We start from the raw sequence: 45,203 nt of genomic DNA, 5'->3' as shown, positions 1-45,203 counted from the left end.
TCGAACAAAAACAACGAAATATCTTGAAAATAGCAAGAAAACTCGGATATGAACTTTCTGAAAAACAGTTGGTTACATAAATACGTCAATGATAGCGATGAAGGAGCGCGGCAATCTCTTTTTTTTGTTTGTTGTTTGGTGTTAATTTAGAATTTCAAACCTGGAACTTTCAAGTTTTTAAACATTTACACATAACTCAAAACTCACAACTGACAACCGTCTTACCTTATAAAAACCGGTTCGTTGTCCATTTCAGTGTGTTCTTTACTAAACCTGTAATCCATATAATCAAAACCGTTTAGTTCATCGAGGGTACTTATGTCTTTATCTATGATATACCTCGTCATTGCCCCCCTGGCTTTTTTGGCATAAAAACTAATGATCTTTAATTTTCCGTTTTTAAAATCTTTAAAAACCGGTGAGATTACCTCAGCTTTGAGCTCTTTTGCATTGACTGCTTTAAAATACTCCTGACTCGCCAAATTGATAAACAACTCCCCTTCTTCCAACTCGCTATTTAATTTATCGGTGATCTTTTCCTGCCAAACTTCATAGAGGTTTTTGTTTTGTTCAATTCCCATAGAAGTGCCCATTTCCAGGCGATACGGCTGGATAAGGTCTAAAGGCTTTAACACCCCATACAAGCCCGAGAGAATTCGCAAACTATTTTGCAGAAGATCCAGTTTATCGGTAGGGATGGTGTAAGCATCGAGTCCGCTATAGACATCGCCATTAAAAGCATATACGGCCGGGCGGGAGTTTTCTTTAGTATGTTTTTCTTCGAAATCCTGAAACCTGGTATAATTAAGATCGGCCAGCTTATCGCTGATGCCCATTAATTCTGAAATTTCATTTTTAGTCATTCTCGCCAACTTCCGGTTTAGTTTTGCGGTAATGTCTAAAAACGCGGGTTGCGTACCGCGGGAAGTTGGTGATTCAGATTTATAATCGAGGCTCTTGGCCGGGGAAACAACAATTTTCATAAGGATTCTTTTACTCCAAAGATACCGGAAAGTTAAGAGAAAAAGAAAAACTCCAGTTAGTAGTTTTTATGGAGAGATAGCGGTGGGTTATCATAATTACGGAAAACCTTTTTTTGGTTTGTGGAATATGTGGTAGATTTAAAATCTATTTATTTTCTTAAATAAAAAACTTAATTTTTATAAGCTATTTTCGATGTTAAAGGTTACTTGTGCCATAATTGAAAACAATGGGAAGGTTTTGTGTACGCAAAGAAGCAGTAAAATGGATTTACCTAATAAATGGGAATTCCCTGGTGGAAAAATGAAGGATGAGACCGCAGAGGAATGTTTAAAAAGAGAAATTAAGGAGGAATTAGGAGTTGAAGTCAAAATTTTAGAACAATTACCTTCCAATGAACACTCCTATTCGAATTCTAAAAAGATTAAACTAATACCCTTTCGTTGTATCTTAAAAACTTTTGAAATTACACTTCTGGAGCATGCACAAGCTATTTGGTTGCCTCTTGAGAAAATAGAATGTTTAGATTGGGCCAAAGCCGACATACCTATTGTTAAACATTATATTGAAAATTATAAATGAGTTTTGAAACAGGACTGTACGAGCAACTCATAACTAAGTTGGTTAGTAACAAACTTGAAGATTTAGATTTACAAAAATTTCATGTGAGTGAAATTTCTTTAGATAAGGAAGAAGCTTCACAATATTTAAGTAATTACTTAGCAGAAACTATAAAGTTTGCACTTAATGAAATTAAAGATAAGGACCGCCCCTTCAAGCAAATTGAATTATCTAATAAGATTATAAAGCTTCTAGTCGAAGAACTTAAAAACGTTGAACTTTCTGAAAATCTAATAGAAAGTGAAGGAAGGATTTTACAAGCCGTATTTTCGAAATTGGAATTTCCTTATTCAAACTTAAATGCTAGGTTAAAAGAGATTACTCCTTACACTAGATTAAGTCAAAGTGAACTTTTCACCGGTAATAATGCTGGAATATCCTTAGAGAGTGAAATTAAAAAAGAAATTCTTTCTGCAGATGAAATTTGCTGGTTAGTATCTTTCATTAAATTCTCTGGAATTCGAATATTTAAAAAAGAGCTCGAAGAATTCACAAATTCTGGCAAAAAATTAAAGATAATCACCACCTCCTATATGGGTGCTACAGATGTGAAAGCAATAGAGTATCTTTCATCACTACCCAATACAGAAATCAAGGTTTCTTATAATACAGAACACGAAAGATTACACGCCAAAGCTTATCTATTTCTAAGAAATTCAGGATATCATACCGGCTATATTGGATCTTCCAATCTTTCCCGTTCGGCCTTGACTAATGGTTTAGAATGGAATTTAAAAGTTACAACGCAAGAAGTTGGTCATATAATTGACAAATTTTATAAAACATTTGAAACATATTGGAAGGATTCAGAGTTTGAATATTATAGATATCAAGCCGATAGACCTAAATTAAGTAAAGCACTTAATAAAGAAAATGTATACTCGAAGAATAAAATTAGTACTTTCTTTGATCTTAAACCCTACCCATACCAGAAAGAGATTCTTTCAAAGTTAGAAGCGGAAAGGAAAATACACAATCGAAATTATAATCTGTTAGTAGCAGCAACTGGAACGGGAAAGACAGTCATTTCTGCGTTTGATTTTAAACGCTTCAATTATATAAATCCTAATTCAAACTTTCTATTTGTAGCCCATCGAAAAGAGATTTTAATCCAAGCACAGGAAACGTTTCAACATGTACTAAAAGATGCTAATTTTGGCGAGTTATGGGTTGATGGCAATGAGCCTGAAAAATACAGTCAAATTTTCGCTTCGGTACAAACCCTAAATAATCGTTTAAAACATCTCAATTTAGCTGAAGATTTCTTTGATTATATAATTGTAGATGAAGTTCATCATATAAAAGCCAATAGCTATCGGCCAATTCTTGAACGATTTAAACCTAAAATCTTATTGGGATTAACCGCTACACCAGAAAGAATGGATGGTGGAGATATTACTGAAGATTTTCAAAATAAAATTGCTGCAGAAATTAGGTTACCTGAAGCGTTAAACAGGAAACTTCTTTCTCCATTTCAATATTTTGCTGTTTCCGATACGGTCGACTTAAGTGAAGTAAAATGGAATGGTAAATATGAAATCAGAGAATTAACAAAATTATATACAGAAGATGAGCATAGAGTTGCTTCTATAATTAAAAACTGTGAAGAGTACTTAACCGATATTAATGATGTTCAAGCTTTAGGTTTTTGTGTGAGCCAAGAGCACGCAAAATTTATGGCCGAAAAATTTACACTCGCTAATTTAAAAGCCGATTACTTAGTTAGTGGGAATAGCAAGAATCGAGAGAAACTTCGAAATAAAATTCTTAAGAAAGAAATAAACTATCTATTTGTAGTTGATATTTTTAATGAAGGAATAGATATTCCAGAAATTGATACAGTACTATTTCTAAGACCTACGGAAAGTTTAACCATTTTTTTACAACAGTTGGGCCGGGGTCTTCGTCTTTCCAGGAATAAAGAATGCTTAACGGTTCTTGATTTTGTTGCAAATGCAAGACCTGAATATGATTTTGAACATAAATTTCGAGCCCTGGTAGGCAAAACTCATACCGCAATTATCAAGGAAATTGAAGATGACTTCCCTCACTTACCGCTTGGTTGTTCTATAGTTTTAGAAAGAAAGGCAAAAGAAATTATTTTAAAGAACATTAGAGAAGCAACTGAGTTTAGAAGACCACAACTTGTCCAAAAACTAAGAAACTTTAAACATCAATCTACATTACAGCTTACTTTAAGTAATTTTCTCGAATTTCACCATTTAGATATTAGACAAATCTATAAAAAAGGAAGTTGGAAGAGATTATGTGCCGATGCTGGCTTGATTCCAAATTTTAAGGAACCTCAAGAAAAAGAATTCACAACCTGTATGCAAAGAAAGTTAATAAACTGTAACTCGTTAAGTTACTTAAAATTTATACAGCGTTTAATTAATAATAATATAAACTTAAAATTACTTTCTAAAAAACAGCAAACTATGCTTTTAATGTTCCATTATGATGTTTGGCAAGAAAGCGGTCGTAAACTACGTCTTCCAGATATTACTTCAAGTATAGAAATCTTAAAAGCCAACACAATTATGATTGAAGAAATGAATGAATATCTCGAACATCTAATAGAGAAAATAGAGTTTTTAGAAAAAGATATTAATTTAAATTCTTCATTCCCTCTAAAACTACATAGTAAATATAATCGAGAAGAGATTTTAACCTCCTTAGGCTTAAGCACATTTGAAATAAAATCGTCCAATCGCGAGGGTGTTGCGCAAAATAAAGATCTAAAAGTTGAAGCCTTATTTATAACCTTGAAGAAAACAGAAAAAGAGTACTCACCCACTACAATGTATGATGATTACGCATTAAATGAAAAACTCTTTCACTGGCAATCTCAAAATAGCACTTCTCCTAACTCACCAAAAGGTGAATCCTATATTAAACATAAAGAAAAAGGTAAAAAAATCCTTCTTTTTGTTAGAGAACAAAATGTAGATGAATATGGTTTCACTATGAATTACACATTTTTAGGAGAAGCAGATTTTATCAAATCCCAAGGAGGAAAACCAATGAATATAGAATGGCAACTACGTGAAGCAATGCCTTCTTATATTTTAAAGGAAAGTCAAAAGTTGGCAGTAGGTTAATATGTCGGAAGAAATTATTTATAAATATTCGAATTATTTTCAAAAACTCAATCGTGGTTTTAGCAAAAATCTAGGTAGAGCACCTCATAAACCAATCCTTCTTCTCTCCATAATTCAGCTAATTGCTAAAGGAGTGATTAAATCAAATCGAATCTTTATTACCTCTGAAATTATTCTGGCTTTTAAGCAAAATTGGGAAGATCTTGTACACACTGGTCATTCACGAAATTTCTCTTTACCATTTTTTCATCTAAGATCTGAACCTTTCTGGCACTTGTCTCCAAAACCAGGAAAACAAATTGAAACTACTCGATCTAAAAGTATAAAGAGTTTTAATAATTTAAATGAATCTATTGCTTTTGCCGAAATTGATAAAGAATTGTTTCTGTTACTTCAAAAATCTGAAAATCAGTTATGGTTTGAGCAGATTTTAATCGAATCTTATTTCCCCGATTTCAAGGTTACTTATTTAAGACCAGATAGTTATTATGAAGAAGCCAAAATTGAAAGTGAAATTCTAAATGAACCACGTGAGTTTTATCAGAATAATATTAAGCAGCTAAGACAATCTTTGGAAGAGAACGAATTTGAAGAAGAAATATTTGTGCGTGGAGGTTTGTTTAAGAGAACAATTCCAAAAATATACGATTACACTTGCTGTATTTCAGGTTTAAAAATCAATTCCGCCCATAATATTCAAATGGTTGATGCCTGTCATATACATCCTTTCAGTATATCTAATGATGACACAGTTTCAAACGGCATTTCTTTGTCTCCAACACTTCATCGTGCCTTTGACCGAGGCCTGATAACTATCACGCAAAATTTTATAGTTAGAATTTCCCCTACGATAGAAGAAAAAGAATCAAGTTTTCCATTATTTAATTTTGAAGATAAACAGATTCAATTACCTAAAAAGTACGAATGGTATCCTTCTCAGGAAGCTTTAAAATGGCACAATAAAGAAGTTTTCCTTTTATAAATAAGCCATATAGCAATCAACTTTGTCTGCGTTAGAGATTGCAGTGGAAATCCTTTTTGCGAGCTACGTCAATACCAGCGCGGAGTAGAATCTTCCAAAATAACCATGCAAATTTAAGGAATTAAATGCTCGATTATCGAGCAAAAAGATTGTAACAAAAAGCCCGACCCGATAGGGGAACGCCCAAATAATAACACCTCAGCTTAATCTTATTCTAAAAAAATTACCCGCATTTTTTTACAAAAACCTTCACTTCCGTTCAGGGTCTTGAAGGCTGTGTTTTTCTTAGTTTTAAAATAAAAATGAAAATTACCGAACAGTTTAACTTAGACGAGCGCCAGCAGGATCGCGTGATTGCTATGGCCTGGGAAGACCGAACGCCTTTTGAAGCTATTGAATATCAGTTTGGCCTTACGAAGAAAGATGTGATTAATTATGAAAGAACAAATGCACCCGCGTAACTGGCGAAAATGGCGCACCAGGGTGCAGGGGATAAAAACCAAACACGAAAAATTACGGGATAAGAGAAAAGACAAGAGACAAGAGACAAGAGACAAGAGACAAGAGACAAGAGACAAGAGACAAGAGACAAGAGACAAGAAACAAGAGACAAGAGAGAAGAGAGAAGAGAGAAGAGAGAAGAGAAATAGTAAAAAATCCTGTATTTTTTGATGATGCAAAAATAAAGAGATACTTTTTGAGTAAATTTAATCAGGGCAATACTAAACAAAGGTTCCTAATTTATTAGCATTTAACCCTATCTTAATCAGGTTTTTTGTAACTTATATTTCTATAATTCAAAATTATGCAGGAATCTTATAGCAATCGGCCGAGGGTTAAAGTTCTTTCAGGAAACTTTTTATGGAGAGATTCGGGGAAATTTATACTGGATTATGATGGCAACCTGCTTAGCCCCATAAGTTTCGAATTTCAGTCTATTGACGTGAAATTTATAAAGATTAGGTTTAAGAAAACTCCAATCTCAAATAAAAAGACCCCGAAATTTAGCTGTAGCTGGAAGATGATGACACAGGTAAATTGCTCGTTGAATTAGTTGGCTACACAAGCTTTTTGGAGATTTCCAGTAAAAACAAGATCAAATAGCGAAGTTTCTTTTACAGCAAGCTTCCGGGTCAGCTCAACAACTAAAAACTGAGAATCGAAACCCAGTTTGCAGTCGCAGTATCCAGTAGGCGATCGCGATCGCAGTGAGCAGAACATCAAACAACAAACAATAACCAGAAGATTGCCGCGCTCCTGCGTCTCTCGCAATGACAAACTAACAAAGACTATTTCTGAAAAAAATTCTCAGTTCGTAAAAATTTAGTCTTTTCTCATTTTTCTCGCAGCCTCCCGTCCCGATAATTATCTGGAGCTATCGGGATTGTCTCTTTAATCGAAGAATTGTGCTACAAAAGCTCTTTTTGGTTCTTCGCATAATTGCGCCACTTTTCAAGACAAGCCTCGATATCTTCAGGAATTTCGGTATCAAAACTCATTTTTTCGCCGGTTTCAGGATGCTCAAACCCCAGGGTTTTGGCGTGTAACGCCTGCCTTGGCAGTACTTTAAAACAATTCTCTACAAACTGTTTGTATTTTGTAAAGGTAGTTCCTTTTAAAATCTTGTTTCCGCCGTAGCGTTCATCGTTAAACAGTGTATGGCCAATATGCTTTAGATGCACCCTAATTTGGTGAGTTCGGCCGGTTTCCAGCTTACAAGAAACCAGGGTCACATAGCCAAAACGCTCCAGTACTTTATAATGGGTAACCGCTGGTTTTCCTTTTTCGGCCTCCTCACCTTCATAAACGGTATTTTGTAGTCTATTTTTAGGATGTCGCCCAATATTTCCTTCTATAATTCCTTCTTCTTCCTCCACATTTCCCCAAACCAGGGCCACATACTCCCGCTCGCTGGTCTTATCGAAAAACTGTTTGGAAAGGTGTGCCATGGCTTCCTCGGTTTTCGCAATTACCAGAAGTCCGCTGGTATCTTTGTCTATTCTATGTACCAGGCCGGGACGATCGCTGGAATTATTAGGAAGATTATCAAAATGATAAACCAGGGCATTAATAAGGGTGCCACTATAATTGCCGTGACCGGGATGCACCACCATGCCGGCGGGCTTGTTAACCACCAAAAGCGTATCATCTTCGTAAACAATATCCAACGGAATATTCTCTGGCGTAAGTAAAAACTCGTAGGGCGGATGCTCAAACATCACCTGCACCACATCCCCAGCTTTTACCTTGTAATTCTGTTTTACCTGCTCGTCATTAACATAGATATTCCCCGTTTTTGCTGCCTTCTGAATTTTATTTCGAGTGGCATTTTCAATAAAATTCATTAAAAATTTATCGACCCGCAAGGGCTTTTGGCCGGGACCGGCTTCAAATTTATGATGTTCATACAGGGTCTCGTCCTGCGCTTCTACTTCGTTTTGATCTTCGGCTTTCTTCATTAAAGTTCAATTTCATCTTCGGCACTATTAGTTTCATTGCCGTGGTACCTTCCCGAGCCGTCTCCCAATACCAGGTCTATTTTAGAGGTTTTCATCAATTCATCCCCCGGTTGCAGCATTTCACCTTTATGTCTTAGTTCCAGTACTGCATCTTTAGCAATATCGGGTTTATAGGTTACATCACCAATTTCAAATCCTAAAGACCTCAGCGTAGGTTCGGCCTGTCTGCGAGTTCTTCGTATAAGATCTGGGATCATAATTTTTCTATATCCCGATGGATTGAGCGTAAGGTAAATTTTACGATTTTCTTTTACCAGTTGTCCCGGTTCCGGCGCCTGTTCAATCACCGAATATTTAGGAAAATCGGGGTTAAAATTTGCAGAATCGATAATTTCAAATCGCAAATCTTTTTCAGCAAGACGGTCATCTACAACATCCAGGGACATCCTGGCAAGATCTGGCACCTCTATTCGTTGATCCTGGTTGGTCGTAAAATCCAACCAACGCAGTGCTAAAAAAGTAAGTACCACAATAAGCACTGCAGCGATCACTAATTGAATTAAAAATGTTTTACTGAAGATAAATTTAAAGAATCCCATACTTTTGTTTCTAAGGAGCAAAGATATAAAACCCCTGCTTTTGGTGGCAGATTGTTTGTAGATTTGTGATATCAGTTGTGAGTTTTGGGTTATGAGTTGTCAGAAACTTAAAAAACAGCCTAAGACCGAAAACTGAGAACCGATAACTGAGAACCGAAAAAATGAAAAAAAAGATTGCTATCGCGATGGGTGGGTATTCCAGTGAATACCGCATTTCTATTAATAGCGGAAATATGGTTTATAAGCATCTTAACCGCGAGCTTTACGAACCTTACCGGGTACATATTTTACAAAAAGAATGGTTTGTAGTAGCCGATGATGATACGCCTTATCCCATCAATAAAAACGATTTTACCGTAAAAATTGACGGCAAAATTATTTCTTTCGATTGTGTGTTTAACACCATCCACGGAACGCCGGGAGAAAACGGACTCTTACAGGCTTACCTGGAGTTAATTGGTATTCCGCAAACTACCTGTGGCTATTATCAGGCGGCACTTACCTTTAACAAACGAGACCTTATTAGTGTTTTAAAGCCTTACGGAATTAAATCGGCCATAAATTATTTTCTCAACAAAGACGATAAAGTTAATCCTGAAGAAATAATCGCCAAAGTTGGTTTACCCTGTTTTGTAAAGGCCAACCGGGCCGGCAGTAGCTTTGGCATTACTAAGGTGAAAACTGAAGAAGAATTGATCCCGGCCACCAAAACTGCATTAAAGGAAGATGATGAGGTGATTATTGAGTCTTTCTTAGACGGAACAGAAGTTTCGGTGGGCGTTATTACCTGGAAAGGGAAAGTACGTGCCCTTCCCGTAACCGAACTTATTTCTGAAAACGAATTCTTTGATTATGAAGCAAAGTATTTGGGAAAATCGCAGGAAATTACGCCGGCGAATATTTCTGAAGAAAAAACAAAACAGGTGCAAAGGCTAGCCAAAAAGATTTATACTAAACTTAAAATGCGCGGATTTACACGATCTGAATTCATTTTTCACAACGGGGAGCCACATTTTTTAGAAATGAATACCACCCCCGGATTAAGCCAGACCAGTATTTTACCGCAGCAAGCCGAAGCTGCCGGCATTAGTCTAACCGAACTCTACGGTAGCGCGATTGAAACGGCGATAGATGCCCCATAACCTCCCGAAGTGAATTCGGGACAGGCTCCAAAGGGGGAATAATGTGCTGGAAGGAGCTTATCAGCCAAAAGTCCTCACAGGTTTTAAAAACCTGTGAGGACTGATTCTCCGGACATACTAAAATACATTTTCAGTTTTTCCGGATATTAACTAAATTAGATTTCTGTCTTTAGGCAAAGACTAATATAATTACTATGAAAAAAGCAGTATTTCCCGGGTCTTTCGATCCTATTACTTTAGGTCATACCGATATTATTGAAAGGGCTTTACCGCTCTTTGACGAAATTATTTTGGCGATTGGCACCAACTCCACTAAAAAATATATGTTTTCGCTGGAAGAACGGCTTCACTTTCTAAAAACAACATTTAAAGATGAATCAAAAATCATCGTAATGACTTACGAAGGGCTTACTGTCGATTTTTGCAAGGAACAGGACGCCGCTTTTTTACTACGCGGACTCCGAAACGGGCAGGACCTGGAATTCGAAAAAGCCATTGGCCAGACTAATTATAAGATGAGTGGTATCGACACTTTATTTTTTATCACTTCCTCGGGAAAAAGCCATATTTCCTCAACCGTAGTAAGGGATGTGATTAGGCACGGCGGGGATTATGAATTTATGGTACCACAAGTGGTGAGGAAAGCCCCCTAACCTCCCGAAGTGAATTCGGGACAGGCTCCAAAGGGGGAATTTTAGGGCTCCGGAAAATGTTGTTGAGCTCGTCTGAAATAAGATTTTTATTGAGTTATCCATTTGTCACAAATATACCGCTCCGCTGGAGCTATTTGACCGATTCTTAATTGTTTTGCTATAAATATTGCGCTTCTCTGAAGCTCGCTGAGTTTCAGTCTTACTTTCTGTAATATCTTGTTCCGATTTTTTAATCCCCCTAAGCCTCGTAGAGGTGGCATATTTATAGTATTGAACTAGAAGTAAGTTGTAGTGAGCTCCAGCGGAGCGACATAACTATCCATTGCTGTTTTTTTTAATTTTTAAATGTTTTTTCGAGGTTTTCAAAACCTATGAGGCCTAAAGTTATTTCAGTTTACTCGATTTTATGAATGAAAACAGATATACAATTAAATATTATAGAAAATAGCCCTAGTTTAACTCTGCGTTGGTAATATCTTAGTTTAACATTTAGAGCCTTTCGTTTTTGCTCAAGACAGGCTACGCTTGCGGCGTGAAGAATCTTTATTCCTAAGAAAAGATTCCTCCTTCGTCGGAATGACAGATCATTACAATTGGAATAGCTCTATTAAACTACAGCCTAGAAAATAAAAATATTCGTGCATTCGTGGAAAAAATTTATCCTCTGGAATTTTAAAAAACATAATTCAATTGCAGTCCGCCGTAATAATTCCTGGGGTTGCCGGGATAGTAATACCGGGGTGCTTTTCCTCCAAAACCAACAGCATTAGTAACAATACTCGCAGCATAATGTTCATCGAAAACATTGTTTACCCCGCCGTAAAAATTCAGGTTTAAATCTTTAAAAATTTCAAAGGTGTAGCCGGCTTTTACATTTAACACTTGATATTGATCGGTATATCCCGAGTTGGCGTCGTCTAGCGGAATTTCCCCTACGCTTCTATAATTTCCGAAGAAATCAAACCCGCTTTCGCTTTCCAGGTTAAACCCAAGGTTCATCGTATATTTTGGTACACCGGGCAATTCATTTCCGGAGAAATCTTTGTCTTCATTAATAAACTCATCAAATTCAAAGAAATTAATTGCAGTATTTACATAAGGTTTAACGGAAAGATCATTACCGATAAGGAAACGGTAATTGGCTAAGAGTTCAATCCCGTTATGATTGGTTTTTCCGGCATTAATCCCTACATATTGATCCTCGGCAACCCGCTGGGCCACCAATAAATTTTCTATTTGAATAGAGTACACCGAAACTTCGGTATATAATTTATTTTCGAACCAATTTCCTTTAAAACCAAGCTCATAATTAGTTCCTGTTTCCGGCTTTAGATCGGTATTAATTTGTCCCTCCGGGGTTAGCGTTTCTGCCACAGTAGGCGTAGAAAATCCCTGGCTCACCGATGCGTAAATATTCTTTCCCGGTGCCAATTCGTAACTACTTCCTATTCTGGGTGAAAAAACGGTATTAAAGCTGTAATCCCCGGTTTGGTCTGTTACATCGCGGGAATAAAGATCGGTCAAACTGTATTTTGTAGTGTTTAAATTAAAGCCGGCTTCCAGGTTCCATTTTTCCGTCAGATTTATATTAATTTGCGTAAAAAAGTTCGCATAATTCCTATCTTGCTCATTGTTGCTTAAGCGATCGCCTAACACACTCCCTTCATCGGGAAAATCTTCATATAAATTTTGGAAAGTTCCGGTTTCATACCACTCTTTATAATATTCACCCCCAAAGCTAATTTCTGAAGGTAAATTGAACAAGGAAGTTTCCAAATTAAACTTCGTACGGATTCCGGTAGAAACACGTTCTTCCTTTAAAATATCAAAAGGTCGCGGTTCATAAGCATCCCGAAAGCTTATAAAAACACTGGTGATATTTGTAAAATTATCATCCAGGGAATGTGAATATGAGCCACCCAGCAACCCGCGGTCATAAGACTCATAACCTTTTGCCTTGCCCCAGGTAAAAGCGGCAGATTCCGGATTATTCTCAAAGTTTTCCTTATTCAGCGAGCTGGGAATAAAAGCTTTTAACCTGGTGAAATTTGCCAGATAAGACAATTTCCCGTTTTCACTAGTATTTAAGCTTCCGTTTACCAAAGCTGATTTTCTTTTGTAGCGACCATTATCCCTATAGCCATCGCTGGTGAGACTGCTGAAAGTAGCAAATAAAGCAGAAGATTTTGTGGTGTTTGAAGCTTGAAATACGTGTTTTTGCGTATTAAAACTTCCAAACTGACTTTTTATTGAAGCCTTTGCTCCCTGCTGTTGTCCATTTTTTGAATATAAATTAATGGAACCGCCCAACCCGGCACCGTAAATACTGGAGGTTGGTCCTTTAATCACCTCTACCCTATTGAGGCTTTCCTGGTCAAAATCGTCTAAGGTGAGTTCCCCTTCTGCAGTAGCCAGGGGAATCCCGTCAAAATAAGCCTGAATCCTATTGGTACTGTATTGCGAACGCGCACCAATTCCCCGAATATTGATTTTATTGGTGTTCAACGCGCCCTCATTAACATACATTCCGGGGACTTTTTTAAAGCTTTCCAGGATATTTGTGCCGTCTGTTTGCTGAAAATCATTTGGCGTAACCACACTAATCGTCGCCGGCATCTTTTGTAAAGATTTGGGAATTACCGTGCTTCGCAAGATCACTGCTGAAAGTGCTTCGGAAGCGGGGCTTAAATAGAAAATCTGCCTGTCATTTATTTTCAAGGAAACCGCTCGAGTCTCAAATCCCAGAGCTTTTAATTGAAACTCTCCCGGAAGCCTCGCGTCTTCAATGTAAAACTTCCCTTTTGCATTGGAGCTGGTGATCAACTCATCATCTTGATAAACACCTACCCCGGCTAAAACTTTGTTATTGGTTTTACTAATAATTTTAAACTCCTGTTGCTGCGCAGCTAATTTTCCAAAAACCAACAGCAACAAACTAAATACTAATTTTTTCTTCAACAGTCTAAACTTTTTAATTTGCAGAAATTTTCCAAATTACTCCGGCATCATCGTCACTCACCAACAACTCCCCGTTATTAGTAAGGCTAATTCCCACCGGTCTCCCGTGAACCTCACTTTGTGCTTCATTAGCAATAAATCCCGTTAAGAAATCTTCCGGTTGACCCGGTTTTCCATTTTCATCAAAGGGTACAAAAACCACTTTATAGCCAGAGAAAACCGCCCTGTTCCAGGAACCGTGTTGTCCTACAAAAGCTCCATTATTATACTTTTTGGGAAATTTATCACCGGTGTAAAAAGCAAGCCCCAGAGAAGCGGTATGCGGTCCTACCGGCACATCGGGTACAATAGTTTTTTCAACCATTTCTGTATGGGGATCTTCGGCCCAACGCGGATCTTTAATTTGACCAAAATAGGAATATGGCCAGCCATACCAACCACCTTTTTTAACACTGGTAATATAATCTGGCACCAAATTATTGCCCAGGTTATCACGTTCGTTTACGGCCGTCCAAAGTTCACCGGTAACCGGGTTCCAATCCATTCCCACAGGATTTCGCAGTCCGCTGGCATATAGTTTTTCACCACTACCATCGGGATTTATTTCGAGGATTGCGGCACGTCTCTTTTCCTTATCCATCCCATATTCCCCAATATTGCTGGAGGAACCCACTGAAACATAAATTTTACTTCCGTCTTCATTAGCGATTAAATTACGGGTCCAATGATGATTATACCCGCCGGCCGGCAAGTCAAGTATTTTTTCTCCTTCAGCTTCAATTTTAGTGTCCCCTTCCGAATATGGATAGCGAAAAATTCCGTCGGTATTGGCTACATAAAAATAATCATCCACTATCAACATTCCGTAAGGCTGATTGAGATTTTCAATAAAAGTTTTACGTTCGTTTGCTTTCCCATCGCCATTGCTATCTACCAGCAAACTTACGCGGTTGGCACTGTTCTTTGTATTAGATTCTACTACAAAGATATCGTCATTTGGAGCAATATAGGTGCGCCGTGGATGCTCCAGGTTTTCTGCAAATTTTGTCACTTTAAATCCGGCGGGGGCCTGGGGTTTTTTATCATCCCAACCAATAACTTTACTTTCTTTTGCTACAGGTTTTGAAGAGTATGGCGGCACCAGGCGTAATTCACCTATCTCAGTTTGCACAACATCTACGGGACGTTTTGAAAGCTCCTGTTTTTTCTCTTTACTAAGGTTTTCATTCACCTGTGCTGCAACTTCCGCAGAAAAAATAAATAAAAACGTTAAACTTAAAATACCGACTATTTTCTTCATAATTAATGCTTTTGAGCCTAAAATAAGTCTAAATTTAAGGGCTGTAAAGAAAAATTCATGAATTAGGTTTAATTTAACAGCCACTTAAAAAGTAGGTTTTTTTGGTCGCTTTAAGGCTTTTAAGTAAGTTTATCCCCTTATTAGTAAAGTATATTATGAAAAAATATCTTCTCCTGGGCCTGGCAATTTGCCTATTACTATCCTGTGATTTGGAGAAATACCAGCTAAAAAATGATTACGACCTTAAAACTCGTTTTGAGAAATCTGGAGGAAAAGAAACCGATACCTACGATAAGGTTATTGAATTTTACACCAAATTAGCTAAAAGTTCAGGAAAAGTTAGTTTAAAAGAGTTTGGAAAAACCGATAGTGGGAAGCCCCTGCACCTGGCAATTTTTAGCCCTTCCGAAGACTTTAATTTTGAAAAGCTGGAGAAAGAGCATAGCATTATTTTGGTCAATAACGGCATTCATCCCGGGGAAACCGATGGGATAGACGCCACGATGATGTTGTTTAGGGACCTGGCCGGAGATTCAATTCCCGCGCCTAAAAAAACTGTTTTTGCTACCATCCCGATATATAATATTGGCGGTGCTTTAAACCGAAATTCCACCTCAAGAACCAACCAAAATGGTCCTGCTGAATATGGGTTTAGGGGAAACGCGAGGAACTATGACCTCAACCGGGATTTTATAAAAGCCGATACCCGAAATACCCGTAGCTTTTATGAAATTTTCCATTATGTAAACCCCGATATTTTTATTGATAATCACGTGAGTAATGGTGCCGATTATCAATACACACTCACTCATTTATTCACGCAGCACAACAAGCTGGGCGGCAAAATTGGCGCCTATCTCAATAAAGAAATGATGCCGGCTTTAGAAGATTCATTAGCTCAAAAAGATTGGGATATTACGCCTTATGTAAATGTTTTTAATGAAGTGCCCGAAAAAGGCTTTTCGCAATTTAATGATCTTCCGCGTTATTCCAGCGGTTATAGCACCTTATGGAATACTTTAGGACTCGTGGTAGAAACGCATATGTTAAAACCCTATCCCAAACGGGTTGAAGGCAATTATGAGCTATTGCGCAGTATGATTGGGATCGCAGAAAAAGATAGGTTAAAAATTAAGGATTTACGTACACAGGCAACAAAAGAACACCTTACCAAGCGCTGGTACCCCATAAATTTTGAACCCGATATGGAAAACCCCAGCCAGAGGGAATTTAAAGGTTATGAAGGTGAAATGCTTACGAGTGAAGTGACCGGGCAGGAGCGCCTAAAATACAATAGGAAGAAACCTTTTACCAAAGAAATTGATTACTACGATAATTTTGTAGCCCGGGATACTATAGAAATTCCGCGTGCTTATATCATCCCACAAGGCTGGTGGCAGCTTACCGAGCTTTTAAAATTAAACAAGATAAAGTTAGAACCTTTATCCCAGGATACCACTTTATATGTAGAGACTGCAAGAATTAAAGATTTTAAAACCCGTGACCAGGCCTATGAAGGACATTATTTGCACAGTGAAACCAAAGTAACAAGGGAAATGGATTCGGTAAGTTTTAGAAAAGGAGATCTTGTGGTAAAAACCTTTCAGCCGGGTGTACGCTATCTTCTGGAAACTCTAGAACCTACCGCCCCCGATTCTTTTTTTAACTGGAATTTTTTCGACACTGTACTTCAGCAAAAAGAAGGCTTTTCTCCTTATGTTTTTGAGGATCTGGCAGAGGAACTCTTAGCGCAAAACCCCAAATTAAAAGAGCGGTTTGAAGAAAAGAAAGCCGGCGATGCTGCATTTTCAAAAGACTGGTATGCCCAGTTAAGCTGGTTGCATAAGCAATCTAAATATTATGAAGAAGCCCACCTACGCTATCCCATCTTTAGAATGCTGCGATAAATATTCTTCTGGAAAAAGCAATTTGATGTTTCCGTAGGATTTCTGAAGGGCTTTTCGGCTTTTTTCAAGGTTTTTCCATTTTGCTTTTACGATATCTTCCTTGGTTTCGGGTCGCAATTCCCCGGTATAGGAAGTATGCATTTCATACCAATAAGTAACTTTTAATCTTAACCTGCCCTTTCGCTTAAAAATGTGAAAAGTTTTCTGTAAAAACCGGGTAATTTCCAAACCTTCTACCCCGGTTTCCTCTTCAACTTCGCGAATCGCTGAAGCCTCGATACTCTCGTTTTTTTCAGTTTTTCCTTTAGGTAGGTCCCAGCGTTTTTTTCGGTAGATAAACAAGACTTCGTTTTGATCGTTAAATACCATTCCCCCACCAGCAGTAACCACACGTAGCTTTTTATAGAGATGTTTTAATAACTTCTCTTCTTTCTCGTGATAAAGATTTACATGCTGCAATTCTCCTTTAATTATTTTTTTTATTATGCGTTTGATTCTCACTTTCTTAATGGGCAGGGATACATAATTATCACCAAAATCTTTCTTAGTTGAAAGAATTAAAGGAATATCATTAACAAAAACTTTATACATTTGCAGTATGATTTTAAATAAAGAAACAGCCAAAACTACCGCTGAATTATTGCTGCAAATTAAAGCAATTAAATTAGACCCACAAGAACCCTTTACCTGGGCCAGCGGATGGAAGTCACCAATTTATTGTGACAACCGCATCGTATTATCTTACCCTCCCATTAGAAATCACATAAGAGAACAGTTTGCCAGGCAGCTGGAAGAAATTTATGGTAAGCCAGACGTTGTAGCAGGTGTTGCTACCGGCGCTATTGGCATTGGCGTTCTGGTTGCAGAGATTTTAAGCCTTCCGTTTGTATATGTAAGGCCAGAAGCTAAAAGTCACGGTCGTAAAAACCAGATTGAAGGTAATGTTTCTGAAGGCCAGAATGTGGTAGTCATAGAAGATCTTATCAGCACAGGGAGAAGTAGTCTTAACGCGGTAAAAGCGCTAAAAGAAGCCGGAGTAAACGTAAAAGGTATGCTGGCGATCTTTACTTACGGATTTAAAACTGCGCAAGAAAATTTTAAAGAAGCCGGGGTAGATTTACATACTTTAAGTGACTACGATTATTTACTGGAAACTGCTCAACGCACCAATTATATTAATGCTTCTGAAGCCGGAATTTTAAGGGAATGGCGACAGGATCCCGCTAACTGGAAAAAATAATGAATATAGAAAGCCCAAAAGTAACTGCTCATAAAAGTGAGCAGGAAATGTTCGATTTTCTTATGAACGTTGAAAATTACGAACAATTAATGCCAGAGACTAAGGAGAAAATTGAAGTAAGGGACGATAAAACCTTTATTTTCGCGCTTAAAGGCATGCCTGAAATTAAGTTACGCATTCAGGAGGATGCCTGTATAAAACCAAAACTGGTGGTTTTAGGTTCTACTTCAGAAAAATTAGATTTCACTTTAAAAGCCCATATTTCTGAAATTGAAGAAAATAGAAGCGAGGTTTTTATGGAATTTAATGGCGAATTTAACGCGATGATGGCGATGATGATAAAAAATCCTCTTAAAAAGTTTATTAATACGCTGGCTGAAAATATCGGGAAGGTTTAGATCGGTTGGCGGTTATCAGTTGTGGGTTCTCGGTTTTCAGTTGTCGGTTTGGGATGGGCCGATGGTTTGGTTCTAAACAGGTTAGGTCTTGGTTGGTTTGTGGTTTGTCGTTTGTCGTTTTTGCCTACTGAATACTGCAACTGCAAACTGTTCGGGTCATTGCGAGCGACGAAGGAGCGCGGCAATCTCTTTTTGTGTTTGTTGTTTGGTGTTTGTTGTTCAGTTCAAACATCAAACCTTGAACTTTGAACTTTGAACTTTGAACTTTGAACTTAATTAAACTTAAAACATCAACTTCACTTCTTTTAAATCGAAAGTTTTAATAACGGAGTCTTCAATTTCCACTTTTAACCTCCCGGAATTGGTGATTCCGCGTATAATTCCGCTTACATAATCTCCATTGGGATATTGAAACGTAGAAACTATATTGCGCCGAAACATTTTACTTTCATACTCCTTAAGAACGCTATCTTCTTCCGAAGAAATTCCGTTTATTTTTTCTTCCAGCTTATCAGAGATTTTAATTAGTAATTCTTCTAAATTGAAATCATTCCCGGTTACCAGTTTTAGAGAACCGGCTTGAGGAAGATTGGGAAAAGAAACCTGATTTACGTTTAATCCTACCCCAATTACCGAAGCCGCAATTTGCTCCCCCTTTAGAACATTTTCAATTAAAATACCGGCAATTTTATGGCGTGCTGACATAATGTCGTTGGGCCATTTTACACTTAGTGCAGGAATGTCCAACTTCTGTAACACTTCTAAAACAGCCAGAGAAACAATGGCACTCAACAAAAATTGCTGTTTAATTGCAAGGGTTATTCCGGGATATAAAACACTAAATGTAAGGTTCTCCCCTGTGTTAGACGCCCACCCGGTGCCGCGTTGCCCCCTTCCTTTTGTTTGGGTTTTCGCCACTACACAGAACGATTCTATACCGGGGTTTTTACGGTAGAGTTCACGCACAAACTCATTGGTAGAATTGATGGCATTAACTTTGATTATACGCATATAAATAAATAGAACTAAAACGGGCGTTAAATGTTATGTAAACTAAGCCTTAAACCAGCCAAAAAGTAATAACTTTGCAAAAATAATCAATTTTAATGGCAAAAAAAGAACCGAACAACGATCAACTTATTGCACATATAATTAAAGGAATTGAAGAAGTAAAAGGAAATAACATTGATATTCTGGACCTTAGACAAATAGAAAACACTGTATGTGATTATTTTATTATTTGTAACGGTACTTCCAACACACAGGTGAACGCCATAGTAAATTCCATTCAAAAGACAGTTAGTAAAGCACTTCAGGATAAACCCTGGCACGTAGAGGGAAGCGAAAACGCCGAATGGGTTTTATTAGATTATGTAAATATTGTAGTGCACGTCTTCCAAAAACACATTAGAGAGTTTTACGATATAGAAAGCCTTTGGGGTGATGCTAAAATCACCTCCATAGAAACTAATTATTAAAAATTTATTTAAGAGTTACCAATAATGGCGAAACAACAACCCAAAAAAAACACAGACCCTAAGAAGCCTAAATTTAGTGCTTATTGGATCTATGCCGCTATAATTATCATTTTTATAGGAATAAATTTCTTTAGCGGAGGCGGTTTTTCTGAACCGGCTAAAACAAACCCGGCCGAATTTCTTAACTACTTGCGTAATGGCGATGTAAAAAAAGTAGAAATTGTAAATAGAAAACAGGCTAAAGTATATCTTACCGAAGAGGCTAAAGAGAAAAGCGTCCACAAATCTTCTAATGAACAAGAGATCTTTGCTTCGGGTGGGGAGACCCCGGCATATAGTTTTGAATTTGGAGATCTTCAAAACCTGGAGAACGATATTAAAGATATAAAAAAAGAAAATAATCTGGATACGGTAGTAACCTACGATACCCAGAGCAATATGTGGGGTGAAATCTTTTGGGCCCTACTCCCTTTTATCTTAATTATTGGGGTTTGGATTTTTATTATGCGAAAAATGAGTTCTGGAGCTGGTGGTGGTGCCGGAGGTCAAATTTTCAATATAGGAAAATCTAAAGCAAAATTATTCGATCAAAATACCGATGTAAAAACTTCTTTTAAAGATGTGGCCGGCTTAGAAGGCGCGAAGGAAGAAGTACAGGAGGTAGTGGATTTCCTCAAAAATCCAGACAAATATACCTCTCTTGGTGGGAAAATACCAAAAGGAGCTTTGTTAGTAGGTCCTCCCGGAACGGGTAAAACCTTACTGGCAAAAGCTGTTGCCGGGGAGGCTAAAGTACCTTTCTTTTCCCTATCGGGTTCAGATTTTGTAGAGATGTTTGTTGGGGTAGGTGCTTCCAGGGTACGTGACCTCTTTAAACAAGCCAAAGAGAAATCACCTTCAATTATTTTTATCGATGAGATCGATGCCATTGGTAGAGCTCGAGGAAAAAGTAATTTTGGCGGTTCTAATGACGAACGCGAAAATACCTTAAACCAGTTATTGACCGAGATGGACGGATTTGGCACCAACACTAACGTGATTGTGGTAGCCGCGACAAACCGTGCCGATGTCCTGGATAAAGCTTTAATGCGAGCGGGACGTTTTGACCGTCAAATTTATGTTGATTTGCCAGATCTTAACGAACGTAAGGAAATTTTTGAAGTTCACCTAAGACCACTTAAGAAAGTGGCAGACGAATTAGACACGGAGTTTCTGGCCAAGCAAACCCCGGGATTCTCTGGTGCAGATATTGCGAACGTATGTAACGAAGCTGCTCTTGTTGCTGCCAGAAAAGGAAATAAAGCGGTTGGCAAACAGGATTTCTTAGATGCCGTAGATCGTATTGTAGGTGGTCTTGAGAAGAAAAATAAAATTATCACGCCAGATGAGAAAAAAGCGATTGCTTTTCATGAGGCCGGCCACGCTACAGTGAGTTGGATGTTGGAGCACGCTGCCCCCCTGGTAAAAGTGACTATTGTACCTCGCGGACAATCCTTAGGTGCTGCCTGGTATTTACCAGAAGAACGACTTATTGTTCGACCAGAGCAAATGCTTGACGAAATGTGTGCTGCCCTGGGAGGTCGTGCCGCAGAGCGGGTGATTTTCGATAAGATATCTACCGGCGCACTTAGTGACCTTGAAAAAGTAACAAAACAAGCCAAGGCGATGGTGACCATCTACGGACTCAACGAGAAAGTAGGAAACCTTACGTACTATGATTCTTCGGGACAGGGAGAATATAATTTCACCAAACCATATAGTGAAAGCACTTCTGAAATTATCGATAGAGAAATTTCTGCCCTAATTGAAAGTCAGTACCAAAGAGCTTTAGACTTGTTAGAACATCATAAAGACAAGTTAACGCAATTGGCTGAAATTTTATTAGATAAAGAAGTAATCTTTAAAGATGACCTTGAGCGTATCTTTGGAGAGAGACCCTTTGATAAGGATAAGGAAAAGACAGAAGTTTTAGGTAAAAAGGACTCTCCAAAAATTGAGGAGCAGGCATCAGAAACTGCCAAACAAAATCCTACTCCAGGAGATAATTCTGAAGAAAATACCTTGACAGAAAACGATTCAATTAACAAATAGTTTATAACCAGGTTTTAAAAAATCTTAATTTAGGCAAGTCCTAAATTAAGATTTTTTATCTTTGGTAAAATGACAGTTAGAACTACACTCAAAACTCTATGAGTCTATTTAGAAAATTTCTTTACCCTAAATCTAAATCAGACAAAAAACAGGAAAATCCTGAAAAAGCTGATCGGGGAAAATATATGCCGGAGGTTAAATTACCAACCGATGAGCGTTTTATGCTTAATTTTAAAAATAATGGCGGTAAATTTCTATACTGTGAGGATGAGGATGAAGTTCTAGAAGCTTTTGATAATATACTACTGGAGAATGACTGGTATGAAAGTGAGTGCTTTTGTCTTGATCCCAATCTGGAAAATAAATTTAATGGCTTCAATTTAGATTTTAAACCCAGTGGAGCCGCGCCTTTCTTTCTTTCCACCTGTGAATATCTTATTGCTAATGATGGTTCTATTCTAATCTCCTCAAACCAGATTAAAGAAGCAAAATTAAAGGATTTACCAGATAACTTTGTGATTATTTCATCTACCAGCCAACTTATAGATTCTATAGGTGAAGGACTTCGTGGCATCAAGTTTAGAAATAAACAACGAATTCCTTCAAATATTACTACCATTAAAAATTTCGAAACCCAAAAAGAAGGAGATTTTATGAGCTATGGAAGTAGTACAAAAAACCTATATTTGCTCCTGTTGGAAGATCTGTAACAAATATGAGGGAAGGTATTATTAGAACTATTTCAGGCTTATTGTATATATCAATATTAGTAGCCTCCATTCTCTCTTCAGAATTTATTTTCATTAGTCTTTTCTATCTCTTAGGCCTGGTATGTCTTATTGAAATGCAAAAACTCCTGCATTTAAAAAGTTATGCATTATATGCGGTACAGGCGTTATTATTTTACCTCTTCAGTTATTTAAAGTTTAATCAAGACGCAACAATCCTACTGCTCTTTATTACTATTTTTGTAAATTTATTCCTGGTAAAAGATCTTCTGGTAGTTCGTAAAATCCCGGTATTTGAAAAGAAAAAATATATAATTATTATTTTTTATCTTATTTCGTCGGTTATTTTCCTCACCTTAATCCCAACCATAGAAGGGGTATTTATTCCCAAATTGGTAGTAGGTATTTTTGTCTTGATTTGGACCAACGATACTTTTGCGTATATTGTTGGTAAAAATTTTGGCCGACGAAAACTTTTTGAACGTATCTCCCCAAATAAAACTATTGAAGGTTTTCTTGGTGGTCTAATTTTTTGCTGTGCGATTAGCTATGGAATCGCTTTTTTTACCGGTTTCCTCACGTTTCCTATTTGGTTGGGAATGGCTATAATACTTAGTGTTTTTGGTACTTTGGGGGATCTTATCCAGTCAAAATTTAAAAGACAGGCTGGTGTAAAGGATAGCGGATCGCTTATGCCCGGTCACGGCGGATTGTTTGATAGATTAGATAGTATTATCTTTGCGAGTCCGTTTGTATATGCTTATCTCTATATTTTAAATTATGTTTCATAAAGAAGGATACAAAATAATGACGGTTACAGCACTGCTGTTAATCGCAATAAATATCATTTCAGTTTCGTTTATAAATACGTACTGGATAAGGTTTGCCATTTTATTAATTTCTGTGGTGTTGTTTTTACTCATCATTCAGTTTTTTAGAAATCCGAAACGCGAAACCCAACTTAATGACGCCAATATCGTCTCCCCGGTAGATGGAAAGGTAGTTGCCATTGAAGAGGTTTATGAGAAAGAGTTTTTTAAAGACAAACGCATACAGGTTTCCATATTTATGTCGCCTATAAATGTGCATGTGACAAGACATCCGGTAGGCGGAAAAGTGAAGTATAGCAAGTATCATCCCGGTAAATTCCTGGTAGCCTGGCATCCAAAATCCAGCGAAGAGAATGAGCGCACCACTGTTGTTGTTGAAAATCAAGTAGCGGGTGAAATTCTATATCGACAAATTGCCGGTGCAATGGCCAAAAGAATTGTAAACTACGCCGAAACAGGAAAAGAAGTAATACAGGGAAGCGATAGCGGATTTATAAAATTTGGCTCGCGGGTAGATGTTTTATTACCTGTAGGTACTCCAATTTTAGTTGGTCTAGATCAAAAAGTAAAAGGAGGTTTAAGTGTAATAGCCAGTTTAGAAGCATAAGGAAAGAGCTATGAACCACACCGAAGAAAAATTTTTAAAGGCCTACGATATGGCGAGCAAAACTGAAGAAAAGTTTGCTCCAGATGTCATGTTACATTTTTATGCTTATTACAAAAGGGCAACGCAGGCCAATGGTTTTTATATCCCTCCCACCAATGAAGGCGACCTAAGAAGCGCCTTTAAAATTAATGCTCTGGTGCAGGTAAAAAACCTAAGCAAACGCGAAGCAAGAGAAAAATATATAGCGCTTGTAGAGGAACATATTGGAGAGATTGAGGAGTAATATGCCAAGCTTTATTCTCTAGATATCACCAAAAAAATAAATAATATACACTTTAATTTCGAGGCTAACCCCCTGAGGGATCAAACTCCTGGCCATCGCCCCGCGATTCAAACAAAAAAACCCGGCAAAAACTTACCGGGTATTTATTTTTGATTTTAAAAGCTTCATCGGGCTTTAAGAATTCCAATAAAATTATCTCAAACTATTCAGGCTAGACTTTATTGCTTCTATTTTTCCTTCAGCATCAGCTTTTTTAGCTTTTTCTATCGCAACAACCTTCTCTGGCGCATTGTTTACAAAGCGTTCATTTGAGAGCTTCTTTTCCACAGATTTCAAGAATCCTTCATTGTATTTTAATTCTTCTTCCAGCTTTTTAATTTCAGCTTCAACATCTATAGCTCCCAGGATAGGGATAAAATATTCGTTAGATTTTACGCGAAAAGAAAGTGCGCCCTCAACCTGTTTATCTACATAATCAAAATTAGCGATATTTGCCATCTTTAGGATCACCGGGTCAAATACTTCTGAAGCATTTTCATTGTTCATCACCTTAAGATCTATAGTGTTTTTAAACGAAATATTCTTCTCCTTCCTCACTTTCCTAAGCCCCGCGATTACTTCTGAAGCAAAACTAAAATTTTTGATTATTTCTGCATCAAATTCCTTTAGTTCCGGCCATTGCGCCACAATAAGTGCTTCTTCTGGTTTTCTGGAAGTTATTTCCTGCCAAATTTCTTCACTCACAAAAGGCATAAAAGGATGAAGAATCTTTAGGTTATTTTCTAAAATAGCAATTACTGCATTATAAGTTTTAGCATCTATAGGTTGGCCATAAGCCGGTTTTACCATTTCCAAAAACCAGGAGCAGTAATCGTCCCACACCAATTTGTACGTGGACATTAAAGCGTCACTTATACGGTATTTAGAATAATGATCTTCAATTTCTGCCAGGGTTTTATTAAATTTTGCCGTGTACCATTCTACGGCGATTTTAGCAGTTTCATCCTGTTCTTTTTCTTCAGAAACTTCCCAGCCTTTTACCAACCTAAAAGCATTCCAAATTTTATTGGCAAAAGCGCTTCCCTGCTTACATAAATCTTCTTCAAACATAAGATCGTTCCCCGCGGGAGAACTCAATAACATTCCTACCCTAACGCCATCGGCACCATACTTTTCAATTAAACCCAAGGGATCTGGAGAATTCCCCAGGGATTTAGACATTTTACGACGTTGTTTGTCGCGCACTATTCCGGTTAGATAAACATTTTTAAAAGGTCTTTCCTCCCGGTATTCATAACCCGCCATAATCATACGGGCCACCCAGAAGAATAAAATTTCCGGGGCGGTTACAAGATCGTTAGTGGGATAATAATATTCAATTTCCTCATTTTCTGGCTCCAAAATTCCATTAAAAACGCTCATTGGCCACAACCAGGATGAGAACCAGGTGTCTAAAGCATCCTCATCCTGCTTAAGGTCTTTAAGTGCTAAAGATGAATTCCCCGATTTTTCACGCGCTTTTTCCAAAGCTTCTTCGGCAGTTTCAGCAACGACAAAGTCTTCCTTTCCACTTCCAAAGTAATAAGCGGGAATTTGATGTCCCCACCATAATTGTCGCGAGATATTCCAATCACGCACATTTTCCATCCAATGTTTGTAAGTATTCAGGAATTTTTCTGGCACTAAGTTTATAGCATCCCCGGTTACTGCTTCAATGGCCGGTTTGGCCATTTCTTTCATCTTTAGAAACCACTGGTCACTCAATTTAGGCTCTATAACCGCGCCGGTGCGCTCACTTGTACCTACTTTATTGGGATGTTCTTCAACTTTGCTTAGCACCCCAAGTTCTTTTAGTTCTGCAACGATTTCTTTTCGAACTTGAAACCGGTCTTTTCCGTTATAGTGCAAACCATATTCATTAAGGCTGGCATCATCGTTAAAGATATCGATCACATCTAACTGATGCTTATCCCCAAGCATTTTATCATTTTCATCGTGCGCCGGGGTAACTTTTAAACAACCGGTTCCAAACTCAATATCTACATATTCATCTTCAATAATAGGCACTACCCTATCGCAAACCGGTACAATAGCTTTTTTACCTTTTAAATGTGCAAAGCGCTCATCATTAGGGTTAATACAAAGCGCAGTATCACCAAGAATAGTTTCGGGCCTGGTAGTAGCGATAGTTACCACCTCGTCACTACCTTCAATTTTATAATTAAGGTAATATAAATTTCCTTGTTTTTCCTGGTAAATCACTTCCTCGTCAGACAGGGTGGTTTTTGCCTCAGGATCCCAATTAACCATTCGGTAGCCTCTGTAAACAAACCCTTTTTCATAAAGATCTATAAAAACCTTAATCACCGAAGCAGACATCTTTTCATCCATCGTAAACTTGGTGCGTTCCCAATCGCAGGATGCTCCCAGTTTTTTCAACTGCTCCAGGATAATTCCGCCGTGTTTATGAGTCCATTCCCAGGCGTGTTGTAGAAATTCCTCACGGCTAAGATCATTTTTATCAATTCCCTCGGCCTTTAATTTCGCTACCACTTTAGCTTCTGTAGCAATAGAGGCGTGATCTGTCCCCGGCACCCAGCAAGCATTATAACCTTTTAAGCGGGCGCGACGCACCAGTACATCCTGAATAGTATTGTTCAGCATATGCCCCATATGCAAAACCCCGGTCACATTGGGCGGCGGAATCACAATAGTGTAAGGTTCCCGTTCATCCACTTCTGAATGAAAATACCGGTTTTCCATCCAGTAGTTATACCATTTATCTTCTACCTCTTTCGAGTTATATTGTGATGCGATTGCCATCTTGGTCTGGTTTTTGAAAAATAAAGGCAAAAGTAATTATAACTAAAGGATTTTAAAAGAAGTTGATTTAATTATAATTTTGAATCGGGCATATTTCGGCTTATCTTTAATATGCTCTAAAAACCAGAAAATGATGAAAAAATTAATTGCAATTGCCATTTTTGTAGCAGTCGGTACAGGTACTGCAATGGCACAGGAAACAGCAAAAATAGAATTTAAAACTGAAACTATAGATTACGGAAAAATTGAAAAAGGAAGCGATGGCGTTCGGATTTTTGAATTTACCAATACCGGGAACGCCCCTCTTATTATTTCTGATGTTACTTCCAGTTGTGGGTGTACCATTCCTAAAAAGCCAGAAGAACCAATACAACCCGGCGAATCTGGTGAAATTATGGTGAAGTACAACACTAAATTAGTGGGACCTATTCGAAGAACCGTAAGCGTTTATTCTAATGCTGAAGAAGCTACCAAAGCTTTAAAAATAAAAGGAAGAGTAGTGGAAAAAGAATAAGTTTTTCTTTAACCAGTAATGTCCTAATCAATTTTAGAACAGAATTTATCTCTAAACTTTTTAATATTATTTATTCTTTTTTGCATTGCCCAAAAAAGAAATAAAAAAGTCTAGGCTTACGAAACTTTATCTAAATTTATCGTTCACTCCCTAAATTTTAGGAACTCGCCAATAACCTTTAGTATAAATTTGAAAAATCCGTTTTGCTCAAACAGCCTAAAATTTTACGGAATTTTCACTTCAAATTTTACGATAAATTTTCGATAGGCCGAAGAAACCGTACTACTAAAAATTATCCCAATCATTATAAAAAGCTATCGAATTATAATAGGTTCTTAAAAAATATCAACAAAAACGTTTAGGACGCTATTGTTCTTTAACCAACAGTTATAATTCCACAAAGGTTTTAAACCTTTGATTCCACAAACAAAAAGCCGTCTTAATCCAGATGGCTTTTTTTGTATCCAATGTTTCGAAAACTTGGGTTTTATCTGCTAAAATGGTATTTTCGTTGTCTGGAAGACGTGCTTAAAAGTGTAGTGAAATCTTCCTATAATTTGCAATTTGCAATCCTTAAAATCAAAATCATGCCAAGTATTTCAAACAAAGGGCAATCTATGCCCGAATCTCCAATAAGGAAACTAGTACCATTTGCTGAAGCGGCAAGAAAAAAAGGAAAGAAAATTTATCAGCTTAATATTGGACAGCCAGATATTGAAACCCCAAAAGTTGCTCTAGATGCAGTAAAAAACAACGATATAGATGTATTATCCTACAGTCATTCGGCAGGATTTGAGTCTTATCGCAATAAACTGGCCAAATATTATGATAAAAATGACATTCCGGTAGACGCGGAAGATATTATAGTGACCACGGGGGGATCTGAAGCTTTACTATTTGCTATGGGCAGCATTACAGACCCCGGGGACGAAATTATTATTCCAGAGCCATTTTATGCCAATTATAATGGTTTCGCAAATTCATCTGGTGTAAATATTTTACCTATTCGAGCAACTATTAAAGACAACTTTGCACTTCCGCCTATTTCAGAATTTGAAAAACTTATTACCAATAAAACAAAAGCGATCTTAATTTGTAACCCGGGGAATCCTACCGGTTACTTATATACTCGCGAAGAGATCGAGCAGCTTGCAGAACTCGCTTTAAAACACGATTTGTTTATCGTGGCAGACGAGGTATATCGTGAATTTACTTACGATGGCGTGAAACACCACTCTATTATGAGTATTCCAGGACTGGAAGAAAATGCAATTATGGTAGATTCTGTTTCTAAACGTTACAGTATGTGTGGTGCAAGAATTGGTTGCCTGGTTTCTAAAAACAAAGAGGTGATGACAACCGCGATGAAGTTTGCACAAGCCAGGTTAAGCCCACCAACTTTCGCTCAAATTGCAGCAGAAGCCGCCCTAAACACACCAGACTCCTATTTTGAAGAGGTGAATGAAGAATATACCCAGCGTAGGAACCTATTAGTAGAAGGTTTAGAAAATATTCCAGGGGTAAATGTAGCAAAGCCAAAAGGTGCGTTTTACTGTATCGCTGAACTACCGGTGAAAAATGCTGACGATTTTGCTAAGTGGTTGTTAGAAGAATTTGAACACGAGAACGAAACCGTTATGGTAGCTCCGGCAGCAGGCTTCTACTCTACCCCAAATACGGGGATGAACCAGGTGCGAATCGCTTATGTTTTGAAAAAAGAAAACTTAACAAGAGCCCTGAATATTTTAAAAATAGCCTTAGAAGAATACAACAAATAGTTGCGATGCAGTTTGCTGAAAAGTTTTCCCTCAAATCCTACAACACCTTTGGGGTAGATGTACAGGCAAAAAAGTTTATTGCCGTACATACCGCCGAAGAACTAAAAAAAGTTTTGCAGCAAACCTATGCTTCAGAATTATTTATATTAGGTGGCGGTAGCAATATGCTGCTCACAAAAGATATTCACAAAACAGTAGTCCATATTGCTATTAAAGGAATAGAGCTTATTTCTGAAAGCAGGGACGAAGTAGTTTTAAAAGTTGGTGCCGGCGAGAACTGGCACCAATTTGTACTTTATTGTCTGAACAAAGGCTATGGCGGACTCGAAAATTTGTCGCTTATTCCTGGAAATGTAGGAACGGCTCCGGTACAGAATATTGGAGCTTATGGCGTAGAATTAAAGGATACTTTTGAATCTTGTGAAGCTCTTCGCATACAGACGCTAGAGGTAGAAACTTTTAACCTGGAACAATGTGAATTTGGATACCGAAACTCTGTCTTTAAAAATAAGCTAAAAAATGAGTATGTAATTACCTCGGTGAATTTTCGATTAAGAAAAAAAGATCATCAACTTAGTACTTCCTATGGCGCTATAACAAGTCAACTGCAGCAAATGGGAATTAAAAACCCAACCATAACAGATATTTCTAATGCGGTGATTAGCATTAGACAGGAAAAATTACCAGACCCCAGGAAATTAGGAAACAGTGGTAGCTTTTTTAAGAATCCGGTGATAAGTGGGGATCAATTAAAAGAAGTGCAGAATAATTTCCCTGAGATTCCTTTTTATAAACTTAGCGAACAGGAATTTAAAGTTCCGGCGGGTTGGCTCATAGATCAAACCGGCTTAAAGGGTTATCGAGAGGGCGATGCGGGAGTCCACAAAAATCAGGCATTGGTTTTAGTGAATTATGGTAGCGCAACCGGGGAAGAAATACTCGCGCTTTCTAAATTAATTCAGAAAAAAGTTTTCGAAAAATTCAAACTTCAACTAGAACCCGAAGTTAATGTCTTTTAGAAGGAAAAATAAGAGTTATCACAAAGCAAAAGTCCCGTCAAGAATCCTGACGGGGCTTATTTTTAATTTACAATTGACTATTCTATTGTGGTTTTTTCATCACCACAGCATCAATTATATGCACAATTCCATTAGAAGCTTCAATATCTGTAGCAGTAATAGTTGCAGTGTTTCCATTTTCGTCTTTTAGAACGATGTTATCACCATCCATCATCGCCTTAAGCTCGCCTCCATCTAAGGTGGAAATCGTAGCTTCACCATCATTTTCTTCTATCATTTGGCTAAGATCCTGTGCAGTAATCTCATCATCTACCACGTGATATTTTAATACAGAAGATAGTTTATCTTTATTTTCTGACATCATCAACGTGTCTAAAGTCGCCTTATCAACTTGCTCAAAAGCCTTATTGGTAGGAGCAAATACTGTAAATGGGCCTTCATCTTCGGTAAAAGTTTGAGCTAATTCTGCATTTTGAAGAGCACTTACCAAAGTACTTAAAGAATCTGTAGCCATCGCTTTTGCAGCAATACTGTTAGATTCCATCTCCATTCGTTCTTCTTCAGCTTGCATTTTAGCCTCTTTCTCGGCTTCCATCTGCTCCATTTTCGCTCTTTCCTCTTCTTTTTTCTTGGTATCTTCACAGGAGGTAAATCCAATTACTGAAGCTATCAGGAAAATTAATAACAATTTAGTTTTCATAAAATTTAGTTTTTAGTGGTTTAAACAACAAATTTATCACGTAAACCCGATAAAGTAAGAGTTTTACACATAAATTTTAGTTAAATTACACTATTCAATTAATTTACAATCCAGTTACAAGCTACATAGGAACAGACATTTAATAAGGATTTCGCAAGCTTAGACCAATGAAGCTGCAATAAAAAAAGCCCGGAATATATATCCCAGGCCTTTACTAAAAGTAATAATTATATCAAGCGTATTCTAGCCTTTTAAGATATTAATTGCTTTAGCATTTACAAATTCTTTCATTCCAAAGCCACCGTGTTCACGGCCATATCCAGAATTTTTCACTCCTCCAAAAGGCATATTGGGTTGCGCCAAACCAAAGGAGTTAATAAATACCATTCCTGTATCAAAATATTTACTAGCCAGTTCTACTGCTTTCTCCTCATCCTTAGAAAAGATTCCTCCTCCAAGGCCAAATCTACTATCATTGGCTATACGCATCGCATCATCGTCATCTTTCGCTTTAATTAATGAAGCAACAGGACCAAAAAGTTCATCATCGTAAGCGGGTTGTCCCGGTTTCACATTGGCCAAAACAGTCGCGGGATAAAAATAGCCATCGCCTTCCGGCTTTTTTCCTCCGCAAAGAACGCTCGCACCATTTTTAACACTGTTTTCCACCTGCTCATGTAGGTCGTCGCGTAAATCTTTTCTAGCCATTGGCCCCAAATCACTATCTTCATTGGTAGGATCGCCGGCTTTAAAATTCTTCATTTTCTCAACAAAGGCTTCTTTAAATTTATCGTAGAGTTTTTCAACAACAATAAACCTTTTTGCGGCAACGCAGGTTTCCCCATTATTATAGATCCTACCTTTTAAACTCCATTCTACAGCCGTTTCCAGGTCTGCATCTTCCAATACCATATAAGCATCGTTAGAACCGAGTTCCATTACTGTTTTTTTCAATTCTGCAGCCGCTTTTTTAGCCACAATTTTTCCCGCTGTTGGGCTTCCCGTTAGAGTTACTCCACGAACCAACTTGTGTGAGATAATATCGTCTGACTGATCGTGGTCTATCACCAAAACTTTGAAGAGGTTTTTAGGAAGTCCGGCTTCATTAAAAATTTCTTCTAATAAAAAAGCACTACCAGTCACGCTTTCGGCATGTTTAAGCAGCACCCCGTTTCCAGCCATTAAATTGGCAATTGCATAACGTATAACCTGATATGACGGAAAGTTCCAGGGTTGGATTCCATAAATCACACCAAGCGGGGAATAAGTAATAATCCCTCTTCCGCCATCTGGCAATTCTCGTTCTTCGTCTTTTAGATTTTCAGGGCCGTTTGCTGCCGTCCAATCGCAAATCCCCGCGCAAAGGTCAACTTCCTGTTCCCCATGCTCGAGTAATTTCCCCATTTCAGAAGTCATTAGTTTTGCTAACTTATCCTTATTTTCCGTTAGTTTTTTTCCGATGTTTTGAATGATCTCAGCTCGTTGTTCGGCAGATTTTTCGCGCCATTTTAGAAAGGCATTGTGGCATTCTTCTACCGCATCTTTAGCTTCCTGATCTGTAAAGTAGTTATATTCTTTTAAATCTTTTCCTGTTGCAGGATTGATGGTTTTTAGTGTTTTCTCTTTCATAACTTTTTTAAATTTTTTTAAAGTTAGGAAGAGGATGGAATTTTCCCGGCTAAAGTGAAGTTAAAGCTTTTACAAGAATACGTTAATTATGAAGAATTAACAAAATCATCGTCAAATATTGTGACTATTTTACTTCAGACTTACTTTTATATCCCGATTTTCAATTTTAGATAACAATTCAAGCTGTTTAGCCTCATACAAATCATCCAGCTCTTTTAATGGAGTGCTTAGATCATCGGTTTTATAATTTTCATAATCCACAAATCTTATTCCCTGGATCGTTCTGGGATTATAAGCTTTTCTAAACCGGATTCCTCCGTCATTTACCTCAAAACTATAAGCCAGGTAATCTACTGTGAAAGTTTGGGTATTGATCCAATACATATAAAGGTCTTCGTGATCTACCCCACCACCTTCAGCATCAAAACTCACCTTTATTTCATAATATTCTTTACCGTGAATCGTGTCTTTGCCTATTAATTCCTTATTCACGGCGGCATCGTTTAAACCGTAAGGTAACTGCACAAAATAATGCACCGAATTCACGGAATTTTTATAAATATTCTTTAGCGAATCACTTAAATTCACCTCCTGTTCATTATTATAGCGCGTGAATCCATCGTTGGTCACCACATCGTGGTTTGTTGCTCCGGTAGAATCTGGGAAAAAACGCTCTAGCTTAAATTTCCCGTTTTTCCGGCTACTTTTATAAGCTCCTTTCCTAAAGTTAAAACTAATTTCTGCACTTTCATATTTATCCCCACCTGCTTTGGCTATTGCTTTATCGATAATTTGTTGGGCAGTAGGCTCGCTTTTCTCGCAAGCAAATAACACAAGGATAACGCTAAGGACCAAATAGTACTTTCTCATAATCTTTTTCTCTAAAATATTGGGTATAACTACTTATAAACAGCCCACAAAGTTAAGGCTTTGTTTAGATTATGCTATAATCTTATAAAGCATCTTTCTAGTGTTTTAATCAACAACCTCGCCACAAGGGTGCGAGGTATGCTTCCGAAAAAGCTCTTTTATTTCAAGGCGAGCCCCGGGGAATTAAACCCCTGGCTATCGCCCCGCGATTTAAAAATTTATTCTGAAAAAAATTACTCAAAGAAAATTATTTTAGCTGAACCAGGTTCTTCTACTATTTAAAACACTCTTAAGACGTTTTTTAAATAAAGCTTTCTATTTTTGTAGTAATATGAAAAAAAACAGCAACACCATAAATATTAAAAATCGCAAGGCGCGGTTTGAATATGAAATTCTCGATAAGTATATCGCAGGGATTAAACTCGCCGGCACGGAAATTAAAGCCATTAGACAGGGTAAAGCTTCTATCGCCGAGAGTTTTTGCGAATTTCAGAATCACGAACTATTTGTGATAAATATGCACGTTGAAGAATATTCCCACGCTACCCATTTTAATCACAACCCCAAAAGCGAACGAAAACTTTTGTTGCAACGTCGGGAATTGCGCAAATTGGAGAAACAAGTAAAAAATTCGGGGTTAACTATTGTTCCATTACGGGTTTTTATTAACGACCGCGGACTTGCAAAAATGCAAATTGCACTGGCCAAAGGAAAGAAACTCTACGACAAACGCGATACCATAAAAGACCGCGAAAACAAAAGAAAACTAGACCGAATTAAGAAGGAGTATAATTAGCACCCTCTTAAAGAAACAAGATCGCTGGCTGCAAGAAAAAAGAAATAAGACAAAATTATTACTAACTGAAAATCTTGCTTTTTCAAAAATAAACTACCACGGAACAAGCCCACGAGGTAGCATAAACGAGTATTAATTTGATTTCGAGGCAAGCCTCGGAGCATTCAAATCTCGATTATCGAGTAAAATTTCTCAAACAATTCTTTTTCCTGAAGGTTTTAATTAGCAAAAAAGGTAATTATAAAACCATGTTTAGGCTATGGAAGTAAAGAGTTCGCGTATTAGATATGTTTTTCCACTGCCATTGTCGTAAAAACTCGATTAAAAATTTAAAAAGCTACAAAGACTCCAAAACTCCAAAAAACACGAAGAGCATCTTTGTGCATCTTGGTGTTTTCCTGTTTTAGTGGCGAAAATTTAGAGTCGAAGCTTGCTATTAGTTCCCATCCATTCTTGATTCTTTGCTCTTTACTCTTTGTTTTTTTCTATTATTCGTGTATTCCAGGCAACTTTTTAAGCCTTGATTTTTCAACTCATTACATCAATACCGCCGTTTTTTCAAATTTTATTTTTTTAAGGGTCTATGATGACTTTATCTATATTAATACTTTGCGTTTCTTTGCGCTTTTTCCTTTGTAGCTCCTTTGCTTGAAAAGAGATAGGATTCTTGGTAAATTATTAATCACTTAAGCTTATTTTCAAAAAACAACACGGTTAAAAGCTTAAAAAAGGCTTGAAAACCAGCAATTTTGACCGAAATTTAAAATCCTCCTGTTAAAATTTTACTTATTTTGTCATGTATCTAAACAAACCTTATGCCCGCAAAATTAGTTTTTCTGTTCTTAGTTCTTTCCACTTTAAATACCTATTCCCAAATCACCGGTACCGTTACCGATACGAACGAGAACTCTCTGGCTTATGTAAATATTTACACCGAAGATGGGCGTTATGGTACCACAACTAACAAAAATGGGCAATATGAATTAAAAATAAATAAGCGGGGAAATTACAGCCTGGTATTTCAGTTTTTAGGCTATAAAACCGAGAAAAAAAGTATTAATGTTCAAGATTTTCAACGCCAATTAGACATCAGTTTAACGGCAGAAACTACTAATCTCGAGGAAGTACAGGTTAGTGCGGAAGAAAACCCGGCGAATGCAATTATTAGAAATACCATAGCTGCCCGTAAAGAAAATGCTGCAAAACTGGAAGCCTACACTGCCGATTATTATTCCCGCGGATTATGGCGCATAAAAAATGCTCCTGAGAAAATTCTTGGGCAGGAAATTGGTGACCTTGGCGGAGGCTTAGATTCTACCCGAAGCGGAATTGTTTATCTAAGCGAAACTATTTCTAAGATTTCTTATCGAAAACCCGATGACTTTAAAGAAAAAATTATCGCCTCTAAAGTGAGCGGTAACGACAATGGTTTTAGTTTAAATTCGGCGCAGGAGTCCTACTTTTCCTTTTACGAAAATACTCTTAAGATTAATAGCGAAATGGTCTCCCCAATTGCCAGTTATGCTTTTAACTACTACAATTATAAACTGGAAGGAACTTTTTTTGACGATAACGGCAACCTCATCAACAAAATAAAAGTCATCCCCAAACGTGTCAAAGACCGGGTATTTTCAGGATATATTTATATTGTTGAAGATCTCTGGCAAATTTTTGGGGTCGCTTTAAAAACTACTGGCGAGGCAGTCCAAATTCCACCAATTGAAACCCTGAATTTTAAACAGGACTATCGGTTTTCTGAAGAAAACGGATTTTACATCCAAATTTCGCAAACCGTAGATTTTAAATTTTCCATGTTCGGCGTTTCGGGAGATGGCCGCTTTACCGCTGTTTACAGCAATTATAACTTCAATCCTCAATTTGATAACTCGAGTTTTGGTGCCGAAATTTTATCTTTTGCCGATGCCGCCAACAAAAAGGATTCTACCTATTGGGAGCGTCTGCGACCCGTGCCCCTCACAAAAGAAGAACTAAACGATTATGTAAAAAAAGATAGTATACAAGAGCTGCGCGATTCTAAACCTTACAAAGATTCTATAGACGCGGTTAGGAATAAATTTGAGGTGACCGACCTGCTGTTTGGATATTCTCATCAAAATTCTTTTAAAAACAATTATTTCAACATTAGTTCTCCTTTATTTGAAACTCATTTCAACACTGTTCAGGGCTGGAATATTTCCTCAAATATTTCTTTCAGGCAAAACCCCGAAGATGAAAATTCCCCCGCATTTTGGCGTATTTTCGCTAAACCTACCTATGGTTTTAGTGATGATCGTTTTAGACTTACCGGCGGATTTCAGAAACGGTTCAACACCAGGTCCAAAGCCTTTTTAAGTGTTTCTGGCGGTGTTGAAACCAAACAGGTTAATGATAATAAACCAATTTCAGAAAGAATAAACGATATCACCAGCCTTTTCTTTGAGCGGAATTATCTAAAACTTTACGAACGTAGTTTTGCTAAAATTGCTTATCAACAAGAATTTTTTAACGGCGTCTTTCTTATTGGCAATCTCGTTTATGAAGATCGCAATGCACTTGTAAACCATACAGACCAGGTGATAACACCAAATAAACACGTTAGTTACACCGCCAACAACCCTTTGCAACCCTATAATTCCGGAAGTCTTTTATTTAAAGACCACCAGCTATTTAAACTTGATTTGAGGGCTAGAATTCGCTTTGGTCAAAAATATATGAGTTACCCGAACCGAAAATATACCATTAATACCGATAAATACCCTACACTTTACCTGGGCTATGAAAAAGCTTTGGGTGCTAATGAGGGAAGATATAATTTTGATCAATTTAACGTAGCTATTCGCCAAGATATCAGCTTTGGAAATAAGGGTGAGTTTGGTTATAACTTAAATGCCGGCACTTTTTTAAATGCCAAGGAGATCGCTTTTGTGGATTATAAACATTTCGCTGGAAATCAAACCCGCATTGGCAACGGAATGAATTATTTACAGCGTTTTAATTTGCTGCCTTATTATGCACTTAGCACCAATAAAACTTATGCTGAAGCGCACGCCGAACAGCATTTTAACGGATGGGTTTTAGGAAAGGTTCCGTTTCTAAATAAACTAAACTACAACCTGGTACTTGGCGCTAACGCCCTCTACACCCAGGATCAAAAACCATATTCTGAATTCTCGGTAGGCCTGGATAATTTAGGTTTTGGAAAGTATAGATTATTGCGCCTGGATTATGTAGTCTCCAATCAAGACGGGCATCGCGAAGCAGCTTTTATTTTTGGTTTAAAATTTTTGGGTGTATTGGACTAAATTTTCCTGAAAATTTAAACCCTAAACTTTTGTTAAAAACACTCGTATAGCTACTTTAGCCAGCCATTAACCCAATCCAAAAAAAAATGAAATTATATTTATTAGGTATTGTCTTGTTAAGCTTTAGTTTTTCATTGTATTCACAAAACTTCCAACCTGGATACTACATCAATAATGAGGGAAAGAAGACGACTTGCTTAATTGATAATACTGAAACAATAATAAATCCAAATAGCTTTCAATATAAATTATCGCAAGGAGATGAGATTAAAGAAAAAACTATCAGAGAGGTACAGGTATTTGAAATTTTAGATTCGCCCTATAAATGAGAGAGCTATTGTAAACTTAGATATCTCTCAAGACAATCTTAAGGAAATAGACACCAAAAGACAACCCAACTTTAGGATAGATACGCTTTTTCTTCAGGTCTCTGTAGAAGGTAAAGCTAGCTTATATTCGTACCGTTCTAATAAGCTTCCGAAAAGGTTTTTTTTCAGCCTGGACGGGAAAAATATAGAACCCTTAATTCATAAAAAGTACTTAATAGATGAAACAAAGATAGGAATTAACGATAGGTATAAACAACAATTACTAAATAATCTAGAATGTACCTCTTTAAACAAGGAGCAAATTTCTAATTCAAGATATAATCAAAAATCGTTAAATAAAATATTTGCCAAATACAACTCTTGTAAAGGAGATGAGTTTGAAAATTTTTATAAAAAAAGAAGAAAGGGTATATTTAATTTAGCCCTCAAAGCAGGAGTAAATTATTCCGCTATAAATTTTGTGCAAGAGTATCCCTTTCCCAATGAACAAGAAACAGATTCCTATTTCTCGCCAAGAGTAGGTATAGAATTAGAATATATATTCCCTTCTCTCAACAACAAGTTTGCTGTTATTTCTTATCCTTCTTTTCAATACAGTAAAACCTCCAATGAAACTTTAATTTATAAGGAAGGTTCTACCCCCTCCAATCCAGATGCCTGGGCCGGGGAAAGGGAAGATTTACTTATAGATTACTCCCGTATTATTTTGCCTCTTGGAATTAGATATTACTATCTTCAGGGAAAATCAGTAAATCTTTATCTTCAGGGTGCTGCAGCGCTGGATATATTAACCAATGCATCCAAAGCTTATAATTTAAAGAATTTTAATTCAGATTTTAATTTTGAGAAAACAACTGCAGATCCTTACATAGATATTTCTACTGGGGTTAAGTTTAAGAAAATGAGTCTAGACGTGAGTTATTCAATTAATAATTCAATGAGAAACGAAGATTTTAATGGTAACATAAAAAATTCTATAAGCTTAAATTTTGGTTATAAAATCCTGTAAAAACAGCTAGAGCAATACGTCAGTTTTTGAGAATCTTGCTTGTTTCTTGACTTAACGACGAAAAAACAAGATCAAATCTTTAAAATGGAATACTGAAAACGCATCTAAAAATGATTTTGAAGTCAGCTTAGCATCCAATAATCCCTAATTTTATAGGGGTCAAGACACCCAAATTTATTTCAGAAAACTTTATAAGAAAATCTGCATCATCTGTGTCATCAAGTTTTTAACCAAACTTAAATATTCGTGATTTTGTGGCCATCGTTCTTAAACTTCTAATATTAATTTCATACCCTAACATTAGCAAGTTTAGGATTCTAGTGGAAGATTTTTAAAAAAGTCCGAAAAAGCTTTTTCGTTTTGTAGCCAGGTACTGCAAATGTTTTTCTTTGGCGTGATCAAAACCTTGCTGCCACCACTCAGTCATTAATTTTTTATTGAAGACCAAAGAATTTTCGGTGAGTTTTGTAGGTGTATAATAGGTGTTTAATTTCACCTTTTTGTTCAAGGCTGCTAATTTTCCTTCTACAATATCGTGATATTCCACCTGGTCCTGCAAGAAGCCAAATAAGTTGATCATAAGTGAAAAAGGGTTTTTCCCAAGCACCTTATTGTATTCCATATTTTCTGCTTCCAGGATAATCGCATCAACTTCTGTAGCGCCGCGTTTAATGGCTTCCCTAATGGGTACTACACAGCCAAGTCCGCCATCGGCATATTCAAAACCATCCTTTTTCGCCAGGCTCATAAAAGGAATATAGTTACAGCTTATCCAGATCCAGTCACAAAATTCTTCATAATCAAAATCTTTAATAACCTTATATTCCACCCTGTTTTTAGAAAGATTAGATACCGTAACAATTACATTTTCTTTCTGGCTTTTAAGCTGGGCAAAATTTTCTTGAGAAAAATTCTTTTTAATATGTTTTCTTAGATTCAGGCTTTCTCCAAAAGTTCTCTTTTTTCGTATAAATTGCCAAAACATATTAAAATAGTTGATCGTCACATATTCCCTACCCTCTTTTTTCTTAACAATAAAAGGATTTATACTAAAAATTTTACGCTGGTTTACATTGGTATAAATATCATATACCTTATCTATATTGCCCATCGCAAGATGCGGAATTAGCAAACTCCCGGTAGAAGTGCCTAAAAAGAGATCGTATTTTTTACCTTCTTCCTGGATTAAATGTTGGGCTACGCCGCCTGCAAAAGCGCCTTTACTACCTCCGCCCGATATGACCAATGCACGCATTAAGGTTCAATTTGATTAAGTTCTTCACTTTTTTCCCTGGCGTAATTAAAACCGGTTTGCCACCAGGATTTCATTTGTTTCTTATCAAAAATAAGGGAATTGGTGGTTAAAACCGTAGGTGTGTAATAAAATTTTATGGTTGCTGTTTTATTGGCTGCCGTAAATTTTCCTATTTGGATATTTTGTTTTTCGATCCTGTCTAACATAAAACTGAAGAGATTAGTAATAAGTCCAAAAACATTTTTGGAAGGCATACGGTTGTAGATAGTGGCTTCAGTTTGCAAAATTACCGCATCAATATGGGTGGCGCCCCGTTTTATAGCTTCTTCTATAGGCACCATGGTCCCCAGGCCACCATCGGCATATTCACAACCATCCCGTTGCACCAGGCTCATAAATGGTGTATAATTACAGGAAATCCATATCCAATCACAAAATTCTTTATAATCAAAATCCTGTATGGATTTATATTCTACCGCATTCATGGAAATATTCGAGACGGTAACCACTATGTCTTTTTTACTCGCCCGTAGCGTGTAGAATTCTTCTTCGGTAAAGGTTTTTTCAATAAGTTTTCTAAGGTTTTTACTTTCACCAAAAGTCTTTTTTCCGCTTATAAAATTGCGCAATACATTAAAATGATTAATGCTTATTTGGTCGTACCCATTACGCCTTTTTATATTAAACGGCCTGTTGTTAAAAATACTTTCCTGATTTACTGAAGTGTAAACCTGCCTTATTTTTTCACATTTATTAAGTGCCAAATGCGAGATTAAGAGGCTTCCGGTAGAAGTACCCAGGTAAAGATCGTATTCTCTTCCCATTTCTTCCACCAGGTACTGCGCTACACCGCCCGCAAAAGCGCCTTTACTTCCTCCGCCAGATATGACTAATGCACGCATTTATGGTAATTTAGATTTTAAATAACCGCTCTCTTTTTTTGAAAGACGATTACTTAAAACTAAGAATTTCTGCTTGTAATCATCACTTTTTAACAATTCATCTAATAACTCCCGACAAAAATTCCTGAATTTATAATCGTGATGCTGCGTCCCCTGCATGAGATCCAGGAGGTTTTGCGTGGTAAAACTATTTATTTGGTAAAGAAACCCAAATGCATTTCTTCTTAACTCCATAGGTCGGTACTCGCGGGTATAACCAGAAAGTTCTTGGTAAGTCGCAGTTTTATTTTGTGGTTCATAACCGGGAGACACTAAATTTAGGGTTAGCCACAACAAATGCACATTTTTATTGGTAAAACCCTGTACGCCTTTGGTTTTATTTAGGTATTTACCTACATCTTCGGGAAAGTTCATCCATAATTTCATCAAAGCTTTTTCTTTGGTGATATAAGATTCATCGCTCAACAAGGATTCAAATTGTGGTTTTAATTCCTGCGGAATTTTCTCCATACTTGTAGCAATAGCCTGCCTTACATAAACATTATTACTTTTAAATGCTTTTCTATAAAGCGCTATTGCCCCCGTTGAAGTTTCTCCGGCCAATTGATACACCACTTCCTGCCCAAGATAATCGTTTACCGGAAAATCCAGTGCGGCGCTTAACAGTGCTTCTTTATCTTGAAACCGAGTTTCCCTAAGTGCGGCAAGCTCGAGATAACTTTTTATAAATTCAGATTTCTTCAGGGAATTTAAAGCTTCAGTTCCCTGAAAAGCGGTTTGATTAATCCATTTTCGCATAAATTCTGAAAGGTCCTCATTACTTACCGCTTCCACTTCAGCAATAAAATTATTGGTTGAAACTGTTTTAAATTGATACGTTTCCAGGTAATTTTTAACCGCGAGATTAAATGCTTCCCTGCCCACTTTTTCCCTTAAAATATGCAAAGCCCAGGCTCCTTTTTGATAATAGGTTAACGAGCTTGCTTTTAATTGGGTCACGGCCTCGCCTTTACCTTTATCGCTTCGTGCCTTGAGTTCCTCGGCAGATTGGTATAATTTCCAATAGTAATAATCATCACCAAAAATCTCCTTTTCGGCCAGTAATGAATAAAAAGTAGCGAAGCCTTCATGCAACCAATGATCCTTATTATCTTTGGCAGTGACCATATTACCAAACCACTGGTGCGCCAGCTCGTGCGCATTTACACTCACATAATTCCTATCCTTAAAAGCTATAGAATCGGTTATAAATGCATTGGCAAAAATAGTAGTACCGGTATTTTCCATGCCGGCATATAAAAAATCCCTAACCGGCACCTGTCTGTAGTTTTGCCAGGGATAAGGCACTCCAATTTCCGACTCTAAAAAGTCAAAAATCTCTTTTGTATAGCGATATGTAGGTTCTAAATTCTGCTTTAATTCTTGTTGAATATTAAAACTTAACGGCACCCCGGAAGCCGAGTTTTCTTTCTGCTGAAAAAATTTACCGGCCGCAATTGCCAGTAAATAACTGCTCATGGGCTTTTTCATATCAAAATTCCAGCGGGTTAAAGAATCATTGATGGCTTCTTTTTTTACTAACTTTCCATTGGCAATCACTTTAAATTCCTTCGGAAAAGAAATACTCAAATCAAACTCCAGCTTTTCCCGTTGATCATCGAAAGAAGGCAACCAGTTTGAAGTATATTTCCCCTGGCCTTGTGTCCAGACCTGTTTTGGTGCGTTTATGGAGTCTGAAATTTGCCAGTTAATAAAATACATGGCCTGCTGGGGTTTTGCAGAAAACTTCAGCTGTAGCAAATTGTTCTTGGAAGTTTGGAACGGTTTTCTTATCCAAATTCTTTCATTAGAATTGCGAAAAGAAACTTTTTTGTCATTCAGCAAAACCTCTTCAAATTCCATATTCCTGGCATCGATATAAATGGAATCTGTAGCTTTTAAAACATCAAATTCGTAATTAACTTTCCCGGTAACTTTTTCAGCTTTTGGAAAAATGGCAATTTCTGCCTTTGCTTTTTTAAAATCTACGGAATTAACTTGATTTAGAGAATCGGCGATTGGCGTTTGGCTAAATCCAAAAGCTCCACACAAAAGGAGCATACTTACAAGGAAATACTTCATACAAGAAAAAGGAGATACAATTTATTTTTATGGAAAGTTAAGGAAAAAAACCTGATTTTAATATCTTCGTTTGCATGAACGCGAATTTGCTACAAACACCTATAGATTACTTAAAAGGAGTTGGTCCAAACCGGGCCGATTTAATGCGAAAAGAATTGGGAATACACACCTACCAGGACTTGCTCAATTTTTTCCCAAATCGCTACCTGGATAAAACGTGTTTTTATAAAATTAACGAACTACAACGCAACTCGGCCGAGGTACAAATTGTTGGCAAGATTACTCATTTAAAAAGCGTGGAACAAAAACGCGGAAAACGCCTGGTAGCCGATTTTGTAGATGATACCGGCAAAATGAAACTGGTTTGGTTCAGGGGGCAAAAATGGATTAGGGAGAACCTAAAAATCAATACACCTTATGTGATCTTTGGAAAAACCAACTGGTTTAACGGGCTTTTTAGTATGCCGCATCCCGAGATGGAACCGGTAGAAGAATACAAAAAGCAACTGCGCACCGCTATGCAACCGATTTACCCTTCTACCGAAAAGTTAGCGAAATCTGGAATTAGCGACCGGGTAATCAATAAATTGATGCAGCAGCTATTTATTGAAACCAAGGGAAAGTTTATTGAAAGTTTATCCAGAGAAATTATCACTGAATTAAAATTATTACCTAAAGCCAAAGCAGTTTTCAACGTTCATTTTCCGCAGAGCCAGGAGTTATTGACCAAAGCGCAATTCAGGTTAAAATTTGAGGAACTTTTTTATATTCAGTTGCAGCTGCTCATTAAGAACATGCTTCAAAAGCAAAAAATTAAAGGCTATGTTTTTGATAAAATTGGTGATAATTTTGGGGAGTTTTATCAGCATCATTTACCCTTTGAACTTACCGGGGCGCAAAAAAGGGTGATTAAAGAAATTAGGGCCGATTTGGGAAGTGGCGCCCAAATGAACCGACTGCTACAAGGCGATGTAGGATCTGGAAAAACCATTGTGGCGCTCATGGCGATGTTCATTGCTTTAGATAATGATTTCCAGGCCTGTCTTATGGCGCCCACCGAAATTTTAGCCATTCAGCATTATAATGGGTTGGTAGAGTTATGCAAAAACCTGGATACTACTATTTATTTACTCACTGGTTCTTCCAAAACAAAAGCTCGACGGGAAATTCACGAAAAACTGGAAAATGGCGAAATCGATATTCTTATTGGTACGCACGCTTTGTTGGAAGACAAAGTGCAATTCAAGAATTTGGGACTGGCAATTATAGATGAACAACACCGGTTTGGGGTCGCACAGCGTTCTAAACTATGGCATAAAAACAAGATCCCGCCGCATATTTTGGTGATGACTGCCACGCCAATTCCCAGAACCCTGGCGATGAGCCTTTATGGAGATTTGGATATTTCGGTAATCGATGAACTGCCACCGGGCAGGAAGCCCATTAAAACCGTACATCGTTATGATGCAAATCGTTTGAAAGTCTTTGCTTTTATAAGAGATGAAATTAAAAAAGGAAGACAGGTTTACGTGGTCTATCCGTTAATTCAGGAATCTGAAAAAATGGATTACAAAGACCTTATGGATGGTTATGAAAGTATCGCCAGGGAATTTCCCCAGCAGCAGATTTCTATAGTCCACGGCCAAATGAAACCAGATGCCAAAGATTATGAAATGGACAGGTTTGTGCGCGGGGAGACGCAAATTATGGTTGCAACCACCGTGATTGAAGTTGGTGTAAACGTTCCCAATGCCAGCGTGATGATTATAGAAAGTGCCGAGCGTTTTGGGCTTTCTCA

The 45,203-nt window shown here is 37.3% G+C and carries 37 protein-coding genes (1 of these 37 only partly in view); 23 read left to right on the top strand and 14 right to left on the bottom strand.

Annotated features, from left to right (window positions below):
* Positions 1-221: 221 nt before the first annotated feature.
* Entirely contained in the window at positions 222-983 is a 762-nt protein-coding gene (yaaA, locus tag BUA71_RS09540; RefSeq protein ID WP_072879057.1) for a peroxide stress protein YaaA, read from the bottom strand.
* A 193-nt stretch (positions 984-1,176) separates the two neighbouring features.
* Here yaaA and BUA71_RS09535 point away from each other — a divergent pair, with 193 nt between their 5' ends.
* The 4 genes from BUA71_RS09535 (at position 1,177) to BUA71_RS17815 (ending at position 6,146) form a co-directional block, all read left to right on the top strand.
* Positions 1,177-1,563 (top strand): (deoxy)nucleoside triphosphate pyrophosphohydrolase, encoded by a 387-nt coding sequence (locus BUA71_RS09535; RefSeq protein WP_072879055.1) that lies wholly within the window; start codon positions 1,177-1,179, stop codon positions 1,561-1,563.
* Positions 1,560-4,703: a DUF3427 domain-containing protein gene (locus BUA71_RS09530; protein ID WP_072879054.1), complete on the top strand. Its 3,144-nt coding sequence runs from the start codon at positions 1,560-1,562 to the stop codon at positions 4,701-4,703. The genes BUA71_RS09535 and BUA71_RS09530 overlap by 4 nt, the downstream gene beginning before the upstream one ends.
* A gap of 1 nt (position 4,704) precedes the next feature.
* Entirely contained in the window at positions 4,705-5,685 is a 981-nt protein-coding gene (locus tag BUA71_RS09525; protein ID WP_072879053.1) for an HNH endonuclease, read from the top strand.
* A 302-nt stretch (positions 5,686-5,987) separates the two neighbouring features.
* A complete protein-coding gene (locus tag BUA71_RS17815; RefSeq protein WP_317040901.1) occupies positions 5,988-6,146 on the top strand; it encodes a DUF2805 domain-containing protein in 159 nt (52 codons plus the stop codon).
* 948 nt (positions 6,147-7,094) lie between these two features.
* Here the strand turns inward: BUA71_RS17815 and BUA71_RS09505 are convergent.
* Both BUA71_RS09505 and BUA71_RS09500 read right to left on the bottom strand, forming a co-directional pair.
* Positions 7,095-8,144 (bottom strand): RluA family pseudouridine synthase, encoded by a 1,050-nt coding sequence (locus tag BUA71_RS09505; protein WP_072879050.1) that lies wholly within the window; start codon positions 8,142-8,144, stop codon positions 7,095-7,097.
* Positions 8,144-8,743, bottom strand: coding sequence for a PASTA domain-containing protein (locus tag BUA71_RS09500; protein ID WP_072879049.1), 600 nt, complete (start codon positions 8,741-8,743; stop codon positions 8,144-8,146). The genes BUA71_RS09505 and BUA71_RS09500 overlap by 1 nt, the downstream gene beginning before the upstream one ends.
* Positions 8,744-8,904: 161 nt before the next feature.
* Between BUA71_RS09500 and BUA71_RS09495 the strand changes: the two genes are divergently transcribed.
* The gene (locus BUA71_RS09495; RefSeq protein WP_072879048.1) at positions 8,905-9,885 is read left to right on the top strand and encodes a D-alanine--D-alanine ligase; all 981 of its coding nucleotides are present in this window, start codon (positions 8,905-8,907) and stop codon (positions 9,883-9,885) included.
* 194 nt (positions 9,886-10,079) lie between these two features.
* Positions 10,080-10,538: a pantetheine-phosphate adenylyltransferase gene (gene coaD / locus BUA71_RS09490; RefSeq protein ID WP_072879047.1), complete on the top strand. Its 459-nt coding sequence runs from the start codon at positions 10,080-10,082 to the stop codon at positions 10,536-10,538.
* Between the two features lie 672 nt (positions 10,539-11,210).
* Here coaD and BUA71_RS09485 read toward each other — a convergent pair.
* Together BUA71_RS09485 and BUA71_RS09480 are read right to left on the bottom strand one after the other, a co-directional pair.
* The gene (locus BUA71_RS09485; RefSeq protein ID WP_072879046.1) at positions 11,211-13,496 is read right to left on the bottom strand and encodes a TonB-dependent receptor family protein; all 2,286 of its coding nucleotides are present in this window, start codon (positions 13,494-13,496) and stop codon (positions 11,211-11,213) included.
* Positions 13,497-13,509: 13 nt separating this feature from the next.
* Positions 13,510-14,796: a PQQ-dependent sugar dehydrogenase gene (locus BUA71_RS09480; RefSeq protein WP_072879114.1), complete on the bottom strand. Its 1,287-nt coding sequence runs from the start codon at positions 14,794-14,796 to the stop codon at positions 13,510-13,512.
* A 155-nt stretch (positions 14,797-14,951) separates the two neighbouring features.
* On the opposite strand from BUA71_RS09480, the gene BUA71_RS09475 reads away from it, so the two are divergent.
* Complete coding sequence (locus BUA71_RS09475; protein ID WP_072879111.1) at positions 14,952-16,703, top strand: M14 family metallopeptidase; 1,752 nt, start codon at positions 14,952-14,954, stop codon at positions 16,701-16,703.
* On the opposite strand, the gene BUA71_RS09470 is transcribed toward BUA71_RS09475, so the two are convergent.
* Entirely contained in the window at positions 16,671-17,294 is a 624-nt protein-coding gene (locus BUA71_RS09470) for an NUDIX hydrolase (RefSeq protein ID WP_072879045.1), read from the bottom strand. The genes BUA71_RS09475 and BUA71_RS09470 overlap by 33 nt on opposite strands.
* 7 nt (positions 17,295-17,301) lie before the next feature.
* Between BUA71_RS09470 and pyrE the strand changes: the two genes are divergently transcribed.
* Positions 17,302-17,943 (top strand): orotate phosphoribosyltransferase, encoded by a 642-nt coding sequence (gene pyrE, locus BUA71_RS09465; protein WP_072879043.1) that lies wholly within the window; start codon positions 17,302-17,304, stop codon positions 17,941-17,943.
* Entirely contained in the window at positions 17,943-18,341 is a 399-nt protein-coding gene (locus BUA71_RS09460) for an SRPBCC family protein (protein ID WP_072879041.1), read from the top strand. The genes pyrE and BUA71_RS09460 overlap by 1 nt, the downstream gene beginning before the upstream one ends.
* A gap of 282 nt (positions 18,342-18,623) precedes the next feature.
* Here BUA71_RS09460 and BUA71_RS09455 read toward each other — a convergent pair whose 3' ends face one another.
* On the bottom strand, positions 18,624-19,352 hold the full coding sequence (locus tag BUA71_RS09455) for a biotin--[acetyl-CoA-carboxylase] ligase (protein WP_072879039.1): 729 nt from the start codon (positions 19,350-19,352) through the stop codon (positions 18,624-18,626).
* A 95-nt stretch (positions 19,353-19,447) separates the two neighbouring features.
* Between BUA71_RS09455 and rsfS the strand changes: the two genes are divergently transcribed.
* The 6 genes from rsfS (at position 19,448) to BUA71_RS09425 (ending at position 24,358) form a co-directional block, all read left to right on the top strand.
* Entirely contained in the window at positions 19,448-19,819 is a 372-nt protein-coding gene (gene rsfS, locus BUA71_RS09450) for a ribosome silencing factor (RefSeq protein WP_072879037.1), read from the top strand.
* 24 nt (positions 19,820-19,843) lie between these two features.
* The gene (gene ftsH, locus BUA71_RS09445; protein ID WP_072879035.1) at positions 19,844-21,910 is read left to right on the top strand and encodes an ATP-dependent zinc metalloprotease FtsH; all 2,067 of its coding nucleotides are present in this window, start codon (positions 19,844-19,846) and stop codon (positions 21,908-21,910) included.
* 98 nt (positions 21,911-22,008) lie between these two features.
* The gene (locus BUA71_RS09440; RefSeq protein ID WP_072879033.1) at positions 22,009-22,620 is read left to right on the top strand and encodes an LUD domain-containing protein; all 612 of its coding nucleotides are present in this window, start codon (positions 22,009-22,011) and stop codon (positions 22,618-22,620) included.
* A 5-nt stretch (positions 22,621-22,625) separates the two neighbouring features.
* A complete protein-coding gene (locus tag BUA71_RS09435; protein ID WP_072879031.1) occupies positions 22,626-23,429 on the top strand; it encodes a phosphatidate cytidylyltransferase in 804 nt (267 codons plus the stop codon).
* Positions 23,419-24,075 carry a phosphatidylserine decarboxylase family protein gene (locus tag BUA71_RS09430; protein ID WP_072879029.1) on the top strand — a complete coding sequence of 219 codons (657 nt, stop codon included), beginning with the start codon at positions 23,419-23,421 and terminating at the stop codon, positions 24,073-24,075. The genes BUA71_RS09435 and BUA71_RS09430 overlap by 11 nt, the downstream gene beginning before the upstream one ends.
* Positions 24,076-24,085: 10 nt before the next feature.
* On the top strand, positions 24,086-24,358 hold the full coding sequence (locus BUA71_RS09425) for an acyl-CoA-binding protein (protein WP_072879027.1): 273 nt from the start codon (positions 24,086-24,088) through the stop codon (positions 24,356-24,358).
* A 192-nt stretch (positions 24,359-24,550) separates the two neighbouring features.
* Here BUA71_RS09425 and BUA71_RS09420 read toward each other — a convergent pair whose 3' ends face one another.
* Positions 24,551-27,181, bottom strand: coding sequence for a valine--tRNA ligase (locus BUA71_RS09420; protein ID WP_072879025.1), 2,631 nt, complete (start codon positions 27,179-27,181; stop codon positions 24,551-24,553).
* 133 nt (positions 27,182-27,314) lie between these two features.
* Between BUA71_RS09420 and BUA71_RS09415 the strand changes: the two genes are divergently transcribed.
* The 3 genes from BUA71_RS09415 (at position 27,315) to murB (ending at position 30,492) form a co-directional block, all read left to right on the top strand.
* Positions 27,315-27,695: a DUF1573 domain-containing protein gene (locus BUA71_RS09415; protein ID WP_072879109.1), complete on the top strand. Its 381-nt coding sequence runs from the start codon at positions 27,315-27,317 to the stop codon at positions 27,693-27,695.
* Between the two features lie 587 nt (positions 27,696-28,282).
* Positions 28,283-29,473, top strand: coding sequence for a pyridoxal phosphate-dependent aminotransferase (locus BUA71_RS09410; RefSeq protein WP_072879107.1), 1,191 nt, complete (start codon positions 28,283-28,285; stop codon positions 29,471-29,473).
* A 5-nt stretch (positions 29,474-29,478) separates the two neighbouring features.
* Positions 29,479-30,492 carry a UDP-N-acetylmuramate dehydrogenase gene (gene murB / locus BUA71_RS09405; protein ID WP_072879023.1) on the top strand — a complete coding sequence of 338 codons (1,014 nt, stop codon included), beginning with the start codon at positions 29,479-29,481 and terminating at the stop codon, positions 30,490-30,492.
* A gap of 82 nt (positions 30,493-30,574) precedes the next feature.
* On the opposite strand, the gene BUA71_RS09400 is transcribed toward murB, so the two are convergent.
* The 3 genes from BUA71_RS09400 to BUA71_RS09390 all read right to left on the bottom strand — a co-directional run bounded on the left by BUA71_RS09400 (position 30,575) and on the right by BUA71_RS09390 (position 33,691).
* The gene (locus BUA71_RS09400) at positions 30,575-31,192 is read right to left on the bottom strand and encodes a fasciclin domain-containing protein (RefSeq protein ID WP_072879021.1); all 618 of its coding nucleotides are present in this window, start codon (positions 31,190-31,192) and stop codon (positions 30,575-30,577) included.
* Positions 31,193-31,435: 243 nt separating this feature from the next.
* Positions 31,436-32,821, bottom strand: coding sequence for an NAD-dependent succinate-semialdehyde dehydrogenase (locus BUA71_RS09395; protein ID WP_072879019.1), 1,386 nt, complete (start codon positions 32,819-32,821; stop codon positions 31,436-31,438).
* Positions 32,822-32,950: 129 nt separating this feature from the next.
* The gene (locus BUA71_RS09390; protein WP_072879017.1) at positions 32,951-33,691 is read right to left on the bottom strand and encodes a DUF6503 family protein; all 741 of its coding nucleotides are present in this window, start codon (positions 33,689-33,691) and stop codon (positions 32,951-32,953) included.
* Between the two features lie 331 nt (positions 33,692-34,022).
* Here BUA71_RS09390 and smpB point away from each other — a divergent pair, with 331 nt between their 5' ends.
* The 4 genes from smpB (at position 34,023) to BUA71_RS18005 (ending at position 39,127) form a co-directional block, all read left to right on the top strand.
* Positions 34,023-34,487, top strand: coding sequence for an SsrA-binding protein SmpB (gene smpB / locus BUA71_RS09385; RefSeq protein ID WP_072879015.1), 465 nt, complete (start codon positions 34,023-34,025; stop codon positions 34,485-34,487).
* Between the two features lie 815 nt (positions 34,488-35,302).
* The gene (locus tag BUA71_RS09380) at positions 35,303-37,789 is read left to right on the top strand and encodes a DUF5686 and carboxypeptidase regulatory-like domain-containing protein (protein ID WP_072879013.1); all 2,487 of its coding nucleotides are present in this window, start codon (positions 35,303-35,305) and stop codon (positions 37,787-37,789) included.
* 86 nt (positions 37,790-37,875) lie between these two features.
* Complete coding sequence (locus BUA71_RS09375) at positions 37,876-38,118, top strand: hypothetical protein (protein ID WP_072879010.1); 243 nt, start codon at positions 37,876-37,878, stop codon at positions 38,116-38,118.
* A 460-nt stretch (positions 38,119-38,578) separates the two neighbouring features.
* Positions 38,579-39,127: a hypothetical protein gene (locus tag BUA71_RS18005; RefSeq protein WP_072879008.1), complete on the top strand. Its 549-nt coding sequence runs from the start codon at positions 38,579-38,581 to the stop codon at positions 39,125-39,127.
* 331 nt (positions 39,128-39,458) lie between these two features.
* Here the strand turns inward: BUA71_RS18005 and BUA71_RS09365 are convergent, their stop codons facing one another.
* Genes BUA71_RS09365 through BUA71_RS09355 form a run of 3 tightly spaced genes read right to left on the bottom strand, consistent with a single transcriptional unit; the run spans position 39,459 to position 43,405 of the window.
* On the bottom strand, positions 39,459-40,382 hold the full coding sequence (locus BUA71_RS09365; protein WP_072879006.1) for a patatin-like phospholipase family protein: 924 nt from the start codon (positions 40,380-40,382) through the stop codon (positions 39,459-39,461).
* Complete coding sequence (locus BUA71_RS09360; protein ID WP_072879004.1) at positions 40,382-41,284, bottom strand: patatin-like phospholipase family protein; 903 nt, start codon at positions 41,282-41,284, stop codon at positions 40,382-40,384. The genes BUA71_RS09365 and BUA71_RS09360 overlap by 1 nt, the downstream gene beginning before the upstream one ends.
* Entirely contained in the window at positions 41,285-43,405 is a 2,121-nt protein-coding gene (locus tag BUA71_RS09355; RefSeq protein WP_072879002.1) for a M1 family metallopeptidase, read from the bottom strand.
* Positions 43,406-43,479: 74 nt separating this feature from the next.
* Here BUA71_RS09355 and recG point away from each other — a divergent pair, with 74 nt between their 5' ends.
* A protein-coding gene (gene recG / locus BUA71_RS09350) for an ATP-dependent DNA helicase RecG (RefSeq protein WP_072879000.1) crosses the window boundary here: on the top strand, positions 43,480-45,203 show its 5' portion. The gene runs 376 nt beyond the window's last position; the window shows 1,724 of its 2,100 coding nt (coding positions 1-1,724); the start codon lies at positions 43,480-43,482; its stop codon lies off the right edge, out of view.

It is taken from the genome of Salegentibacter echinorum (assembly GCF_900129445.1).
GTDB classification, from domain to species: domain Bacteria; phylum Bacteroidota; class Bacteroidia; order Flavobacteriales; family Flavobacteriaceae; genus Salegentibacter; species Salegentibacter echinorum.
This window is presented reverse-complemented; position numbering and strand designations above follow the sequence as displayed.

What these genes read in the sequence shown, in the direction of transcription:
- yaaA (WP_072879057.1), bottom strand. Translation starts at nt 983, where the DNA reads ATGAAAATTGTTGTTTCCCCGGCCAAGAGCCTCGATTATAAATCTGAA.
- BUA71_RS09535 (WP_072879055.1), top strand. Translation starts at nt 1,177, where the DNA reads ATGTTAAAGGTTACTTGTGCCATAATTGAAAACAATGGGAAGGTTTTG.
- BUA71_RS09530 (WP_072879054.1), top strand. Translation starts at nt 1,560, where the DNA reads ATGAGTTTTGAAACAGGACTGTACGAGCAACTCATAACTAAGTTGGTT.
- BUA71_RS09525 (WP_072879053.1), top strand. Translation starts at nt 4,705, where the DNA reads ATGTCGGAAGAAATTATTTATAAATATTCGAATTATTTTCAAAAACTC.
- BUA71_RS17815 (WP_317040901.1), top strand. Translation starts at nt 5,988, where the DNA reads ATGAAAATTACCGAACAGTTTAACTTAGACGAGCGCCAGCAGGATCGC.
- BUA71_RS09505 (WP_072879050.1), bottom strand. Translation starts at nt 8,144, where the DNA reads ATGAAGAAAGCCGAAGATCAAAACGAAGTAGAAGCGCAGGACGAGACC.
- BUA71_RS09500 (WP_072879049.1), bottom strand. Translation starts at nt 8,743, where the DNA reads ATGGGATTCTTTAAATTTATCTTCAGTAAAACATTTTTAATTCAATTA.
- BUA71_RS09495 (WP_072879048.1), top strand. Translation starts at nt 8,905, where the DNA reads ATGAAAAAAAAGATTGCTATCGCGATGGGTGGGTATTCCAGTGAATAC.
- coaD (WP_072879047.1), top strand. Translation starts at nt 10,080, where the DNA reads ATGAAAAAAGCAGTATTTCCCGGGTCTTTCGATCCTATTACTTTAGGT.
- BUA71_RS09480 (WP_072879114.1), bottom strand. Translation starts at nt 14,796, where the DNA reads ATGAAGAAAATAGTCGGTATTTTAAGTTTAACGTTTTTATTTATTTTT.
- BUA71_RS09475 (WP_072879111.1), top strand. Translation starts at nt 14,952, where the DNA reads ATGAAAAAATATCTTCTCCTGGGCCTGGCAATTTGCCTATTACTATCC.
- BUA71_RS09470 (WP_072879045.1), bottom strand. Translation starts at nt 17,294, where the DNA reads ATGTATAAAGTTTTTGTTAATGATATTCCTTTAATTCTTTCAACTAAG.
- pyrE (WP_072879043.1), top strand. Translation starts at nt 17,302, where the DNA reads ATGATTTTAAATAAAGAAACAGCCAAAACTACCGCTGAATTATTGCTG.
- BUA71_RS09460 (WP_072879041.1), top strand. Translation starts at nt 17,943, where the DNA reads ATGAATATAGAAAGCCCAAAAGTAACTGCTCATAAAAGTGAGCAGGAA.
- BUA71_RS09455 (WP_072879039.1), bottom strand. Translation starts at nt 19,352, where the DNA reads ATGCGTATAATCAAAGTTAATGCCATCAATTCTACCAATGAGTTTGTG.
- rsfS (WP_072879037.1), top strand. Translation starts at nt 19,448, where the DNA reads ATGGCAAAAAAAGAACCGAACAACGATCAACTTATTGCACATATAATT.
- ftsH (WP_072879035.1), top strand. Translation starts at nt 19,844, where the DNA reads ATGGCGAAACAACAACCCAAAAAAAACACAGACCCTAAGAAGCCTAAA.
- BUA71_RS09440 (WP_072879033.1), top strand. Translation starts at nt 22,009, where the DNA reads ATGAGTCTATTTAGAAAATTTCTTTACCCTAAATCTAAATCAGACAAA.
- BUA71_RS09435 (WP_072879031.1), top strand. Translation starts at nt 22,626, where the DNA reads ATGAGGGAAGGTATTATTAGAACTATTTCAGGCTTATTGTATATATCA.
- BUA71_RS09430 (WP_072879029.1), top strand. Translation starts at nt 23,419, where the DNA reads ATGTTTCATAAAGAAGGATACAAAATAATGACGGTTACAGCACTGCTG.
- BUA71_RS09425 (WP_072879027.1), top strand. Translation starts at nt 24,086, where the DNA reads ATGAACCACACCGAAGAAAAATTTTTAAAGGCCTACGATATGGCGAGC.
- BUA71_RS09420 (WP_072879025.1), bottom strand. Translation starts at nt 27,181, where the DNA reads ATGGCAATCGCATCACAATATAACTCGAAAGAGGTAGAAGATAAATGG.
- BUA71_RS09415 (WP_072879109.1), top strand. Translation starts at nt 27,315, where the DNA reads ATGAAAAAATTAATTGCAATTGCCATTTTTGTAGCAGTCGGTACAGGT.
- BUA71_RS09410 (WP_072879107.1), top strand. Translation starts at nt 28,283, where the DNA reads ATGCCAAGTATTTCAAACAAAGGGCAATCTATGCCCGAATCTCCAATA.
- murB (WP_072879023.1), top strand. Translation starts at nt 29,479, where the DNA reads ATGCAGTTTGCTGAAAAGTTTTCCCTCAAATCCTACAACACCTTTGGG.
- BUA71_RS09400 (WP_072879021.1), bottom strand. Translation starts at nt 31,192, where the DNA reads ATGAAAACTAAATTGTTATTAATTTTCCTGATAGCTTCAGTAATTGGA.
- BUA71_RS09395 (WP_072879019.1), bottom strand. Translation starts at nt 32,821, where the DNA reads ATGAAAGAGAAAACACTAAAAACCATCAATCCTGCAACAGGAAAAGAT.
- BUA71_RS09390 (WP_072879017.1), bottom strand. Translation starts at nt 33,691, where the DNA reads ATGAGAAAGTACTATTTGGTCCTTAGCGTTATCCTTGTGTTATTTGCT.
- smpB (WP_072879015.1), top strand. Translation starts at nt 34,023, where the DNA reads ATGAAAAAAAACAGCAACACCATAAATATTAAAAATCGCAAGGCGCGG.
- BUA71_RS09380 (WP_072879013.1), top strand. Translation starts at nt 35,303, where the DNA reads ATGCCCGCAAAATTAGTTTTTCTGTTCTTAGTTCTTTCCACTTTAAAT.
- BUA71_RS09375 (WP_072879010.1), top strand. Translation starts at nt 37,876, where the DNA reads ATGAAATTATATTTATTAGGTATTGTCTTGTTAAGCTTTAGTTTTTCA.
- BUA71_RS09365 (WP_072879006.1), bottom strand. Translation starts at nt 40,382, where the DNA reads ATGCGTGCATTGGTCATATCGGGCGGAGGTAGTAAAGGCGCTTTTGCA.
- BUA71_RS09360 (WP_072879004.1), bottom strand. Translation starts at nt 41,284, where the DNA reads ATGCGTGCATTAGTCATATCTGGCGGAGGAAGTAAAGGCGCTTTTGCG.
- BUA71_RS09355 (WP_072879002.1), bottom strand. Translation starts at nt 43,405, where the DNA reads ATGAAGTATTTCCTTGTAAGTATGCTCCTTTTGTGTGGAGCTTTTGGA.